The organism is Youngiibacter fragilis 232.1 (assembly GCF_000495435.3).
Classification (GTDB): domain Bacteria; phylum Bacillota; class Clostridia; order Clostridiales; family Clostridiaceae; genus Youngiibacter; species Youngiibacter fragilis.
Map to the genome: position 1 here is coordinate 1 of NZ_AXUN02000183.1, position 57,671 is coordinate 57,671.

57 protein-coding genes (1 of these 57 running past the window's edge) are annotated in these 57,671 nt (G+C 46.9%); 8 read left to right on the plus strand and 49 right to left on the minus strand.

Annotated features, from left to right (window positions below; genetic code table 11):
• Positions 1-202 precede the first annotated feature (202 nt).
• Positions 203-1,297, minus strand: a complete 1,095-nt coding sequence (ychF, locus tag T472_RS11585) for a redox-regulated ATPase YchF (RefSeq protein WP_023388089.1) — start codon at positions 1,295-1,297, stop codon at positions 203-205.
• 437 nt (positions 1,298-1,734) lie between these two features.
• On the opposite strand from ychF, the gene T472_RS11590 reads away from it, so the two are divergent.
• Positions 1,735-2,958, plus strand: coding sequence for an argininosuccinate synthase (locus tag T472_RS11590; RefSeq protein WP_023863607.1), 1,224 nt, complete (start codon positions 1,735-1,737; stop codon positions 2,956-2,958).
• A 22-nt stretch (positions 2,959-2,980) separates the two neighbouring features.
• A complete protein-coding gene (gene argH, locus T472_RS11595; protein WP_023388059.1) occupies positions 2,981-4,372 on the plus strand; it encodes an argininosuccinate lyase in 1,392 nt (463 codons plus the stop codon).
• Between the two features lie 107 nt (positions 4,373-4,479).
• Here argH and T472_RS19385 read toward each other — a convergent pair whose 3' ends face one another.
• The 33 genes from T472_RS19385 to hflX all read right to left on the minus strand — a co-directional run bounded on the left by T472_RS19385 (position 4,480) and on the right by hflX (position 35,241).
• On the minus strand, positions 4,480-4,824 hold the full coding sequence (locus T472_RS19385; RefSeq protein ID WP_207643968.1) for an RNA-guided endonuclease TnpB family protein: 345 nt from the start codon (positions 4,822-4,824) through the stop codon (positions 4,480-4,482).
• 37 nt (positions 4,825-4,861) lie between these two features.
• Complete coding sequence (locus T472_RS20370; RefSeq protein WP_242864805.1) at positions 4,862-5,116, minus strand: hypothetical protein; 255 nt, start codon at positions 5,114-5,116, stop codon at positions 4,862-4,864.
• A 33-nt stretch (positions 5,117-5,149) separates the two neighbouring features.
• Entirely contained in the window at positions 5,150-5,515 is a 366-nt protein-coding gene (locus T472_RS20375) for an IS1634 family transposase (protein WP_439334308.1), read from the minus strand.
• Positions 5,494-5,862, minus strand: coding sequence for a hypothetical protein (locus tag T472_RS20380; protein ID WP_023388404.1), 369 nt, complete (start codon positions 5,860-5,862; stop codon positions 5,494-5,496). Before T472_RS20380 ends, T472_RS20375 begins: the two co-directional genes overlap by 22 nt.
• A 26-nt stretch (positions 5,863-5,888) precedes the next feature.
• Positions 5,889-6,188 (minus strand): hypothetical protein, encoded by a 300-nt coding sequence (locus tag T472_RS20385; protein ID WP_242864806.1) that lies wholly within the window; start codon positions 6,186-6,188, stop codon positions 5,889-5,891.
• A 215-nt stretch (positions 6,189-6,403) separates the two neighbouring features.
• Positions 6,404-7,198: a Cof-type HAD-IIB family hydrolase gene (locus tag T472_RS11620; protein WP_023387216.1), complete on the minus strand. Its 795-nt coding sequence runs from the start codon at positions 7,196-7,198 to the stop codon at positions 6,404-6,406.
• 62 nt (positions 7,199-7,260) lie between these two features.
• The gene (locus T472_RS11625) at positions 7,261-7,905 is read right to left on the minus strand and encodes a cyclodeaminase/cyclohydrolase family protein (protein WP_023387217.1); all 645 of its coding nucleotides are present in this window, start codon (positions 7,903-7,905) and stop codon (positions 7,261-7,263) included.
• 12 nt (positions 7,906-7,917) lie between these two features.
• Positions 7,918-9,414, minus strand: coding sequence for a histidine ammonia-lyase (gene hutH / locus T472_RS11630; RefSeq protein ID WP_023387218.1), 1,497 nt, complete (start codon positions 9,412-9,414; stop codon positions 7,918-7,920).
• A 120-nt stretch (positions 9,415-9,534) separates the two neighbouring features.
• Complete coding sequence (locus T472_RS11635) at positions 9,535-10,917, minus strand: sugar transferase (protein WP_023387219.1); 1,383 nt, start codon at positions 10,915-10,917, stop codon at positions 9,535-9,537.
• Between the two features lie 104 nt (positions 10,918-11,021).
• Positions 11,022-12,803, minus strand: coding sequence for an aspartate--tRNA ligase (gene aspS, locus T472_RS11640; RefSeq protein WP_023387500.1), 1,782 nt, complete (start codon positions 12,801-12,803; stop codon positions 11,022-11,024).
• Positions 12,804-12,814: 11 nt separating this feature from the next.
• Positions 12,815-14,059 carry a histidine--tRNA ligase gene (gene hisS / locus T472_RS11645; RefSeq protein ID WP_023387499.1) on the minus strand — a complete coding sequence of 415 codons (1,245 nt, stop codon included), beginning with the start codon at positions 14,057-14,059 and terminating at the stop codon, positions 12,815-12,817.
• A gap of 10 nt (positions 14,060-14,069) precedes the next feature.
• Positions 14,070-15,494 carry a coproporphyrinogen dehydrogenase HemZ gene (hemZ, locus tag T472_RS11650; protein WP_023863609.1) on the minus strand — a complete coding sequence of 475 codons (1,425 nt, stop codon included), beginning with the start codon at positions 15,492-15,494 and terminating at the stop codon, positions 14,070-14,072.
• On the minus strand, positions 15,478-16,080 hold the full coding sequence (locus tag T472_RS11655) for an MBL fold metallo-hydrolase (RefSeq protein ID WP_023388973.1): 603 nt from the start codon (positions 16,078-16,080) through the stop codon (positions 15,478-15,480). The genes hemZ and T472_RS11655 overlap by 17 nt, the downstream gene beginning before the upstream one ends.
• Before the next feature lie 16 nt (positions 16,081-16,096).
• On the minus strand, positions 16,097-16,546 hold the full coding sequence (gene dtd / locus T472_RS11660) for a D-aminoacyl-tRNA deacylase (protein ID WP_023388972.1): 450 nt from the start codon (positions 16,544-16,546) through the stop codon (positions 16,097-16,099).
• A 15-nt stretch (positions 16,547-16,561) separates the two neighbouring features.
• Positions 16,562-18,769, minus strand: a complete 2,208-nt coding sequence (locus T472_RS11665) for a RelA/SpoT family protein (protein WP_023388971.1) — start codon at positions 18,767-18,769, stop codon at positions 16,562-16,564.
• A gap of 78 nt (positions 18,770-18,847) precedes the next feature.
• A complete protein-coding gene (locus T472_RS11670; RefSeq protein WP_023388970.1) occupies positions 18,848-19,366 on the minus strand; it encodes an adenine phosphoribosyltransferase in 519 nt (172 codons plus the stop codon).
• 13 nt (positions 19,367-19,379) lie between these two features.
• On the minus strand, positions 19,380-20,159 hold the full coding sequence (locus T472_RS11675) for a single-stranded-DNA-specific exonuclease RecJ family protein (protein WP_023388969.1): 780 nt from the start codon (positions 20,157-20,159) through the stop codon (positions 19,380-19,382).
• An 83-nt stretch (positions 20,160-20,242) separates the two neighbouring features.
• The gene (gene secF, locus T472_RS11680; protein ID WP_040907468.1) at positions 20,243-21,154 is read right to left on the minus strand and encodes a protein translocase subunit SecF; all 912 of its coding nucleotides are present in this window, start codon (positions 21,152-21,154) and stop codon (positions 20,243-20,245) included.
• On the minus strand, positions 21,147-22,397 hold the full coding sequence (gene secD / locus T472_RS11685; RefSeq protein WP_040907470.1) for a protein translocase subunit SecD: 1,251 nt from the start codon (positions 22,395-22,397) through the stop codon (positions 21,147-21,149). The genes secF and secD overlap by 8 nt, the downstream gene beginning before the upstream one ends.
• A gap of 97 nt (positions 22,398-22,494) precedes the next feature.
• The gene (yajC, locus tag T472_RS11690; protein ID WP_023388968.1) at positions 22,495-22,779 is read right to left on the minus strand and encodes a preprotein translocase subunit YajC; all 285 of its coding nucleotides are present in this window, start codon (positions 22,777-22,779) and stop codon (positions 22,495-22,497) included.
• Between the two features lie 98 nt (positions 22,780-22,877).
• Positions 22,878-24,008 (minus strand): tRNA guanosine(34) transglycosylase Tgt, encoded by a 1,131-nt coding sequence (gene tgt, locus T472_RS11695; RefSeq protein WP_023388967.1) that lies wholly within the window; start codon positions 24,006-24,008, stop codon positions 22,878-22,880.
• A 1-nt stretch (position 24,009) separates the two neighbouring features.
• Positions 24,010-25,035: a tRNA preQ1(34) S-adenosylmethionine ribosyltransferase-isomerase QueA gene (gene queA / locus T472_RS11700; protein WP_023388966.1), complete on the minus strand. Its 1,026-nt coding sequence runs from the start codon at positions 25,033-25,035 to the stop codon at positions 24,010-24,012.
• A 13-nt stretch (positions 25,036-25,048) separates the two neighbouring features.
• A complete protein-coding gene (ruvB, locus tag T472_RS11705) occupies positions 25,049-26,077 on the minus strand; it encodes a Holliday junction branch migration DNA helicase RuvB (RefSeq protein WP_023863610.1) in 1,029 nt (342 codons plus the stop codon).
• A 9-nt stretch (positions 26,078-26,086) separates the two neighbouring features.
• Positions 26,087-26,674 (minus strand): Holliday junction branch migration protein RuvA, encoded by a 588-nt coding sequence (ruvA, locus tag T472_RS11710; RefSeq protein WP_023387543.1) that lies wholly within the window; start codon positions 26,672-26,674, stop codon positions 26,087-26,089.
• A 116-nt stretch (positions 26,675-26,790) separates the two neighbouring features.
• Positions 26,791-27,114, minus strand: a complete 324-nt coding sequence (locus tag T472_RS11715; RefSeq protein WP_023387544.1) for a hypothetical protein — start codon at positions 27,112-27,114, stop codon at positions 26,791-26,793.
• Positions 27,115-27,228: 114 nt separating this feature from the next.
• Entirely contained in the window at positions 27,229-28,155 is a 927-nt protein-coding gene (locus T472_RS11720) for a pseudouridine-5'-phosphate glycosidase (RefSeq protein WP_023387545.1), read from the minus strand.
• Positions 28,136-29,239, minus strand: a complete 1,104-nt coding sequence (locus tag T472_RS11725) for a PfkB family carbohydrate kinase (RefSeq protein WP_023387546.1) — start codon at positions 29,237-29,239, stop codon at positions 28,136-28,138. Before T472_RS11725 ends, T472_RS11720 begins: the two co-directional genes overlap by 20 nt.
• A gap of 126 nt (positions 29,240-29,365) precedes the next feature.
• Entirely contained in the window at positions 29,366-30,130 is a 765-nt protein-coding gene (locus T472_RS11730) for a zinc ribbon domain-containing protein (protein ID WP_023387547.1), read from the minus strand.
• A 145-nt stretch (positions 30,131-30,275) separates the two neighbouring features.
• A complete protein-coding gene (locus tag T472_RS11735; protein ID WP_023387548.1) occupies positions 30,276-31,088 on the minus strand; it encodes a ZIP family metal transporter in 813 nt (270 codons plus the stop codon).
• A gap of 32 nt (positions 31,089-31,120) precedes the next feature.
• Entirely contained in the window at positions 31,121-31,858 is a 738-nt protein-coding gene (locus T472_RS11740; RefSeq protein ID WP_023387549.1) for a YebC/PmpR family DNA-binding transcriptional regulator, read from the minus strand.
• Between the two features lie 52 nt (positions 31,859-31,910).
• Entirely contained in the window at positions 31,911-32,561 is a 651-nt protein-coding gene (locus T472_RS11745; protein ID WP_023387550.1) for a YigZ family protein, read from the minus strand.
• On the minus strand, positions 32,561-33,454 hold the full coding sequence (locus T472_RS11750; RefSeq protein WP_023387551.1) for a nucleotidyltransferase domain-containing protein: 894 nt from the start codon (positions 33,452-33,454) through the stop codon (positions 32,561-32,563). Before T472_RS11750 ends, T472_RS11745 begins: the two co-directional genes overlap by 1 nt.
• Positions 33,451-35,241, minus strand: a complete 1,791-nt coding sequence (gene hflX / locus T472_RS11755; protein ID WP_023387552.1) for a GTPase HflX — start codon at positions 35,239-35,241, stop codon at positions 33,451-33,453. The genes T472_RS11750 and hflX overlap by 4 nt, the downstream gene beginning before the upstream one ends.
• A 98-nt stretch (positions 35,242-35,339) precedes the next feature.
• Between hflX and hpt the strand changes: the two genes are divergently transcribed.
• From hpt to T472_RS11770, 3 genes are all read left to right on the plus strand, one after another.
• Positions 35,340-35,861, plus strand: a complete 522-nt coding sequence (gene hpt, locus T472_RS11760; protein ID WP_023387553.1) for a hypoxanthine phosphoribosyltransferase — start codon at positions 35,340-35,342, stop codon at positions 35,859-35,861.
• A 166-nt stretch (positions 35,862-36,027) separates the two neighbouring features.
• Positions 36,028-38,334, plus strand: a complete 2,307-nt coding sequence (locus T472_RS11765; protein ID WP_160319140.1) for a transglycosylase domain-containing protein — start codon at positions 36,028-36,030, stop codon at positions 38,332-38,334.
• 8 nt (positions 38,335-38,342) lie between these two features.
• A complete protein-coding gene (locus T472_RS11770; RefSeq protein ID WP_023387555.1) occupies positions 38,343-38,813 on the plus strand; it encodes a methylated-DNA--[protein]-cysteine S-methyltransferase in 471 nt (156 codons plus the stop codon).
• 55 nt (positions 38,814-38,868) lie between these two features.
• On the opposite strand, the gene T472_RS11775 is transcribed toward T472_RS11770, so the two are convergent.
• Both T472_RS11775 and T472_RS11780 read right to left on the minus strand, forming a co-directional pair.
• Positions 38,869-39,510, minus strand: a complete 642-nt coding sequence (locus tag T472_RS11775) for a lactate utilization protein (RefSeq protein ID WP_023387556.1) — start codon at positions 39,508-39,510, stop codon at positions 38,869-38,871.
• Between the two features lie 43 nt (positions 39,511-39,553).
• A complete protein-coding gene (locus T472_RS11780) occupies positions 39,554-41,497 on the minus strand; it encodes a thiamine pyrophosphate-binding protein (protein WP_207643969.1) in 1,944 nt (647 codons plus the stop codon).
• Between the two features lie 134 nt (positions 41,498-41,631).
• Between T472_RS11780 and T472_RS11785 the strand changes: the two genes are divergently transcribed.
• Together T472_RS11785 and T472_RS11790 are read left to right on the plus strand one after the other, a co-directional pair.
• Positions 41,632-42,369 (plus strand): YaaA family protein, encoded by a 738-nt coding sequence (locus T472_RS11785; RefSeq protein ID WP_023387558.1) that lies wholly within the window; start codon positions 41,632-41,634, stop codon positions 42,367-42,369.
• Positions 42,366-43,640 carry a DUF1576 domain-containing protein gene (locus T472_RS11790; protein WP_023387559.1) on the plus strand — a complete coding sequence of 425 codons (1,275 nt, stop codon included), beginning with the start codon at positions 42,366-42,368 and terminating at the stop codon, positions 43,638-43,640. Before T472_RS11785 ends, T472_RS11790 begins: the two co-directional genes overlap by 4 nt.
• A 92-nt stretch (positions 43,641-43,732) precedes the next feature.
• Here T472_RS11790 and hemW read toward each other — a convergent pair whose 3' ends face one another.
• Together hemW and lepA are read right to left on the minus strand one after the other, a co-directional pair.
• Positions 43,733-44,863, minus strand: coding sequence for a radical SAM family heme chaperone HemW (gene hemW / locus T472_RS11795; RefSeq protein ID WP_040907485.1), 1,131 nt, complete (start codon positions 44,861-44,863; stop codon positions 43,733-43,735).
• Position 44,864: 1 nt separating this feature from the next.
• On the minus strand, positions 44,865-46,667 hold the full coding sequence (gene lepA / locus T472_RS11800; RefSeq protein WP_023387561.1) for a translation elongation factor 4: 1,803 nt from the start codon (positions 46,665-46,667) through the stop codon (positions 44,865-44,867).
• A gap of 274 nt (positions 46,668-46,941) precedes the next feature.
• On the opposite strand from lepA, the gene rpsT reads away from it, so the two are divergent.
• Entirely contained in the window at positions 46,942-47,205 is a 264-nt protein-coding gene (gene rpsT, locus T472_RS11805; protein ID WP_023387562.1) for a 30S ribosomal protein S20, read from the plus strand.
• Between the two features lie 109 nt (positions 47,206-47,314).
• Here rpsT and T472_RS11810 read toward each other — a convergent pair whose 3' ends face one another.
• The 11 genes from T472_RS11810 to T472_RS11865 form a co-directional block, all read right to left on the minus strand.
• Positions 47,315-48,058: an alpha/beta hydrolase gene (locus T472_RS11810; RefSeq protein WP_242864808.1), complete on the minus strand. Its 744-nt coding sequence runs from the start codon at positions 48,056-48,058 to the stop codon at positions 47,315-47,317.
• A complete protein-coding gene (locus T472_RS11815; RefSeq protein WP_023387564.1) occupies positions 48,004-48,819 on the minus strand; it encodes an alpha/beta hydrolase in 816 nt (271 codons plus the stop codon). The genes T472_RS11810 and T472_RS11815 overlap by 55 nt, the downstream gene beginning before the upstream one ends.
• Positions 48,820-48,827: 8 nt before the next feature.
• Positions 48,828-49,880 (minus strand): DNA polymerase III subunit delta, encoded by a 1,053-nt coding sequence (gene holA, locus T472_RS11820; protein ID WP_023387565.1) that lies wholly within the window; start codon positions 49,878-49,880, stop codon positions 48,828-48,830.
• Positions 49,881-51,479, minus strand: a complete 1,599-nt coding sequence (locus T472_RS11825) for a ComEC/Rec2 family competence protein (RefSeq protein ID WP_040907474.1) — start codon at positions 51,477-51,479, stop codon at positions 49,881-49,883.
• 2 nt (positions 51,480-51,481) lie between these two features.
• Positions 51,482-52,084, minus strand: a complete 603-nt coding sequence (locus T472_RS11830; RefSeq protein WP_023387567.1) for a sigma-70 family RNA polymerase sigma factor — start codon at positions 52,082-52,084, stop codon at positions 51,482-51,484.
• Between the two features lie 409 nt (positions 52,085-52,493).
• Positions 52,494-53,291, minus strand: a complete 798-nt coding sequence (locus T472_RS11835; protein ID WP_023387568.1) for an ABC transporter ATP-binding protein — start codon at positions 53,289-53,291, stop codon at positions 52,494-52,496.
• Complete coding sequence (locus tag T472_RS11840; RefSeq protein ID WP_023387569.1) at positions 53,257-54,180, minus strand: ABC transporter permease; 924 nt, start codon at positions 54,178-54,180, stop codon at positions 53,257-53,259. The genes T472_RS11835 and T472_RS11840 overlap by 35 nt, the downstream gene beginning before the upstream one ends.
• Positions 54,181-54,196: 16 nt before the next feature.
• Entirely contained in the window at positions 54,197-55,162 is a 966-nt protein-coding gene (locus tag T472_RS11845) for an ABC transporter substrate-binding protein (RefSeq protein ID WP_023387570.1), read from the minus strand.
• Positions 55,163-55,435: 273 nt separating this feature from the next.
• The gene (locus tag T472_RS11855) at positions 55,436-55,960 is read right to left on the minus strand and encodes a hypothetical protein (protein ID WP_023863612.1); all 525 of its coding nucleotides are present in this window, start codon (positions 55,958-55,960) and stop codon (positions 55,436-55,438) included.
• A gap of 188 nt (positions 55,961-56,148) precedes the next feature.
• Positions 56,149-57,435 (minus strand): murein hydrolase activator EnvC family protein, encoded by a 1,287-nt coding sequence (locus T472_RS11860; protein ID WP_023387573.1) that lies wholly within the window; start codon positions 57,433-57,435, stop codon positions 56,149-56,151.
• A gap of 84 nt (positions 57,436-57,519) precedes the next feature.
• Positions 57,520-57,671: the end of a HutP family protein gene (locus tag T472_RS11865; RefSeq protein ID WP_162491235.1), read on the minus strand. 262 nt of this gene lie beyond the right edge of the window; 152 of the gene's 414 nt are visible here — the last part of the coding sequence; its start codon lies off the right edge, out of view — the gene reads right to left on this strand; the stop codon is at positions 57,520-57,522.

Sequence of the window (57,671 nt, forward strand, 5' to 3'; positions counted from 1 at the left end):
CGTCGGCCCGAAAATTTGCCCGCCAGAACTCCTCGCCCTGACATCCGGCTTCCTTCAGATTCCACCTCGCGATGGACACCCTTGCCTTCGGCTAACGCTTCCTGCTACCGAGCGCGTAGTGGACTCTCACCACCAGGTTATCGCCCATACCGGGCGCACCAATAAAGGCCAGACAAGAAAATCACTTGTCTGGCCTCTGTTCCTATACGTTGAACCTGAAATGCACGACATCTCCGTCACGCATGATATAATCCTTGCCTTCGAGCCTGAATAGACCCTTCTCCTTTGCTGCAGACTCCGAGCCGCAGGCCATCAGGTCCTTGAAGTCGATGATCTCAGCCCTGATGAATCCGCGCTGGATGTCGGAATGGATCTTTCCAGCCGCATCCTGTGCCCTGGTACCGATCTTTATGGTCCATGCCCTTATTTCCTGAGGTCCTGCGGTAAGGAAACTCATCAGTCCAAGAAGCCTGTAGCTTTCATGGATCAGCTTGTCAAGGCCGGTCTCTGACAGCCCGTATTCATTCAGCATCTCGAGCTTCTCATCATCCTCAAGGCCTGAAAGCTCCTCTTCAAGTCTTGCACATATTGTAACAAGTCCTGATCCCTCTGCGGCTGCGAATTCCCTGACCTGTTCGACCATCTCGTTGGAACCGCCTGCGATGAGGTCCGCCTCAGATATGTTAGCTACATAGAGTACGTCCTTGGTAGTTATCAGGAACATGTTCCTGATAGATTCTTCCTCCTCGGGAGTTACTTCCATTGTACGGAGAGGCTTTTCAGACTCAAGGTGAGCCTTCATCTTCTCCATGAGGGTATACTCTTCCTTAGCCTTCTTCTCACCGGCCTTGGCACCTCTTACTCCCTTCTCCATCCTTCTTTCCAGAACTTCAAGGTCAGCCAGGATAAGCTCAAGGTTGATTGTCTTTATATCCTCGATCGGGTCCACTTCACCACTGACGTGAACAATATTCTCGTCCTTGAAGCACCTGACCACGTGAACAACTGCCTCTACCTCCCTGATATGAGACAGGAACTTGTTCCCAAGCCCTTCCCCCTTTGATGCTCCCTTGACGAGACCTGCAATGTCATAGAATTCGACTGCAGTATATACCTTCTTCTTGGAATTGTATAACTCCATCAGGGCATCAAGTCTCTTGTCAGGGACGCTCACGACACCTACATTAGGTTCTATGGTGCAGAACGGATAATTGGCTGATTCCGCTCCCGCTTTGGTAATCGCGTTGAAAAGTGTGCTTTTGCCGACATTCGGCAGTCCTACTATACCTAATTTCATTTCAATCTCTCCTTGTCTATCCATAGAATTATACATACAAAGCGACATTAATTCAAGTAATAGGGAAAAGGCAGATGCTTCGGTTGTCTGATTTTTCAGGATGCAAACCTGAATCCGCACAGTTTACATGCAGTTCAAGAATATCCACACTCCATTCTGCTATAATTAAGGAAGCGGGGCCTTTCAAGGAAAGCTCACATGCTGCCACTGATTCACTCATGCATAACTTCTGCATTTTATGCCAGACCCGACATTTCATGCAGCATTTAAACGGAGGCGGTGAAATATCCTGATTTTCTAATCGTTATCAAAATCAAGTTGTTAAGCCAATTCTTCAAGTTATTGCCAAATGAATAAATCAGCTGAAAATCATTGTATGATTATGCTTTTTTATCTATAATTATAACATCGACGAAAAAAAGAAGAGGGGTAATGATATGAAATCCAAAGAAAAGGTAGTACTTGCATATTCAGGAGGTCTGGATACGTCCATTACAATTCCATGGCTGCAGGAGAACTACGACTTTGAAGTCATCGCGGTATGTGTAGATGTAGGCCAGGGAGAAGGCGAGACCTTCGGGGTTGAGGAAAAGGCTGTAAGGAGCGGAGCCAACAAGGCATACCTTCTGGATGTAAGGAAGGAATTCCTTGATGAGTATGCATTCCAGATGCTCAAGGCTGGAGCTATATACGAGGATAAGTACCTTCTTGGTACTTCAGTGGCCAGGCCGCTTATAGGCAAGAAGCTTGTTGAGATCGCAGAAAAGGAAGGCGCGGCATATATAGTCCATGGCTGCACAGGAAAAGGAAATGACCAGGTCAGGTTTGAGCTTGCGATAAAGGCCCTTAATCCTTCAATTAAGATAATAGCACCCTGGAGGGTCTGGGACATCAAATCAAGGGAACAGGCCATCGAATATGCTGAGGCAAGGAACATTCCGGTTCCAGTAAAGAAGAAATCACCATACAGCATGGACAGGAACCTCTGGCATCTCAGCCATGAGGGTGCTGACCTTGAATCCCCATGGAACGAGCACCAGAGCTCTATCTACAAGATGACTGTAGCTCCCGAGGATGCTCCTGATAAGGCAACATACGTTGAGATCGGCTTCGAGAAGGGAATCCCAGTCTATGTTGACGGTGAAAAGCTTGACAGCATAGAGCTCATGGAGAAGCTCAACGAACTTGCAGGCAAGAATGGAGTCGGAGTTGCCGACATGGTTGAGAACAGGCTTGTTGGCATGAAGTCCAGGGGAGTCTACGAGACACCTGGCGGAACGGTACTTACGATTGCGCACAGGGAGCTTGAGAGGATAACCCTCGATAAGGACACATCGCTATTCAAGGCGATGGTTTCACAGAAGTACGCATCTATACTGTACGATGGACAGTGGTTCACACCACTCAGGGAGGCTCTCGACGCATTCGTTGATTCAACCCAGGAAATGGTTACTGGAACAGTAAAGATGAAGCTATACAAGGGAAACTGCACCATAGCAGGAAGCAAATCCCCTTATTCGCTCTACAGCGAAGAACTTGCAACCTTCAGCTCTGATGATGTATACAACCAGAAGGATTCTGAAGGATTCATAAACCTATTCGGCCTGCCGCTTAAGGTAAGGGCTTTGCTCAACAAGAAACTGAAGGAAGAAGGAAAATAGTTCCTAAGGAAGGGTGTCACATATGAAGCTTTGGCAAGGCAGGTTCCAGAAAGGAACAAGCTCAATAACGGAAGATTTCAACAGCTCTATAGCAGTCGACCAGAGGATGTATAGGGAAGACATCCTTGGAAGCATGGCTCATGCGAGGATGCTCGGTGAGTGCGGGATAATTCCAGGGGAAGATTCTGTCCTGATAATCAATGGTCTTCAATCCATATTGGAGGATGCCGACAAGGGATTATTGGAATTTACCGTGGAAGCTGAAGACATACACATGAACGTGGAGACACTCCTTATAGAAAGGATCGGCGAAGCCGGAAAAAGGCTTCACACTGGCAGGTCAAGAAATGACCAGGTCGCTCTTGACTTCAGGATGTATATGAAAAAAGGAACAAGGGAGGTTGAGGACATGGTCCTTGACCTTCTGAGGGTGATCCTTGACCTTGCAAAGGAACACAAGGATACCATAATGGCAGGCTATACGCATCTCCAGAAGGCACAGCCTGTCACCTTAGGCCACCACCTCATGGCATATTTCCAGATGTTCTCAAGAGACCTTACAAGGTTCATTGATTCTGAGAAAAGGATGGACCATATGCCGCTTGGCAGCGGTGCCCTTGCAGGGACAACCTATCCGATAGACAGGTATATGGTGGCTGCAGAGCTTGGCTTCGGAAAGATTACTGAAAACTCAATGGACGGTGTTTCTGACAGGGATTTCGCACTGGAATTCCTGGGGGCCTCATCCATACTCATGATGCATCTTTCAAGGTTCTGCGAGGAAATAATAATCTGGAACTCAAACGAGTTCGGTTATGTGGAAATGGATGACGCCTTCTCCACAGGAAGCAGCATCATGCCGCAGAAGAAGAACCCTGACATTGCAGAACTTGTAAGAGGAAAGACAGGCAGGGTATATGGGGACCTTGTGGCACTGCTCACGATAATGAAGGGACTTCCCCTCGCCTACAACAAGGACATGCAGGAAGACAAGGAGACCACCTTCGATGCGCTTGATACAGTAAAGGCATGCCTTGCAGCATTCACGCCAATGCTTTCCACGGCAACCTTCAACAAGGACAGGATGATGGAGAAATTAAGGGGTGGATTCCTCAATGCAACAGATGCAGCTGACTACCTGGTCATGCAGGGTGTCCCCTTCAGGAGTGCCCATGAGGTTATCGGCAGGATGGTAAACTACTGCATCATAAACGGCAAGGCCCTTGACGATTTGTCCCAGGATGAGTTAACTTCATTCTCCGACAAGTTCGGTAACGACATCCTTGAATTCATAAAAATGGAGAACTGTCTCCAGAGAAGGAAAACCTATGGCGGACCTTCATCAGCTGCCATGGATACCGCAATTGATAACGCCCGCAACTTCATAGAATCAATTGAGTCATTGAAATATTGATCTAGTCAAGTAACCTAGAGCTTGAACCTCATGACTAAAGTCACGAGATTCTTGGGAACAGAGCATACTTACCGGCTTATTTCTTTGCCGCCAGAGGTTTCTCTTGTTTACCAAGCTATCCCCGCGGTTCCTGTTTGTATCTGTATTGCTAAGACTCTGGTGTAAGCTAGTATATTTTTTGCTGCATTGACATCACGGTCATGATGGGAAAGGCAAACTGGACAGATCCTCTCCCTTACATGGAGCGGCTTCTTCCCATCCTTGTGGCCGCAATCTGAGCATATCTGACTTGACGGAAACCACCTGCTTATACTGATGACTTCTTTTCCATACCTGGCAGCCTTGTACCTAAGTTTCGATACAAGGCTCGTCCACGATACATCAGAAATACTTTTTGCCAGTTTTTGGTTCCTGACTTTAGGAAATATCGAACACAAAAACCCCAAATCCATTGCAATGCAATAGATTTGGGGTTTTGAATATATCCTATCATTTGAGGTTCACCGTCAAGTCCAGCTTGGTGCTGGCCCTGAACTTTGTCATTGTCATGTTAGTCTTCAGCGTTGGCAGCTTTAGTATCTCCGCAAGATCCAAATATGTCTGCGGTACCATCGTAGGTGTAACTACATTTGCTGGATATTCCCCCTGAACAAGAACCAAGGGATTGTGTATGGCTGCCATTATTGTTGTTGCCGAGACACTTTTCTCTTTCGCTTCTTGAAGGAGATATTGGGCGTATCTCAACATGCAAAGCGAGATGAAGCACATCGCGAAGTGTCACTTTAGGTGCTCGTCATTCCAGAGAAACACGGGTGTAGCCCTAATATCGCTCTTCAGTATCCTGAAGCTCTCCTCAATCTTCCACAGACCTCGAACCTGCTCCGTTGCAAGGTCTAGCTTGTTGGTTATTATGGCATAGTAACCATCGTACCTTTCAGCTTCTGCTATCTTAGCCTCATTAAGTTCCCAGTTTTTAGTATCTACTTCCATCTGAAGGTACTGGTTGCAACCTCGCTTTACAGCTGCCTTCAGCTGATATGGCTTGTCCAGGCGTTTCTTCAGTCTCTCTATCATCCTTTCCCTGTCAGACCTGTCCTTTGCCGCACGCTTAACTGACCATGTCAGATGTATCTTGACCGGTATGTTAACTTCCTTGTACTTCCTGGCCTACCACTCTTCCTCTCGACCTCTTCTTCTTCAATGGGTACTTTAACCACCATAACTTGTCCCACGATTTTCGAACGTGAGGTAACCTCACCAGTTTCGCGGTCGGTATAGTCTGTCCGCCCTTCGTTGCTCCAGACTAGTTCCTTGAATGACCCGGGAGATCGTTTGAGTGTATAGCTGATTACGAAGTCATGTCCGCCATTGCAAAGATGTTCAAGATTGCTTCCGCTGTTTAGTCCTCTGTCAGCAACAACAGTGATCTTCTCTAGCCTGTACAGATTCTTCAGCTTTTCAACTGACTTGGTCAGTGTGTTCTGGTCCATGGTGTTCCCGGGAAACAGCTCATATGTTATAGTATGCCATTGTTGTCCAGGAGAAGTCGCATGACCAACTGGACTTCGTTGTTCTTATGGTCCTTGGAGAAGCCGAACATCCTGAGTTCACCCCACCTTGTGCTCTCGAAGGCATAGGTAGTCACGTTGTAGAATGCCTCAGGGCCACTTCTGTCAGTCTTTTTCTCGAAGAAGTCCGCAAGATGCCTTATTATGGAATCTTTCTTAAGTGCAAGCACATCCAGTACATTGTAGAGAACGTCTATACCCAGAGGTTCAATACCTGCATAGATTTCCTGATGCGTTACAACATCCAAAATATACAAAGCATTGTTATCAGTAATCAGAATTAACAAATCGTTCACATAACCGTGTACATAATGGATTTTAGACATAAGAATACCCAGATACGTATAACATTTGAAAATGCAAAACTATTATTCAAGTACTTGATGATATTTATTACTTTGTATGTGTTATTCTTCAAACTATTGATTATTTCTTGACTTTGCTTGCTAACGCATGACTGAAGTCACGAGTTTGCGCAAGCTATTTCATCAAGAATGTACTTTCCAATGCATTCAGCCACCGAATCAACCACATGGTCCGCATAACCCTTAAGCTCATCCTCTGCATGTGACAATGTATAGGATGAACCGGCTTCCCTGAACATCGGAATGTCATTGAATGAATCCCCGATGACATGAACATTCTGTCTCCCAATGCCTTTCAATGCCATAATCAGCCTTATGCCTTCACCCTTGGAGATTCCCTTCGGAACAACATCTATGTACCTTACGTTCCTGTAGGCCTCGACTTCACCTGCAAATCCGGATTCTATTTCCAACCTCAGCGCCTCGATTTCGTCTATGCTTTCATTTCCATTTATGGAGACAAGATAAATTGAGTCCTTCATTTCTGAAATGTCGTCAATGGCATATACTCCCGGAACAGTGTCTGACATCCCCTCCGGAATATCACTCCTGTAGAACCAGGTATTCCTTCCGCCTTCGAAAGCCACCTTGAAACCACATTCAAGGCAAAGGTCTGCAATTATTCTGGCAGTGTCTTTATCTATGGTCTTCTCAGCTATGGTGTTCCCTGAATTATCAACAACCATAGACCCGTTCATGAGGACCAGGTAGTCAGGTTCAAATCCGTGGTTCAGAAATACTGTCTCAACACCGTTAAGCGGCCTTCCGGTTGCTACAGCTACAGTTGCACCAAGTTCCTTCAGCTTTCTTACAGCTTCCAGGTCCTCTTCATTCATCCTGTCATGGTGAAGTATGGTCCCATCGAGGTCGGTGGCAAAAAGTATCCTGTCCATATACGTCCTCCATTCAATCCTGAGATAAGGCAAAGGACCCCTTCGGGTCCTCTGCTTTAAGCTTATCTGCCGTAGATCTTGTCAATCACCTGGGATACGATGTCTTCCTTGATACATCTGGAGCTCTCGACAATTCTATCAGACTCTTCCTTTATGGCGATAGTCTCTTCATTGACCTCCATGCCGGCAAGGTTTATGAATACATTGAGCGCAGCACCTTCAATGGCGCCATGAACCATGATGGCTCCTACTCCAGCATCCGAAATCGCATTCTTGTTTCCATACTCAGAAGCGACCTTCAGGGAATCGTACAGCTTGTAGGACTCGGTAAGCAGCTGCCTCGGCACCTGCAGCACAAGGTCCTTGGCTTCGCATATCTTCTCGCTCCTTGCAGCCTTGGCCTCTTCAGTATCCTTAGGAAGCCTGTAAGCAGCCATCAGAAGGTTGAAAGAGTCCGCGTCCTTGTCTATGAGCTCTACATATCTTGCCCTCAGTTCTTCTGATGTCACAAGTGCAGCCTTCATCGCCGACTTGACATCATCCGGGTAATTCTCTGAAGCCTTCTTGTCCACAGTGAGGTTGAAGACCATTGATGCAAGGCTGGCTCCAATGGCTGCTGAGAGACCCGCTGCCGCGCCACCTCCGGGAGCCGGGCTGCCGGATGCAAGTTCGTCTGTGAATTCCTTTAGGCTGAGATCTTTTAACATTTGATCACCTCATTAGATTATTTTGCTAAGGTCATATTCCTTGAATATTTGAAGTACCTTGTCCATCTCCTTATACATTATCGTATCATTTTCGATGAACGGCACAGATTCCCTTATTAGTCTGTATGCTTCCCCTGTTCCACTCCCAAGGGTTAATTCACCTGGCCTGAAGTCTATGGCCTGGCAGGCTGTAAAGGCCTCCATTGAAATCACCCTTGTCGTATTCCTCACGATCTCCCTGTATTTCCTTGCTGCAAAATTCCCCATGGATACATGGTCTTCCTGGTTTGCAGAGGAAGGTATCGAATCAACCGATGCAGGATGTGCAAGGGTCTTGTTCTCTGAAACGAGTGAGGCGGCTGAATACTGCACTATCATGAAGCCAGAGTTTAATCCTCCCATATTCGAAAGGAATGGTGGCAGTCCGCTCAGCTGGTGGTTCACAAGCCTCTCCAGCCTTCTTTCGGATATTGAGGCAAGCTCGCTTACTGCAATTGACAGGAAATCAAAGACAAGAGCCATGGGTTCTCCATGAAAGTTCCCTCCTGAATAGATCTCAGTGTCTGAGAGTACTATGGGATTGTCAGTCACCGCATTCATCTCGATTTCCACCTTTTCCCTGGCGTAGTCCAGAGTATCCTTTACGGCGCCATGCACCTGAGGAATGCAGCGGATCGAATATGCATCCTGAACCCTTATTTCATTCTGGACAGTGGTGAACCCGCTTCCCCTTACAAGCCTCAGCATGATATCAGATGTTTCCATCTGTCCCTTGTGTCCCCTTGAGCTGTGAAGCCTCGGGTCATATGCTGTCGTGATTCCACGAAGGGCTTCCATCGTCAGCGCCCCAGATAGGTTTGCCAGGTAGTATGCCCTGAATGAATCTGCAAGAGCAAGCGCCCCTATGGCTGTCAGTGCCTGTGTCCCGTTGATCAGGGCAAGCCCTTCCTTTTCCTCCAGGACCACGGCTTCGAGCCCGGCTTTTGAAAGCACTTCAGCCGAAGGCATTATGATACCGCCGTATTCCACTTCACCTTCGCCGATCATAGCAAGCGCCATATGGGCCAGTGGTGCAAGGTCACCTGATGCCCCCAGCGAACCTTTTTCCGGAACTACAGGATGAATCCCCTTATTGAGCATCCTAACAATCATCTCGACTGTCTCGAGCCTAATGCCTGAAAATCCCCTGGCAAGGGCATTGACCCTAAGTATCATCATGGCCCTTACAGCATCCCTCGACATAGGATTCCCGGTACCGCACGAATGCGATACAATAAGGTTCCTCTGCAGGTCCCTTAGCTTATCCTTGCTTATCTTGATTTCCGAGAAATCACCAAAGCCAGTATTTACGCCATATACAGGCTGTGATCCTGATGCAGCCTTTTCCAGCCGTCTTCTGGATTCACGTATGCTGAACCTTGCAGCATCTGAAAGTTCTACCGATTCGTTTCCTCTGGCTACCCTTTCAAGCTCTTCGAGTGTAATGGAGCTGCCACCGAGAATGACCATGTTACGCCTCCTGCAACAGAAAATGCAATTGCTCACGGAATGACGAAGTCTTCCAATCTCAGTATAATTGAAAACGTTGCGATATTAAAGGGAAAAGACGTATCTTGAGATTACGCTGCCTCAGATGTCGATAGTTATGTCGAGCCCCTTTTCCCGTGCAATCTCGTAAATGTCAGGCTCCTTTCTCACTCCACCGGCTTTCTCCTTCATGAACATTATCTTCATTGTCAGAAGGATTATCTTGATATCCCTTAAGAGGCTGTATTCCTTGATATATAGAAGGTCGTATCTGGCCTTATCCTCCGGGCTTGAAGCATAACTTCCATAGACCTGAGCATACCCTGTGAGCCCGGCCTTGACGACTGTCCTGTACTTGTAGTCCGGAATCTTCCCTGAATATTCCTCGAAGAAGCTTTGCCTTTCCGGCCTCGGTCCTACTATGGACATTTCACCCTTAAGGACATTTAGGAGCTGGGGAATCTCATCAAGCCTTGAAGCCCTGAGCCTTCTCCCTACTGGAGTGATCCTCCCATCCTCGTATTCAGCAAGCGAAGGTCCTGTTTCCTTTTCTGCATCCATCACCATGGACCTGAGCTTGCAGATCCTGAATATCCTGTTTCCTCTTGTCAGCCTCTCCTGTGTATAGAATACCGGACCTCCATCATATGCCTTTATTTTCCATGCTGCGACAGCAACAACCGGTGACAGGAGGATAAGGCCTGTTACAGAGAACACCAGGTCCAGCATCCTCTTCAGTATCCTCTGTTCAATAGTCAGCTCCAGCATCCTGAGCTTTATGAGCGGCTTGTCGGATGCCCTTTCAAAGTGCGCCCTGAGGATATTGATCTCATAGTTGCCAGGGACTACATATACGCTTTTCTTCATGCTCATCAGCATATCTATCAGACTTGACTTCTCTTTCCCTTCAATTTCATCAGACAGGAATATCACTTCATTTTCCTCGATATATTTTCCGAGATCTCCGCTTCTCCAGTCTGAAACAGCCCTGACATTGTAGAGCCTTGACATTCCTTCAATTGCCTTCACGGCTATCCTTCCTGCATCCCTCCCGCCGATGACAAGAAGGTCCTTCCTCCCATGCTCTGAAATCAGCAGCCAGTATGCCGCGGTCCTCCAGATCGAAATCAGGATAAATGATATGACGAATCCTGAAGCGAATATGTACTTTGGATAAGCAAGGTCGACCATAAATCTTGAAATCAGGAAGACAAGGGCTGAAAGCGTACCTGTCGTAAGGAACACAGAGTATATCACCTCACCTAAATCCAGCCTTATTGTCTTCCATAAGCCGTAGGATGTCATGAGGAATATGTAGAGAAGGACCATTACCGGAACAGATTCCACGAACGGAGCCCATACCAGCGAGTTGGTTGAGGTTCCGTAAACAAGAAAATAGGAAATGTCATAGGCGATGATCATAAGCATTATGTCAACAGCGAGAACCATAAGGTCACCCAGGTCAGTCCGCACTCTTTTCCCCATTTCCTACCCTCCTCTTTTGGTATACTCCCATTCTAATGCCAACCTCAATGCGCATTCAACCAAGAATGCGAAGAAAGCCGGGAAATTTCCCGGCTTCACATAACTTATTGCTGTTTTTCAACTGATATTCCAAGGTCAGAAAGCTGCATCTCCTCTACCTTGTCAGGTGCCTCAGTCATCGGATCGAAGGCATTCTGGTTTTTAGGGAACGCAATGACATCCTTGATGTTGTCGGTCCCGGCAAGGAACATTACCAGCCTGTCCATTCCAAAGGCGAGTCCGCCATGTGGAGGAGGACCATACTTGAACGCCTCAAGAAGGAATCCGAATCTTTCCCAGGCTTCCTCCTCGGAAAAACCAAGAAGCCCGAATATCTTAGCCTGAAGGCTGGTGTCGTGGATCCTTATGCTGCCTCCGCCAAGCTCCTCACCGTTCAGGACCATGTCGTATGCCTTTGCCCTTGCCTTGCCAGGTTCTGTCTCAAGAAGCTCCAGGTCTTCCTCCATGGGGCTAGTGAAAGGATGGTGGAGTGCCACGTATCTGCCGGCCTCCTCATCCCTTTCAAGCAGAGGGAACTCGGTTACCCAGGCAAATCTGAACCTCTCGCTGCCATCAAGCATTCCGGTCTTCTTCGCAAGCTCGAGCCTCAGTGCTCCAAGGCTCTGGAATACGACTTCGTTCCTGTCAGCAACGATGAGCACCAAGTCTCCATCCGCAGCTTCCATTCTGGATATTATTGCGGACATGGTTTCGTCGCTCAGGAACTTAGCTATCGGTGACTTTATTTCCCCATCCTTCAGGATGATATATGCCAGTCCCTTTGCCTTGTAGGTCTTAACAAATTCGCCAAGCCTGTCAATGTCCTTCCTGCCCATTGAAGCTCCGCCCTTGAGGCATAAAGCCCTTACAGAACCTCCAGCTTCTATGGCATCATTGAAGACCTTGAATCCTGTACCTCCGGCTGCGTCAGTAAGGTCAGAGATCTCCATTCCAAACCTCAGGTCAGGCTTGTCGGAACCATATCTGTCCATGGCTTCCCTGTATGTTATCCGCTGGAATGGTATTTCAACATCAACGTCTAGGACATCCTTGAATACCTTTTTGACCAGCCTTTCATTCAGGTCGATTATGTCATCGATCTGGATGAAGCTCATCTCCATGTCTATCTGGGTGAACTCAGGCTGCCTGTTTGCCCTCAGGTCCTCGTCCCTGAAGCATTTGGCTATCTGGAAGTACTTGTCAAATCCAGACACCATTAGAAGCTGCTTGAAAAGCTGAGGGGATTGAGGAAGAGCATAGAACTTGCCCTTGTAGTTCCTTGACGGTACAAGATAGTCCCTTGCGCCTTCAGGTGTGCTCTTTGTCAGTATCGGTGTCTCAACCTCAAGGAAGCCCTCCTGGTCCATGAACGCCCTCACTGACATGTAAGCCTTGCTCCTCAGCTTGAATATCCTCTGCATGTCAGGTCTCCTCAGGTCAAGATACCTGTATTTCAGCCTGATGTTCTCCGATGCATCAAGGTTCTCCTTTATCATGATCGGCGGAGTCTCAGCCTCTGACAGGATCTTAAGCTCACTTCCTATCAGCTCTACCCTGCCTGTAGGCATTGATTCGTTGACTGATTCTCTCGTCCTTACTATTCCCTTTACAGCTACAACATACTCGCTCCTGAGCGTATCAGCCTTATCGTAAGCCTCCTTGGATGCATCCTCGGTAAACACTACCTGAAGTATGCCTTCACGGTCCCTGAGGTCGCAGAAGATCAGCGATCCAAGGTTCCTTTTCTTGGCAACCCAGCCCATAACGGTTATCTCTTCGCCTACCTGCTCTTCCCTGACGAGACCGAGCATGTGGGTTCTTTTAAAATTTCCAAGCATTTCTCCCATTGCGATCACTCCTATAGTATTGCGTTCTTTATGCTTTCTGCATCAAGCTGGACCTCAGTCTGGGTCCTGTCCCTCATGTTCTTGATCACGGCTGAGCCCTTTGAAAGCTCGTCACCGCCCAAAATCATGGTATTCCTTGCTCCGACCTTGTCAGCGTACTTCATCTGAGCTTTCAGGCTTCTTCCCATATGGTCGGAATCCACCTTCACCCCAAGCATCCTCAGGCTGTTCGCAAGAGCTGCGGCCCTAAGTGCGGAATCCTCTCCCATGGTACACAGGTACAGGTCGTACCTGTCCGGCTCTTCAATCGATATGCCTTCGCTCTCCAGTGTCAGCAGCAGCCTCTCAAGCCCCAGGCCAAAACCTACCGCCGGCATCTTGGGTCCTCCGATACCCTCTATGAGGTAATCGTACCTTCCTCCCCCGCATACTGTTATCTCGTCATTCACTATTTCAAACACTGTTTTCGAATAGTAGTCAAGTCCTCTGACTATCTTGGGGTCCACCTCATACTGTATTCCCATGGCATCCAGATACTTCTTCAGTGAAGTGAAATGAGCATCACACTCTTCACAGATGTGGTCAAGCATAAGAGGAGCGTCATGTATCAGCCTCTGGCAGCTCTCTACCTTGCAGTCAAGTATCCTCATGGGATTCTTATCATACCGTTCCTTGCAGGTTGCGCAAAGCCCTTCATATTTAGGGGTAAGGTAATCCTTAAGTATGGTATTGTATTCATTCCTGCAGCCAGGGTGCCCTATGGAGTTGATCTTCAGCCTAAGCCCCTTGACTCCGAACTCGCTGAAGGACCTCATGGCAAGGGATATTACCTCAGCATCCACTGAAGCGCTTCCGGCGCCAAAAACCTCCACACCGAACTGATGGTGTTCCCTGAGCCTTCCCTTCTGAACATTTTCATACCTGAAAACAGGAGTGAAATAATATAGCTTGGTAGGCTGAGCCTCATTGTAAAGCGAAGACTCAACAAACGCCCTTACAGCAGGTGCAGTACCTTCAGCTTTAAGGGTTATGCTTCTTCCTCCCTTGTCATTGAAGGTATACATCTCCTTCTGGACCACATCTGTCGTTTCTCCGACTCCTCTTAAAAAAAGCTCCGTAGCCTCAAAAATAGGTGTCCTGATTTCCCTGAAACCATATTCGTCAGCAATTTTCCTGAATTTGTCCTCTACATAATGCCATTTGTAGGCATCCTGCGGAAGCATGTCCTTTGTGCCTTTCTGAGCCTGTATCGCCATTTTGTCCTCCTTAGGTTTCAAGGAACCTGATCTTTTTATCCATCAGTTCATCGTGCCTTCGCACATACTCCCTGACATCCTTGAAATTGGCAAATCGTTCTATCTTACCGTTTCCAACTTTTTTCGATATGCCATCAGCTCCGATGGCTATTATGCTTTCAACGTCCTCGATCATGAGGATGTTGTAGAGATTTTCCCTGCCTTCCTTTGCAAAGCCGACATTTTCATGGCTGCCTGCAATGTTCTTCTGACGGTACATGTAGTACGGAAGAAGTCCAAGGTCCTTTGCCGCCATGTGCGCAGCCCTGTACATTTCATTAAGCTCTGACTGTGTCCTCACAGGGAACCTCCCGGTGGCCACAAATTCCTCATAGAGCCTGGATGCCCTTTTCATGGACAATCCGTGTACAGTCAGGCTTTCAGGTGACAGTTCACTGATCACTTCTAGGGTTCTCCTGACCTCATCTATCCCCTCACCGGGAAGACCAATTATGATATCCATGTTGATGTTATCAAAGCCTTCACTTCGTGCCATTTTGAAAGCCCTCTCGACATCAGCTGAGTCATGGTTACGTCCTATCAGCTTCAACGTCCTGTCATTCATAGTCTGTGGATTAATAGATATCCTGTCAGCTCCGAATTCCTTCATGGCCTTTAGCTTATCTGAGGTTATCGAGTCAGCCCTTCCGGCTTCCACTGTGAACTCCCTGACATTCCTGCCTGAAAGGATCTCTTTGCCTATGCACTCAATTATCTCCCTGAATTCATGGTCCCCCACTGAAGTAGGGGTTCCACCGCCAAAATAAACAGTTGTGACTGATTTCCCGCTCCTGTCAAGGAATTCTGAAACTATACGTATCTCCTTTTTCATGAGCTTAAGGTAGTCCGTGGCGTATTTGTTCCCCCTGTATGGATATGAGGCAAAGGAACAGTATGCGCACCTCGTGGGGCAGAAGGGCATGCCAAGATAGATCGAGACGCTGTCCGCAGTATCCAGACCTCCAATAAGCGCCGTCTCCCTCTGTGCGACAAACACCGCAAGTCCTGCCTTATCACCTGTCGCAAGGTACCTCCCGCTTATTTCTTTTATGGCCTGGTCAGAGTTCATTCCGGCATCCAGCAGCGTCCTTGCCACCTTTGACGGTCTTACTCCAACAAGTATCCCCCATGGCAGCTCCTGACCTGTCCGCTCCTTCAGGAGTGTGAACAGTGCCCGTCTCAGGTCATCCTTCTCTCCATATCCGTAAAGATGCTCCGCACCAAAGAAAAGGATACGGAGCCTGTCTCTTGATATGCTGATGTCGATATCACTATCTTCATCAACCATCCTTATGTCATCATAAGGGTGGTACAGGGATACTATGTGGTAGGCATGATACCCCAGCTCCTCTGGACAGGTTATCTTGATCACGCTGCTGTTATGCGAGGTATCCATTGTACTTTCTTTCCCTGCCGATTGTAGTTGTCCTGTCGTGCCCAGGAAGTACTATTGTGTCATCAGGAAGCACCAGCAGCTTCGTCTTGATGGATTTTATGAGGTCATCGAAGTTTCCTCCAGGAAAATCAGTTCTTCCGATAGATCCTGAAAAGAGTGTATCTCCTGAGAACAGGCTGTTTCCTGCAAGATAGCACATACCGCCTTTTGTGTGCCCCGGTGTTGCTATGACCTTTATGCCACTTCCGGAAAACTCTACAGTATCACCATCAGACACTATATCCATGTCTGCACTTGAATTTCCGAACACCTGTGTATTCATTCCCATGCTTTCCCTGTCCTCAGAGGATATGTATGCCCTTATCCCGAAGTGACTGCAGACGTTATCCAGAGCTGACACATGGTCTATATGTCCATGTGTGAGGAGAACAAACTTAGGCTTAACCTTCAGTTCCTCTACATATCCGATTATAGCACCCGGCTCTTCGCCCGGGTCCACGATGAAACCATCCATGCTTTCATCGTCATAGGCAATATAACAGTTTTCCATGTACATGCCTACTACTATTCTTTTTATGACCAGCATATATCTCATCCTCCTGTCAGAATTTCTTTTCACTGTCCAGCAGTATGGTTACAGGCCCGTCATTGACAATGGCAACCTCCATCATCGCACCGAATTCCCCTGTCTCAACTCTGAACCCTCTTGACCTGAGCCTCAAGACAAGGTCCTCATAAAGCGCTTTCGCCTCAGGTCCCTTGGCAGCCCTTATGAAGCCTGGTCTTCTTCCCTTTCTTGCATCTCCGTACAGTGTAAATTGAGAGACTAAAAGGATTTCGCCTCCCACATCTGCCAAAGGCAGATTCATCTTGCCATCATCATCCTCGAATATCCTTAATCCTGCAATCTTATCTTCGATGTAGTTCAGGTCTTCTGATGAGTCTTCCGTTGATATTCCAATCAGCACCATGAAACCCTTCCCGATGCTTCCTGTAACCCTACCCTCGACCCGTACGCTGGATGAAGTGACCCTCTGTATTACCGCTCTCATGCAATCAGCTCCATTTTAGGCATTTCCGATCCTGAATACGTCGGTAACGCTTGTAATTTTCCTCAGACGCTTCATGGTCTCGTTAAGCAGATTGATATCCCTTATGAGAAGAGACATATGGACTACACAGGTTCCGTCCTTCTTGCTCTCAGCATCGATTGCATTCAGAGGAATCTTCAGTTCAGTAACCACTCCCATGACATCAGTGACCATGTTCGGCCTGTCCATGGCATTAACCTGAAGCCTGGCACTATAAAGTTCCTTGCTTTCAGTCTCCCACTCAACATCGATCATCCTGTGCTCATCATCTATGTTCAGGCTCGAAAGGTTTGTGCAGTCACTCCTGTGTATGGAGATTCCCCTGAAATTCGTGATGTAACCGACGATGCTGTCTCCTGGAAGTGGATTGCAGCATTTCGCGAACCTTACCTGAACATTGTTCATTCCTGTGACCTTCACTCCAAAGAAGGATTTGGACTGCTTTTCCTTTACCTTCTTCCTGGTGGCTTCTATCTGCTTCTCAGCGTTCCTAAGTGATGCCTCGTTATCCTCATTCTGCTTCGCCCGGATCGATTCTTCTATAGCTTCCTTAAGCGCGCTTACGACTACGGAAGGTATTACCTGGTTTGCTCCTACCACTACGAACAGGTCATCGATTGAATTCCCGTGGTATCTTCTTATCAGCTTCTCCAGTGTTTCGCCTTTGGCAATATCAGCAAAGTTCCTGTCCTGCCTCTTAGCTTCCTTCTCAAGGAGCTCCTTGCCCCTCTGCATGTTCTCTTCACGCTTTTCCTTCTTGAACCATGCCTTTATCTTAGTCCTTGCCTGGTTCGAAGTGGCGATGTTGAGCCAATCTATGTTGGGGCCCTTTGGCTTGGAGGATGTCAGCACTTCAACTATCTCACCTGTCTTCAGCTTATAGTCCAAAGTCACCATGTTTCCATTGACCTTCGCACCTATTGTCTTGTTCCCGATGTCTGTATGGATCCTGTATGCGAAATCTATGGGGGTAGCTGCCTGCGGAAGATTTATAACCTCCCCCTTAGGAGTGAACACAAATATTTCATCTGCGAACAGGTCTATCTTGAAGGCTTCCATGAACTCTTCGGCATCGGAGGTCTCCTTCTGCCATTCGAGCATATCCCTTATCCAGACAATGTTCTGGTCTAGCGAATCCTTCGACCCTTCCCTGGAGGTACCTGTCTCCTTGTACTTCCAATGGGCAGCTATACCATATTCAGCGACCTTGTGCATCTCGTAGGTCCTTATCTGGATCTCAAAAGGCTTTCCCTGAGGTCCGATGACTGTCGTATGAAGGCTCTGGTACATGTTGGGCTTGGGCATGGCAATATAGTCCTTGAACCTGCCCGGTATCGGCTTATATATGGTATGCACTATTCCAAGTGCCGCATAGCAGTCCTTTATTGAATCCACAATCACCCTTATGGCTGTCAGGTCGAATATCTGGTCGATACCCTTGCTCTGGGACATCATCTTCCTGTATATCGAGTAGAAGTGCTTTGGCCTTCCGTCTATATCACAGGTTATGCTCGCATTCTTGAGCTTGTCCACTATGTCAGCCATGATGCTGGCAATGTAGGCTTCCCTTTCCTTCCTCTTCTCGGCTATCTGGTTGACCAGGTCATAGTATTCTGTAGGGTACATGTATCTGAAGGCAAGATCCTCGAGCTCCCACTTTATCCTGAACATTCCAAGCCTGTGGGCAAGAGGTGCGTAGATGTCGAAGCATTCCTTCGCCTTTTCCTTCTGCTTGTCAGGGCTCATGTACCTTAGAGTCCTCATGTTATGGAGTCTGTCAGCAAGCTTTATGACTATGACCCTTATATCCTTGGCCATGGCAAGAAGCATCTTCCTTACGTTGTCGGCCTGCTCCTCTTCCTTGGACTTGTATTTGATTTTTCCAAGCTTGGTGACTCCGTCCACAAGCTCCGCTATTTCAGTCCCGAATATCGCCTGAAGCTCAGCATAGGTATACTTCGTATCTTCAATGACATCATGAAGAAGCCCTGCCGCCACGGTATTTGTATCCATACCCATGTCGACAAGGATCGAGGCGACCTCAACAGGATGCGTCACATAAGGCTCTCCGGATTCCCTCTTTTGTTCCTTGTGCGCTTCCACAGCCAGGTTATATGCTTTTATGACAGTTTCCTTGTTAATGTTTCCTGCCTTGTCGATCTTCGCCAGAAGTTCATAAAGCATTGCCTTCACCACCCGATGATGCGTATGGCCGCTTTTCACGGCCATTTTTTACATTATATTGATACTTGGGGTATTTGTCTAGAATTCGTATTGAACCACTGATTCGACGCTGTATCCATCAAGCTTGTCCCTACCCTTAAGTCCAGTCAGCTCTATTATGAAGTCAACTGAAGCGATCTCTCCTCCAGCCAGCTCTATAAGCCTTGCACAGGCGGAAATGGTTCCTCCGGTTGCAAGCAGGTCGTCGACAAGTGCTATCCTCGCACCCTTCTCAAAGGAATCCTTGTGGATCTCAAGCGTGTCTGAGCCGTATTCAAGGTCGTAGGTTATTGCAACTGTCTCAGCAGGCAGCTTCCCTCTTTTCCTTATAGGAATGAAGCCTACACCAAGCGCATATGCAAGTGGCACTCCGAATATGAAGCCTCGTGCTTCGGGTCCTGCTATATAGTCAATGTTCTGTCCTCTAAGCTTATCAGCCATGTTGTCGATCAGAGTCCGGAAGACCGGACCGTTGCCGATAAGTGTCGTGATGTCCTTGAAGCTGATCCCTTCTACCGGGAAGTCCTCGATTATCCTGATTTTCTCCTTGAAATCCATGTTATCCTCCATTTCAGCATAGTGTCAGGTTCTGAAGATATTTCGCGATCTGCTCGGCTCTGTTTCCATCGCCAGTAGTAAGCATCTCGATTATTATCCTGGAATTATCCAAAGCGCCAACAGGATTGTCCTTAGGTGTTATGAATTTCCTGATGCCGTCGATATGGCCCCTTGTTATTGCCTTTGCCGCGCATAAGCCATAGTTTGTGGTGCACTCAAGCTGTTCACTGCCAAGAGCCCTGTACAGCCTTTCATTGTTTCCGGCAGGTATCCCTGCAGGAGCCCCGAGATAAACAAGGTCCGAATATCTCATGAAATTCCTCGTATTGTAGTAACTGGACAGCAGCTCTGAAAGCTGATAGACATTGCCTACAAGAGACAGGTCTTCCTTGAAGAAGGAGAGACTTCTTTCTTCTGCTCTCACCCCGATCGCCATGACAAGACCCTCTTCGTCGCCTGCAGCATCGCAGGCTGCCCTGGTTACCTTATCCGATAAAGTTATCATGAGACCCGGAGAAAAGAAATCAATATGTCTTCTTACAAGGTCCCTGAGCGCATCCTCACTTTCATTTCCGCTGACCACGAAATACTCCACATCAGAATTGAAGTACCGAAGAACTAGTACCAGTATGGATATCCCGCAGATCCCTTCCCTGTCACCGGTACCGTAGAGGATTACCTTTTCCCTGTTGTTGATCGCTTTAGTAAGCCTTTCGATGTACGGCGGTTTATGCTCAGGAACTGACTGAGTCCATGATGCGCCTTCTATTATTCTTTTTAGGATTCTCACCATGGAAATTCACCGTCCTGAAAACACTATAATTATAATACAAAAGAGCTGCGCCTTCAAACGGCACAGCCCGGCTGCATGAGCCGTTATTTTGCCTTAGCTGCCTTGAATGGGACCTTCTTCTTTGCAGTATGCTTCTCTATCGTCCTCTTCTCAAGCATGGACCAGACAGGGCTTGCTATGAAGGTCGATGAATAGCCTCCTGAAATTATACCTATGGTTATAGGAAGTGCAAAATCCCTGACGGCTGGTACGAACACATAGACAGCAACTATTGTGAAGAGCGTTGTCGCCAGTGTGTTGATTGACCTTGTGATCGACTGGTTGATCGAATGGTCCGCTACGGCCTCAGGTGTCCTGTGCTTGTTGCTCTTGAGGTTTTCCCTGATCCTGTCGAATATGACTATCGTATCGTTGATAGAGTAGCCAAGTATGGTAAGAACTGCAGCTATGAACGGCGTATTCAGAGGTATCTGGAATATCGCATATACAGACAGAGTGATAAGTATGTCATGGATAAGGGCCACTATGGCTGCAATTGCGAAATTGAACCTGAACCTGAACGAAATATACAGAAGCATAAGGAGTGATGCAATGATTACTGCCTTGATTCCTCCTGATGTCTGCTCTGCTCCGATTGCCGCGCCGATAGTGCTTTCCGATATTACCGGATTCTCTGACAGCTTATACTCTGACTTAAGCTCAGCCACAAGATTTGCTGTCGTTTCAGTGTCAAGGCTCTGGCTTCTCAGCTCCAGCTGCGTACCGTTGACCTTGGATGAAACAGCATTAGTGTCATACTTCTTTACAACCGCATCCACATCAGCCTTGTTGAAATCACTTCCCATATCAATTATGACGCTTGTGCCGCCTGCAAAGTCGATTCCCATATTCAGTCCTTCTGCAGCCATGAAACCAAAGCCAAGAACTATTATCGCCAATGAGAAAGTGAACCATATCTTCCATTTCCCGACTATCTTGAAATTAGTGTTACGCATTTGCTCCTACCTCCTTGACACCGAAATCGGAAGGCTTTTTGAGCATACCAGTATGCAGGCCTATCTTCAGCAGCTGTTTTGTTATTACTATGGCACTGAACATCGATACTACAATACCGATCATAAGGGTCAGCGCAAATCCCTTTACCGCCCCGGTCCCAACAAAATAGAGTACAAGTCCGGCGATTATCGTGGTTATGTTGGCATCAAGAACTGATGACATTGCCCTGTGGAATCCACCATCAAGTGCCTTTTTGACATCAGCCCCTGACCTGAGCTCTTCCCTTATCCTTTCGAATATAAGGACATTGGCGTCAACAGCCATTCCTATCGTTAGAAGGAATCCGGCTATTCCGGGAAGGGAGAGTGTAGCATCTATGCTGTAGAATATGAACAGGACAAGGTATATGTAGAATCCCAGCGCTAGTGATGCAAGGAATCCCGGTTTCCTGTAATATCCAACCAGAAGCAGGACTACAAGGCTGATTCCTACCATTCCCGCCTTCATCGTGTTAGGAAGTGCATTTGCACCTAGAGTAGGTCCTACCGTCTTGACTTCAACAGCCTTGACAGGATAAGGAAGTGCTCCTGAAGCGATGATGCCCGCCACGAACTGTGCCTCTTCAAGGGAATCCATCCCTGTTATCATTGCCTCACCGTTTGTTATCTCGGCGTTTACGACAGGGTTCGAAATCTGTTCATCATCCATGTTTATTGATATCTGCTTTCCGATGAACTTTTTGGTCGCCTCTGCAAACTTTGTGGTTCCTGATTCATTCAGCACAAGCGACACGATCGCAGCTCCTGTGCTGTCTACCCTCGCTTCCGCCAGCTTTACGTCGCTGCCGGTGAGTATCACATTGCCATCCGGGTCCTTGAATGTCAGAACTCCGGTAGTTGAAAGGCTCTTGACTATCTCGCTGGAATTGAACGCACCAGGAATGTCTATCCTTATTCTCCTGGCACCCTCCGTGGTTACCACGGTCTCGCTGACTCCAACCTTGTTTACCCTCATCTCAAGAAGATTCTTGATGGTATCGAGCTCTGATGTCTCGAGGCTGTCTGTCTGGACTTCCATTACTACAGTCACTCCACCCTGAAGGTCGAGTCCCCTCTTGATAAGCTCTCCGAATGACTTGAACCTGTATCCCTGCAGCGTGAAGCCCTCGAGGCCCATATACGCAAGGAACGACAATATGAGTATTATTGCGATAAGAATTGTTGTGTATCTTCCCTTTTTCATAACCTTCCCCCGTCAAATTCAATTTGGTTGCCCTGTTTCATCAAAACAGGCAACAGCCTAGGCTGCTGCCTGATCGTCATATGCTAACTGTCCCAGGTCATGCCTCCGGAACGGTTTCTTTCCTGACAAGATTTGCAACCGCATTCCTTGTCATTTCAATCCTGACCGCATCCGGTCCCGTCTCGAGGATTATCCTGTCTTCATTGATGACGGTGATCCTGCCGACTATGCCGCCTCTTGTAGTCACTATGTCTCCGGTCTTCAAGCTTCCTATGAGCTCCAGATATGCCTTCCTTCTCTTCTGTTCGGGCATGAACGTAAGAAAATAGAATACGGCCAGGAGGATAAGAATCGGCCAGCTCTGCCTGATTATTTCAGTCATCAACGCAACTCCTTCAAATGAATATATCTTATTATAATTAAATAAAGCCTTGAATAAAAGTGATTTTCACAAATTGTACATTATTTGATTACAACGAGCTATAATTTACCCCTTACCATGGCAAGCTTTTGTACCTTGTATTCCCTGAAAGTACCACTGTCAAGGGCATCCCTGATCTCTTCCATCATTGTATTGTAGAAGTGCAGGTTATGGAGCACGCACAGCCTCATGGCCAGCATTTCCTTGGCCTTGAACAAATGCCTGATGTAGCCCCTTGTATAGTTCCTGCAGGTCGGACAGCTGCAGGTAGTGTCTATAGGTGCATCATCGGTCTCAAACCTGGCATTGTTCAAGTTGAGCCTGCCTGAATTTGTGAATACATGGCCGTGCCTTCCGTTTCTTGCAGGAAGCACGCAATCGAAAAAGTCCACCCCCCTGTCAACAGCCTCCAGTATGTTTTCAGGAAGCCCGACGCCCATAAGGTAGATCGGCTTGTCCTTTGGAAGGTATGGTACCACTGCTTCGATGACGTCGTACATCTCATCATGGGTTTCGCCAACTGCAAGGCCTCCTATGGCAAAGCCATCCATGTCCATGCCGGAAATCTGCCTCGCATGGAGAACCCTCAGGTCCTTGTAGGTACCTCCCTGGTTTATTGCGAAAAGCATCTGCTTCCTGTTTATTGTGTCCTCAAGGCTGTTAAGCCTGTCCATTTCCTTCCTGCAGCGGTCAAGCCATCTGGTCGTTCGCTCCACTGACCTTTCCACATACTCTCTCGGAGCCGGATTCTCTACGCATTCATCGAATGCCATCGCTATGGTCGAAGCAAGGTTTGACTGTATCCTCATGGATTCCTCAGGCCCCATGAATATCTTGCTGCCATCGATATGTGAGCTGAAATAAACCCCTTCCTCTTTTATCTTCCTCATCGAGGCCAGCGAGAAAACCTGGAATCCTCCTGAATCAGTGAGTATGGGCCTGTCCCAGTTCATGAACCTGTGAAGTCCGCCAAGCTTCCTTACGACCTTGTCACCAGGCCGAAGGTGCAGATGGTAGGTATTCGACAGCTCCACCTGGCAGCCTATTTCCTTCAGGTCCATGGATGAGACCGCGCCTTTGATCGCAGCTAATGTACCTACATTCATGAATACCGGTGTCTCGATGGTACCATGGGGTGTCGTTAGCCTTCCCCTTCTTGCGGAGCCTTCTGTCTTCAATAAAGTATACATATCATTTTATGAACATGGAGTCGCCGAAACTGAAGAATCTGTACTTCATTCCGACAGCCGTCCTATAGGCCTCCATGGTCTTCTCCTTTCCCGCCAGTGCTGACACCAGCATTATGAGTGTTGATTCCGGCAGATGGAAGTTTGTTATCAGGGCATCGACGCATTTTAATTTAACACCAGGGTAGATGAATATATCGGTCCAGCCAGATGCTTCACTAACAAACCCATTTTCATCAGCCACAGTCTCAAGTGTCCTGGTTGAAGTTGTGCCAACTGATATGACCCTTCTCCCTTCAGACTTCGCAGCGTTGATCCTCTCTGCAGTCTCCCTCGATATCGAGAAGTACTCTGAATGCATGACGTGTGCATCGATATCCTCGACCTTAACCGGCCTGAATGTTCCGAGTCCCACATGAAGTGTGAGGAACACAGTTTCAACATCCTTCTCCCTTATCCTTTCCAGGAGCTCCGGTGTGAAGTGAAGGCCAGCTGTAGGTGCAGCTGATGAGCCCTCTTCCCTCGAGTAGACTGTCTGATACCTTTCCCTGTCCAGGAGCTTTTCCGTGATATATGGTGGAAGAGGCATCTCTCCCAACCTGTCAAGTATCTCCTCGAAGACACCTTCATAAATGAACCTTATTATCCTGTTCCCGTCATCATGTACCTCGACAACCTCAGCTGTAAGAAGTCCATCCCCGAACGTGAACCTGGCTCCTGGCTTTGCACGCCTTCCAGGTTTTGCAAGGGCTTCCCAAGTATCCTTGTCGATCCTCTTCAGCAGCAGGAACTCGATCTTTCCTCCTGAGCCTTCCTTTGAACCGATAAGCCTTGCAGGGATGACCCTTGTATCGTTCATCACAAGGACATCACCTTCAACAAGATATTCCGGAAGGTCCGAAAACACCTTGTGTGAAATCTCCCCGCTAAGCCTGTCGAGAACCATCAGTCTCGAACTGTCTCTTTTTTCCAGAGGGTGCTGAGCAATCAGCTCCTCCGGCAGATCATAGTAAAAATCATTAACTTTCAAATCAATTTCCCTTCTAATCGAACAGGGACGCTTGTCCCTCTTCCTTTTCATCCATTTTTATTCCAAGATGGTCATAGGCTCTTTTCGTTGCGCACCTTCCCCTTGGAGTCCTGATAAGGAACCCCTTCTGAAGAAGGTATGGCTCATAAACATCAACTATCGTATCAAGCTCCTCTCCTATGAAATAGGAGAGTGTCTCAGCACCTACAGGTCCGCCTCCAAAATTCCTTACTATGGCCTCAAGGATCTTCCTGTCAATCCTGTCAAATCCTTCCTCATCAACATCAAGCATGTCAAGGGCCTTCGAAGCAGACTCGGTGTCTATGGTATCCCTTCCAAGGACCGTAGAGTAATCCCTGACCCTTTTAAGCAATCTGTTCGCTATCCTGGGTGTACCCCTGCTCCTTCTTGCGATTGCAAGGGCGCCTTCAGCGGTTATCCTGCAGTTGAGGATGCCAGCGCTCCTGGTTATTATCTCCCTCAGCTCATCATAGGTATAATACTCCATGCTGAGATGGACACCGAACCTGTCCCTTAAGGGAGAAGTCAGCAGGCCTACCCTGGTAGTAGCCCCTATCAGCGTGAACCTCGAGAGGTCAAGCCTTATTGATTTGGATTGTGCCCCCTTACCGATCACTATGTCCAGTGCGTAGTCCTCCATGGCTGGATAAAGGATTTCCTCAACTGTCCTTGACAGCCTGTGTATCTCATCTATGAAGAGCACATCATTGTCCTTAAGTGAAGTCATGATGGCTGCGAGGTCACCTGCCCTTTCAATGGCAGGTCCTGATGTGACCTTGAGCGAGCCTCCCATTTCCCGGGCTATTATGTTCGCAAGTGTAGTCTTTCCAAGTCCTGGCGGTCCGTGGAGCAGCACGTGGTCAAGAGATTCGCCTCTCATTTTTGCAGCCTTTATGAACACTTTGAGCCGGTCCTTTACCTTCTCCTGTCCTATATACTCGGAAAGCCTGACCGGTCTCAGGGAGAACTCGCTCGAAATGTCTTCTTCAATAAAATCGCCTGCAGTTATCCTGTCATCCATATCCCACACCTACCTCATTAGCAATTTCAAGGATTCCTTAATGGAATCTTCGAGTGTCAGCCCGCTCCCTGCTGACTTCAGAGCACCTTTTGCTTCCCTGTCAGAATAGCCGAGTGCGATAAGCGCAGCAAGAGCTTCATTTTCAGTGTTCTCCGCTGAGGTGTCCTCAGTCGGTTCATCTCCATCTATTCCATCTGAATGCAGCTTTCCCTTAAGCTCAAGTATTATCCTCTGGGCTATCTTCTTTCCTATTCCAGGAGCTTTCATCAGAAGGCTTTCATTGCCGTTTATAATCGCAAGCTTCAGCCTGTCAGGCATGCTTGCTGACAGAAGTGACAGAGCCGCCTTGGGACCGACTCCGTTGATCGTTATAAGCACCTGGAAGAGGTCTAGCTCATCCCTTGTTGAGAATCCATACAAGCCAAGGAAATCCTCCCTTACTATCTGGATGGTATAAAGGATGACCTCTTTTTTCTTCTCTGGCATCATAGCCATCGTATTGCCTGACGTATAGACCTTGTAGCCTATTCCACCAGCTTCAACGACAACACAGTCTTTGAAAATACCCATATAGGTCCCTCTTATATAGTCATACAAAACGGTCACCTCCTGATTCCCTATCCACTATAATAACATGAAGTCTCTTTCCTAACCATATTCAGAGGCATAAAAAGACCGCAGCCTCCATTCAAGGAGCCTGCGGCATCAGAATATCATTTTTCGTCCTCTTCAAAGTCCACATCCACAACATCATGCGTCTGCCTGAAGAAATCTTCATCCTGAACGCTCTTCACTGCATTGTCGATCTCCGGTCCCGTAGTGTCCTCAGAATATCCGGATGCAGGTTCCTTCCTGCTCTCCCAGTCAGTCCTGTAGGTTCCACCTGACCTGTTCATTGTCGGCCTTAGGATCCTTGAAACTACATACCAGATCAGTATGAATATCGCTATGTACGGAAGTGCTGTGATTGCTATTGAAATTATGAAGAACAGAATCAGCCCGCCTATTATCATTCCAAAGATATTTCCAGTTTTCATTCAAAATCCCCCTTGGAGCCATATGCTTCCTGAGGCATTACTCCTTTTGCTTTCTCAAGTAACGATCATCGATTGACCATTGATTAATGATAACAGCAAAGGATTAAACAATGATTAAATTTTGGAAAGGCCAACTGCTATCCATGAAGCTACCTTGGCATTGTTAAGAACAAGCCTTATATTCGATTCAAGGGATTCCCCGCCTGTGAGCTCCATGACCTTTTCAAGTATGAAAGGTGTGACCTTCTTTCCCTTGATGCCTTCCGCCTTGGCATCTGCAAGGGCCTGTGAGATCGCCCTGTCAATGACAGCCTTGTCCATTGCATACTCAGCCGGAATCGGATTTGCGATTATCGCTCCGCCGTCAAGTCCCATGCTCCACTTCGCATTCAGCGACTCAGCTATCTCATCTGCTGTGTCGAGCCTGTAGTCGACCTTGAAGCCGCTTTCCCTCGTATAGAATGCAGGCATTTCCTCGGTACCGTAGCCTATTACCGGTACTCCCTTGGTCTCCAGGTATTCGAGAGTAAGGCCGATATCGAGTATTGATTTCGCACCTGCGCATACTACAGCAACATTGGTCCTTGCAAATTCATCAAGGTCAGCTGATATGTCCATAGAGGTTTCTGCACCCCTGTGTACACCGCCTATCCCTCCTGTAGCAAACACCTTGATGCCAGCCATCTCTGCCATAATCATGGTTGCTGCCACAGTAGTGCCTCCATCCTTCTTTCCCGATACGACGAACGGCAGATCCCTTCTCGAGCACTTTACAACATCCTTGGCAGATCCTATGTAGTCCAGCTCCTCACGGCTTAGTCCTATCTTGAGCCTTCCCTTTATTATCGCCATGGTTGCCGGCACCGCTCCGTTCTTCCTTATCTCATCCTCAACAGTAAGAGCTGTTTCAACATTCTGCGGGAACGGCATTCCGTGGGTTATTATTGTCGATTCAAGTGCAACTACAGGCAATCCCTTATCCAGTGCGTCCTTTACCTCCGGTGCAATGTCAATGTACTTTTCAAATTCTGATGATCTCATAATTTCCCTCCATTATTTTATTTATAGATTCAACATTTGTGTTTTTGTTGATCGTGTCGCCAGAAGCAAGATTCATGAGTGAAGCGCCAGTTCCAAATAAAGCCGCTGCCCTAATGTCGAGGGCTTCGGTCTCAGCATATGCAGCCCCTGCAAGGAATGCATCACCTGCTCCGGTGGCGCTCCTTACATCTACCTTCAGTGCCCTTAAGATTCCCCTGTCGGTCCCATCACTGAAGAATGTGCCGTCGGGTCCGAGCGATATGAACACCTTCGAGACTCCAAGTCCATGGAAGTGCTCTGCGTTCCTTAACAGGCCTGAATGGTCCTTGGCAGGTATCCCTGTAAGGGCTTCAGCTTCCAGCCTGTTCGGCTTTATGCAGTCGAATCTTCCAATCAGGTCCTTTATCCTCAGCGCCTTTGCCATTGAAACAGTGTCAAGGTATTTCATGTTGTTCTGAGCCATGCCCAGTGCAGTCTCGATTACCTCATAGCTGAGGTTGGCATCAAATACAGACACCTTGCTTCTTTCAATAAGCGATTTCTTTTCCTGGAGATATGATGAGTCGAACTTCCCATAGATCTCCATTGACGAAACAGCCACATACATGTCCATGTTTTCATCAAGTACAGACAGGTAGGTCCCTGTTGCTTCACCTGCCAGTTTCCTCACGTGCGACACATCAACCCCGGATGCTCTCGTGTCCTCCAGCAGCCGCCTTCCATTTTCATCATCTCCGACCACCGAAATCAACTTCACGGACAATCCCATCAAAGCCATGTTTTCTGCAATGTTCCTTCCGACACCCCCGGGCGAGAAGGTCACACTGCCGGGATTCGAGTCCCTTCCTGACAGCCTGCCGAAGGGCGCGCCGGAGATGTCCATGTTGCATCCACCGATTACAGACACGTAGATCTCATCATCAAGCACATATCCCTTTCCCTTCACAGCACCCTTCTTCATAAGGTTGGCAATATGGACAGCTACCGATGACCTTGTGATCCCAAGGATCTCTGCGATATCTTTCTGGGATATCATGGGATCCTTCCTTATTATGTTGAGGATTTCCTTTTCACGGTCAGTCACTGCGTTCACCCCTCATAAGCTTATGTTTGCTTTCTAAATATTTGCTTATCCTTATTCTATGCCTGAAACTTCAAAAAATCAACAAAAAAATGAAGCCTGCCGAAAAAAATCCGACTGCTTCATCTATCATCTGTTTATGTCTGTTATCAGCTTGGTGTATTCAACTCTCAGTTCTTCAAGCTTCTTCCGCTCTTCACTTGTTACCGCACCCTCAAAATATTCCATTATCTCTTTTTCAGTTTCAAGAAGCTTTTCCATAAGCTCGTACTTACCATCAAAGGTCTTTGGCGGATTCGCAAGTTCACCCACCAGCACTTCAAGAGTCCTGCTGTTTTCCTGCATGGACTTTACGGAAGAAACATCCAGCACCCTGTCTACCAGTCCGTCAACTGCCGTTCCAAGACCCAATCCCTTGAAGAAGCTATTCAGATTGAGCTTGCCGATGGAGGCTATGCTCTCATCAATGAGGGCTCCCTGTTCTTCAAATCCAGAAACCACGGTAATATATTTTTCCCTGTAGTTATCAAGCTTGGCAAGCTCTTCAGCTTCTTTCCTCTGGTTGGCAAGCATGACTGCTTCTTCAGTACGCTTCTGGTTCGTCGCAACTGCGAGGTCAACGCTGTAGAAAGCAAGAATCGCTGCTGCCGAAAGAAATACGATAAGAACTATCCTCAGGAGCACTCCTCGCTGCCTGCCGCTTCTCTTTTCCACGGAGGCATCCCTGTCATATATGTAATCCTCAGTACGAGGATTCGTTATCATGTCTTCCGCTTCATCATAGCCGCCAAGTTTCACCTTGTCATACCCCTCCATTCCAGCGAAGGGTTTGCCGCACTGGCTGCAGAATCTGCTTCCGACCGGGTTTTCATATCTGCAATTCCTGCATTCCAATCCTTATCACCTGCCCACGTAAAATGATAATACCCATTATTTATCAGGGCCTTTTGAGAAACTTAAAAATGCTTTAATTTTCAAAGTAAATCGGTACGGGAAACAGCTTTTTGATATGCTCCCGTACCGATTATTTTCATATATCCTATCCAAGTGCGACATCCAGTATCATCATGATTGTAAACCCGATCAGGGCTCCCATGGTAGCCACATCGGAATTCCCGTTTGACTGTGCTTCAGGGATCAGCTCTTCGATCACCACATATATCATCGCACCAGCAGCGAAGCATAAGGCATATGGCAGTATCGGTCTCATTATCGAAACAAGGTATGCCCCGAGTACTCCCGCTATCGGTTCTACTACACCCGAAGCCTGTCCCAGGAGGAAAGCCTTGAACCTTGACATCCCTTCACGTCTGAGTGGTATGGATACCGCCGCTCCTTCAGGGAAGTTCTGAAGACCTATGCCTATGGCAAGGGCAACAGCTCCTGCCATCGATGCTGTGGATATGCCGTGGTATACCGCTCCGAATGCCACACCTACGGCGAGGCCTTCAGGTATGTTATGGAGCGTTATTGCGAGTACCAGAAGTACACTTCTCTGCCATGATGTCTTTATTCCCTCTGCCTTGTTGGCAGCAAGCCCCAAATGAAGGTGTGGAAGCAGCCTGTCGACAATATAGAGGAAAATGCCGCCGCCCATGAAGCCTATGGCTGCAGGGACCCATGCCACGTATCCCATCTCTTCTGCAAGTGTTATACCCGGGTTCAGCAGCGACCAGAAGCTTGCAGCTATCATGATCCCAGCTGCAAAGCCAAGCATCGCATCGAATACCTTCTTGTTGATGGTCTTGAAGAAGAATACAAGCGACGCTCCAAGTGCAGTTACGAACCAGGTGAACATTGTGGCCAAGAGCGCCTGTGTGATCGGTGACATACCTTTAAGAAAATCAAACATTAGTGCACCTCCCTCAATTCGAGCTGGAAGTCCTAATCCTCAAATCCCTCAGCAAATTCGGCATTATGCCACACCGAATCCACATCGTCATCTTCGTCAAGCTTGTCGAGGAGCTTCTGGAACTTTTCAGAGGCGTCCATGTCAAGGGCAGTATAGACATTGGGGATCATGGTTATTTCAGCCTCAAGGAATTCTATTCCCTGCGCCTCGAGTGCCGATTTAACTGATTCAAATTCCTCAGGTGCTGTGATTACTTCGTATACCTCGTCCTCTGCACTGAAATCCTCTGCTCCTGCCTCAAGTGCAAGCATCATCAGCTCTTCCTCATCCAGTTCATCAGTCTTTTCAATGACCATCTGACCTTTCTTGTTGAACATGAATGTCACTGAACCTGATGTGCCGAGATTTCCTCCGAACTTATCGAAGGTGTGCCTTACATTTCCTGCTGTCCTGTTCTTGTTGTCGGTGTATGACTGTACGATTACAGCAACACCGTTTGGTCCATACCCCTCGTATGTTATGTCTTCATAGTTGACGCTCTCAAGCTCGCCGGCGCCTTTCTTGATTGCCCTGGTTATATTGTCCATGGGCATGTTGGCTGCCTTCGCCTTCGCGATTACGTCCCTGAGCTTTGCATTGGTATCCGGACTGCTGCCGTCCTTTGCCGCCATGATGAGCTCCTTGCCGATCTTTGTGAATATCTTGCCCCTCTTGGCGTCCATCTTTCCCTTTTTAGCCTGTATGTTGTGCCATTTTGAATGTCCTGACAAATCTATCTCCTCCGTTTCTTACGACTCTGAATTATACCACAAGGACCACGGTCTATACAATATCCGTAAAAAGCCTGTCGTTTTCCTTGTAGTAAAGGGACCTGTCCCCTGTTATGAACCCAAGTCTCCCAGATGCGGCTTCCGTAAGCTGAGCTATCAGCCATGCCGTCCTGCCCTCTTCAATATATAACGTGATTTCAACATCCTCCGCATATGAGGTATCCTCTATGTGGATCCCATTTTCTCTCAGGAGATGCTGGAACTTTCCAAGCAGGTCATATGCTATACTCAGCTTCAGTTCATTTCCGTATACCCTTTCGATGGTTCCGCATGCCCCTATTGCGTCGGATGCCCCTCTTATGTACGCCCTTGTAAGCCCGCTGGCACCGAGCAGCACACCACCGAAATATCTCGTCACAACAATCACTGAATTCTTCAATCCGCTTTTCCTTATGACATCAAGCACCGGCATTCCGCCGGTTCCCTGCGGTTCACCATCATCGCTGTATCTCTGTATGTTCTCATTTTCACCCAATGTATATGCATATACATGGTGCCTGGCCTCCTTGTAGGTGCTCTTCACCTTGTCAATGAACGCCCTTGCCTCCTCCTCGGTTTCCACCCTCCTGCCAGACCCGATGAACACTGATTTCTTTTCAGTGAACTCAGATGACCCTTCATTCCTTATCGTCCTGTAGCCCATTATATCTGGTACACATTCTCCCTTATCAGTTCTCTTCTTTCGAAGGTCTTAACCGCCCTCAGCTCCATCTTGAGGATGTTCTTGGAATGGAGCAGTGAGAGTATACCTTCCATTTCTATAGAGAAATCCGAGAAGAAGGGGTCCCTTGATATTTCTCTGGCACTTTTGAATCCTGGATTTTCCCTCAGATAAGCAAGGAGTATTTCTGATGCCTGCTGAATTTCCATGTCGATCGTGGTCTTCAGATACCTGTTTACTTCTGTGACCCTTACTTCAAGGTCCCCTTCTCCTACAAGCATCCGGAACTGTCTGTCAAATTCCCTGTCCAGGTTCGCTGCCATTGACAATGTGTCCTTTGAGATCATGTAGCCTCTCGAGTTCACATATACCGAAGCATATAGCTCCATCGAATCTATAAGCGTCCTGAATGCCCCGAAAAGGTTACCTCCGACAAGAAACTTCTCGGTTGAATCTATTGTCTTGATGAGTCTCCCAAGATATGAGAGTGTCCATTTCCTTCTGTCCATGTCAGGATAGAACCTCTCGTCATTGTATTTTGCCCGTATTTCTTCATCCCTTGCAAAGACTATCTTCGAGGATGAGAATATCCTGTGCAGGTAACTGCCCTTCACCCGAAATCCCTTGAGGTTCAGGAATTCTTCCTTGGAAATGACCTTCAGGTGCACAGGTACTCCGAACTCTGTAGAGTAGACATTCCTTACCCCGCTCTCGGCTTCCTTCATTATAACAAAAAAATCAATATCGGAATTCTCCCATAGGTCTCCTGTCACCATGCTGCCGAAAACAAAGGCTCCCAGCACCTCAGTGTTGGCTTCGAGAGCCTGTGCCACATTCTGGTATGCCTTCTGATATTCTAAAATCAGATTTTTCATTTCTTTCCTCCAACAAGGAACTTTTCATACATATACAGGTCCCTGTCAGGAACCTCGGCCTTCACATATGTTCCTTCTTCCCTGTATTCCTCAGCAATCACAATTCCTCTTGCCCTGATTGAAGAAAGCAGCTTCTGCTCGCTGTATGGAACGAGTACCTCTATTGAGCTATGGGTCTTCGGAAGGGCTTCCATGATCATGTCCAGCAGCGGTTCAAGGTTCTTTCCGTTCTTTGCTGATATTTCTATGATCTTGTGCTTTCCTTCGTAGAGCTCCCTTATGTCTTCAACCACATAGCTCAGACCCTTGTCCACCTTGTTCAGGGCAATGATCGTATCCTTATCCCCGCAGCCGATCTCCTCAAGTACGCTGTCTACCGTGATAGCCTGTTTATATGCATCATCGGATGATGCATCGATGACATGCACGAGAAGGTCAGAAAAGACAACCTCTTCAAGGGTTGACTTGAAGGCTTCTATGATGTCATGAGGTAGCTTCCTTACGAAGCCGACTGTGTCCGTCAGCGTTACTATACGTTTGTCCTTCAGGGCTATTGCCCTGGTTGTCGTGTCAAGTGTCGCGAAAAGCATGTCCGCTTCAAATACCTTTTCCTTGACTACGGAATCCTTCGACGATATTTCATAGAGCGCATTCCTCAGCGTGCTCTTACCGGCATTCGTGTATCCGACCAGTGAGACCTTCTGGATCTCGTTTGTCTCCCTGTTCTCCCTCTGTATCTCCCTGACACCTGTGATCTTCGACAGTTCCCTTGTAAGGTCAGTGACCTTCTCCCTGATCCTTCTCCTGTCTATCTCAAGCTTTGTCTCACCAGGACCCTTAGTCCCTATTCCGCCGCCTGTCCTCGACATTACCGTACCAAGGCCAATAAGCCTGTTCATCCTGTACTTTAGCTGCGCAAGCTCGACTTGGAGCTTCGCTTCCCTTGACCTTGCACGCCTTGCGAATATCTCGAGGATAAGTGTCGTCCTGTCGATAACCTTTACTCCCAGCTGTTCCTCCAGGTTCCTTATCTGTGTGCCTGTAAGCTCATCATCAAATATTACAACATTGCTTCTTGTCAGCTGAAGCCTCTCCCCTATTTCCCTTACCTTTCCGCTGCCGACATAGAAGGCATTGTCCGGCCTCTCCCTGTTCTGTATCACCATATCAGCAACCGGGAGATTGCATGCCTTAGCAAGCTCTCTAAGTTCCTCCAGGCTGTCCTCGGTATCTATGCCCGCAAGGACTGCCCTTTCTTCAGGCTCAGAAATGCTTTCACCCTGCTTCATGAGTGACTCATTGAATGTGATCCTGTCGAGGATGTCAAATGACAATGCTGACTGAATATCCATCGGCTGCGTAGCCTGTGCTGCAAGCCTTCCGTCATCTACAGTAAGGAATCCTATCACCATAGTCGGATATTCACCAAGCCCAATGGCAGCAATACAGTCCAGCTTCATCTTCAACAGAGCTGAGACATCCAGAGCCGAAAGCCTCGGATTTCCATTAGGATGCGTATGGATTATCCTGGTGCCGGACAGCTTCCTTTCCTTGACATCAAGAAGAGGCAGAGATACGCTGCTTGAGTCTCCTATCGTGACTTCCTGAACCTTACCCCTCCTGTCGATCGCTACTGATATTTCTCTCTCAGTTTCCCCGGACAATCTTGATATGAGGTCCGTGATCTCCTGTGATGCTATCTGGTATTTTGGTGTCCTTATCTCGAATATAGTCTCCAGCTCATCCAGAATCCTTTTTCTGATCCCGTCAATATTTCCTGAAATCACAAGATTTCCTCCTTCTTTTCCAAATTCTTGACATATTTCCTTTAATTATATAGTATTTAGTACAAGAATTACAGTGTGCGCAGAATGCGGAGGTTCACATGGAAGATAAAAAGATGAATGTACTGATATCGGCAGATGAAATAAGGGAAAGAATCAAGGAACTTGGAGAAGAGATAACAAAAAAGTACAAGGGTCAGAAACTCTATGTGCTTTCACTCCTTAGAGGAAGCTTCATCTTTACAGCTGACCTTGTGAGAGCTATGGATACCGAGGTGAAGATAGGCTTCATGACCACTTCCTCATATGGCCACGGAGAGGAATCAGAAGGCAAGGTCACAGTGGTCACTGATATAGCCGATGACCTGGAGGGGTTCAGCGTACTTGTCGTGGATGACATAATAGATACGGGAATCACAATGGATTTTGTAATGAAGCATGTCATGGCAAAGGGTGCCAAGGCAGCAGCTTGCTGCACGCTCCTGGACAAGCCTTCCAGGAGAAGAGTGGAGATAGTACCTGACTTCTGCGGATTTGTAATAGACGATATCTTCGTAGCCGGTTACGGCTTAAACTATGGTGATTATTACAGGAATATTCCATTTGTCTTCAACTGGCAGTAGAATATTCTGAAAATCCCACTAAATATTAAGATTTTCTAAAGATGCCGTTCCTTAAGGTGCGGCATCTTTTATGATATAATGGTTTATAAATTTCAATGGAGGTTGTTTTCAAAGTATGAATGGAAAGCCCAAAAGAAGGGTGAACGCAAAAACAAGCGGTTTCACAATGCTAATAAAAACGTTAAAATTCATTTTCATAGCTCTTGTGGTAGCGACACTCGTCGGAGGATTATACGCCGCAAAGATAAGCCTTGCCATTGCGGAGGATGCACCTGAACTTAGCGCTGAGAAGTTTATTCACCAGAACCAGCCTTCCGTGATCCTTGACTCGACAGGAGCCCAATATGACATTGTCCATACTGATGAGGTAAGGTTCCCGGTTTCCCTTGAGGAAATGGGACAGAATCTGCAGGACGCCTTCATATCCATCGAGGATGAAAGGTTCTACAAGCACAACGGTGTTGACTACAGAAGGACGATAAGCGTCGTGATCCAGGACATTATCGGAAGAGTCACAGGAAACAGAAGCATGCAGGGTGGATCTACCCTGACACAGCAGATAATAAAGAACACATTCCTCACCAGGGACAAGGAATATACAAGGAAGATAAAGGAAATATTCATGGCTCTCGAAGCAGAGAAGGTCCTTTCAAAGGAACAGATACTCGAGACCTACATGAACGGTATTTACCTCGGAGGAAAGGCTAACGGGGTAGAAGCAGCTGCAAGGCAGTACTTCTCAAAGAATGCAAAGGACCTTACAATTATCGAAGCTGCTTACGTAGCGGGTACGACACAGAGCCCGTCTGTTTTCTATGCCTTCTCAGACAGCTCAAAGGCTAATCCTGCAAAGTACATCAACAGGACAAAGCTCGTGCTTCAGGCGATGCTCAGGAATGAGAAGATCACCCAGGTGGAATACGATGCGTCAATAGCTGAGCTCGATGCAACAGGAATAACCTTCAACCAGACTGTTCTTATCAGTGACAAATACAACTATGAGTATTTCACAAGACCTGTAATAGACCAGGTCAGGGCAGACCTAAAGGAAAAGAACGGCCTGACAGATGAGGAGATCACTGAGCTTCTGAGCTACGGTGGACTCACTATTCATTCCACAATGAACAGGGCTGCGCAGGATTATGCCCAATCAATCCTCGATGACTTCAACAATATCAAAAGCGAATACAATCAGCCCAAGCTCCGTGAAGCTACAGCAGCCGATCCAGAGAGCAAGGTCAAGACCCTTGCTGATGGCTCCAGATGGGTAGAGTACACTGAAGTTACTGAAGCACAGGCCGCATTTTCAGCTGTCGACTACAAGACAGGGCAGGTACAGGTCATAATCGGAGGAAGGAACCAGGAGTCAGCCGCAGGTTACAACAGGGCCTACTACTCACCTACTTTCGCGAATTCAGTACTCAGGTCCATAGGTTCCACAACTAAGCCACTCACCGTTTACGGACCAGGAATCGATACTGGAAAGATCACTTTAGGGAGCACAGCAAAAGATGAGAAACTTGAATTAGCTCTCTACAAGCCGCTGGGATTCCAAGTTAGCCCTCTCAACGTAAATAACAGATATACAGGAATGACTGATATTAGAACAGCTATCGTTAATTCCTATAACACCGTATCTGTAAGGACATTCGCTGTTGTTGGCAAACAGACCTCTCAAAGCTATGGTGAAAAGTTTGGTCTTATATATACGAAGAATGCAGAAAATGTTGGAGCATCCACCCTTGCACTCGGATCGAATCATGAGGACGGTAAGGATGGCGGAAATCCTCTTGTTCTTGCGACAGCATACGGTGCCTTCGGAAACAGCGGAATCGTCACAGAGTCGATACTCTATACCAAGGTTACTGATGCCTCAGGCAATGTTATCCTCGAGAATGTTCCTGAATCAAGGCAGGTGATCAAGCCTCAGACTGCATACATACTCTATGATGTAATGAAGGATGTCGTCAAGAACAACGTACCAAGCGCAAAGCTTACAAGCATGCCGATAGCAGGAAAGACCGGTACTTCACAGGGAAGGATAGATACATGGTTTGCCGGACTCAGCCCATACTATTCAGCATCCATGTGGATAGGTTCAGATACGCACGAAGAGCTGCACAAGGCAGGCTCCCAGGCAGTCCAGACGTCTTACGCGACCCAGGTTGCCTTTGGAAAGATCATGAAGTTCCTGCATGAGGGACTTCCGGTGAAGGACATCAAGAGACCGGGAGGGATAGTCCAGGGGGCATTCTGTACAGAATCAGGTGCCATACCTAATGACTACTGCATAGAAGCGGGAACCGCAAGGACCGACCTCTTCATAGACGGGACCCAGCCGACAGAGCTGTGCACAATACACATCCCTCCGGTAGAGCCCGAGCCGATACCTGTAGACCCAACAGAAACTACCTCCCCGGTAGTAGTACCACCGACAGGGAACAATAATAGTAACAGACCTGGTAATCCTTGAGGGATATAATGAAAGAAGCAGCTGTAATAAAAAGTAATTTGGGAAACATAGAACTTGAAGCTGAAGACGGAGCTTTGACAGGCCTCGCCTTCACTTCAAAACCACTTGAGGCCCCACCAGCAGGTTCAGTCCTTGAGGAAGCAGCAAGGCAGCTTGATGAGTATTTCAAAGGCCAAAGGAAGGAATTCACGATCCCCCTTGCACCACATGGGACCAGCTTCCAGGAGAGAGTTTGGAAAGAGCTTCTGAACATTCCGTATGGTGAAGCCATATCCTATGGAGAGCTCGCCAGAAGATGTGACAACCCGAATGCAGCCAGAGCCATTGGCGGAGCTGTAGGTAAGAACCCCATCGGGGTGATAATTCCATGCCACAGGATAATTTCCGGGGATGGCACTCTTGGCGGTTACACTGGCGGGACTGATTTCAAGAAACTTCTTCTTAAGCTTGAGGGGGTAACCTGGAAACAGGCTGACTAATTTCAACAAAATGACGATCCGGATATGCCTTAAGCGCACATCCGGATCTTTTTGATTAGTATCCCATGTTTTCCTTTACTATGACTACCTCTATCCTGTCCTTCACATTCTGCCTTCTAATCAGGGTATAGATATTGCAGATCCTGCCCTGGCTAGAGCAGTCCATGCAGGTTCCCGCTACGGTACATGGATTCCCTGTATTAAGCCTTACGTTGTTCGCAGGGGCTGCTATGCCCTGGACCCTTGAAACCGCATCTACCTCATCCTCGACTATCTTGTTGAGGCCTATGATCACGAATACCTTGTCGGGACCGTATATCATTGCGGCTGTCCTGTTTCCGGTACCATCCACGTTGTAGAGTGTCCCGTCCATGGTTACCGCATTGGTTGATGCTATGTAGAAGTCGCTTAAGAAGCTGTTCCTGAAGACCTGTTTCATATCTTCCTTCGAAAGGTTTGGCGCATACCTGTCATGGAACACAAGGTCCCTTCCCCTCAGATACTCGGGTATCTTCAGGTCAATGACGGTCATCGAACCTCCAAGTGCCACACTCGATTTGTCTGGTATCCTTTCATCAAGGAATCCCTTAACATCCTCGGCCTTTTCAAGTATGACTGTCTTGATGTTGTTTTTCTCCAGAGCCTTCGAAAGCCTCTCCAACTTGTTGTCATAAGTCTTAAGTAAATTCTTATCCATGACTTCCTCCCATTCATTTGATGAATCATATTGGCTTACACTATCATTTTAACAGCTTAAGTGCTTCTTCTGCCACTTTTTCAGGAGTTAGTCCTGATTTTTTCAGAAGTATCTGCGTAGACCCGGTTCCATCATACTCTTCATCGCAGGCAAATCTTCCCTTTTTGCCCAGGAACCACTGCCATCTTGCGGAACTGCCCGCTTCTGCTGCCATCCTTTTCTTGATGTCCTTAGCCAGTACCGAGTCAATATATTCTTTAGATTGAGTCAGGAAAAGCCTCTTCGAAGGTATGCTTACAACCCTTACATCCATTCCCTTCTCAATAAGGATTTTCCTTGCCTTCAGGACAATTCCAGCTTCAAACCCTGTTGATGCGATCACCAGGTCAGGTTTTTTCGAGGACTCCTTCGCCAGAATGTACCCACCCTTTTCAGCCTCCTTTGACGAACCTTTAAGTAGTGAAGCACCTATCCTCGAAACCATTATTACTGTCGGTCCTTTGTCTGACTCCATTGCCTTGATCCATGCTGCAGCAGTTTCAACTGCATCACCAGGTCGGAATACCGTTAATCCTGGAATGGCTTCCATGATTTCCTGAATCTCCAGGGCTCTTCCAGCAGGTCCCCTTTCACCTATGGACAGGCTGTCATCAGTCAGTACGAATATGTTGTCAAGGTTCATCATTGCTGAAAGCTTCATTGAAGGAAGCAAAGCATATCCTGTAGATGACCTGGCAAAAGAAACATACCTGACACCTCCATGCATGGCTGCTCCATTTGCGATTCCTCCCAGTGCATTGGCTCTGCATCCCAGTCTTAGCATCCTTTTACCTGATGTCCCTGTTTCTCTGACTTCTAAGCCTGTATCTTCCGCAGATCCGAACATCAGGCAGCCTATACCATCAATAAAGACATCAAATATCTTCCTTGAAGTCTCCATCGTAGATTCCTTGTCCTTACCTGTTCGGTAAAGCAAGTCGACATCTATATTCCTTAGATGTTTGCCGCTGAACCAGCATTCAAGTTCATGACTATCCTCAGGGAATTCATTTTTGCAATGATCCACGAGGTTTCTCCACTTCTGGAATTCCTTGGGTTTGGATGCGTTTATCCTAGCGATATTCAACCTTACATCCTCAGGCACATCGAAGCTGCCATATGTCCACCTTAGGTTTTCTCTGGCCTTGCTTAATGCAGCCCTTCCAAGAGGGCCAGAGAGGACCTCTTTGGTATTTGCCTTTCCGGGACAACCATAACCGGCTTGAACCCTGATGCATATCAAGGCAGGTTTGCCGTGTATCCTTTTAGCTTGTGAGATGGCATTCCCTATGGAATCAGGGTCGTTGCCGTCACGGACATCATGAACCTGCCACCCCATGGATTTGAACCGCATGCGCAAGTCTTCTGAGTATAGTTCAGCTGAAGGCCCATCGGGAGTCATTCCATCATCCTCAAAGAGCACTATAAGCTTGCCAAGCTTCTGCCTTCCTGCTATTGCACAGGCTTCCATTGCAGTTCCGTTCATCAGGCTCTCCTCTGAAGCCATGACATATGTATGGTGTGATACGATATCGCAGCCTGGCTTGTTGAATCTTTCAGAGAGATATCTCTCAGCCAATGCCATCCCCACCGCATTCGCCAGTCCCTGGCCATATTGCCCGACGGTAACCTCGATTCCTCTCCTGACATCCTTCTCAGGGAATATTGGCAGGTTGGACTCCCATTGTCCGAACTTCTTCAACTCCTCGATACTGATGCTGCCGGTGAACAGGTGAAGCAGCGCGTAAAGCAGGGGTCCTCCCTGTTCAGACGCCATGATGAACCTGTCCCTGTTTTCCCACATCAGATTTTCCGGATCAAACTTCAGGTGACTGGAAAACAGTCCGTATGCAATCGAAGCTGATCCCATACCCATACCGGAGCTACCTGCACCGGCTCTCTCAACCATTTCCGCTGACAGGAATCTGATTGCATTTATAGTTTTCAAATCTATGGAATTCATAATTGCCTCCCTGATTTACAGTGAACTTCAATTCAATTATAATGAATGTAAATGTCTACATCAACAAATGTTGAAATTTTCGGACAAAAGAGAATTCGTTCACAAAATCAGGAGGTATTATGCTTGCAATAATCTCACCATCAAAGACAATGCATGAAGTCAAAGTTCATGTACGGACCTCCACTCCACGATTCCAGGAAGATGCGGAAATACTTGCTGCCATAATGAAAAAATACGATCCAACCGGACTCATGGACCTGATGAGGATCAGCGATGAGCTTGCAGAGATAAATTTTGCCAGGTATCAGGGATTTTCAAAAGCACCGTCCTTCCCCGCTGCATATCTCTACAGGGGAGATGTTTTCAGAGGGCTAGCGATCGATGATATGGATCAGGCAGCGATAAAGCAACTTAACCGCCACGTCAGGATCTTGTCGGGCCTTTATGGCTATCTCAAGCCACTTGACAGGATAAAGCCCTACAGGCTTGAGATGGGCGCGAAGGTCATCACTGACTGTGGACCTGACCTATACTCCTATTGGGGTGATAAGCTGGCACGTAACCTGGAACAGGAGTCTGATGACGGCATCCTGCTCAACATCGCCTCAAGGGAATACTCAAAGGCAGTGCTGAAGAAAGATTTCAGACTGAAGGTCGTTAATGTGGAATTCAGGGAGAAAAAAGGTGATTCATCGAGGATAATTCCATTGTTCTCAAAGGTTGCTAGAGGAATGATGGCAAGATTCATTTCTGTAGAAGGAATAAACAATATAGAAGGCATTAAAGGCTTCAGCTATGATGGATATTCGTTTGACAGGGTACTTTCGACCAGGGAAACAATGGTGTTTAAACGATGAAACTTATGAAGAGGCTATACCCTGACCTGCCACACGGCGAAAGATACATGTTCCTTTATATCATAGCCGTAATAGAGATACTATTCGCATTCGTCCTAAACTCACCTCTGGAAATTGTGAATGGACTATACAGGATAATGCATTCACCAAGCACACTGATATCAGACTACTTTGCGATAGCTAATCCTGGAGCTGCATTCATGAACAGCGGTCTTCTCCTTATACTGGGGCTCGGTATATCAAGGCGTGCCAAGAAGGAGCTTTCAGGACCGATCGTAGCAGCATATCTGACCCTTGCCGGTTTCTCCTTCTTTGGAAAGAACCTTTACAATTCCTGGGCTGTACCTCTCGGTGTGTACATCTACTCAAAGTATGAAAAGGACAGCTTTGCCAACAATATTGTGTTCGCACTTTTCGGAACCACGCTAAGTCCTCTTACCAGTGTCATCACCTTCGGTCTTGGACTTCCGCTTCCTGTTGGCATATTATTTGGAAACCTTGCAGGGATAGTGGCAGGCATGATGATTCCACCGCTTGCCTCTGAGTTTTCAAAGTTCCACCAGGGATTCAACATGTACAATATCGGCTTCACAGCTGGAATAATCGGAATGGTCTTCATGGGTATGCTTAGGGGACTTGGCTTTGATAGTCCTCCCCAGAGCTTTATCGGTTCAGGCTACAATATCCAGATGGGAATCTTCATCATCACGATCTCGAATGTGATGTTGTTCATCGGTCTTTCACGCTGTAGCTGGAGCCTTGACGGATTCAGGAGGATTCTTGATAGTCCGGGCAGAGGCACCGATTTTATAGCTATAGGTGGATTCGGCGCTGTACTGATAAACATGGCTATAATGAGCATTATAGCCACAGCCTACGTTCTCCTGGTTGGCGGACAGCTCAACGGACCGATAATGGGGGGTATCTTCACGATCGCCGGTTTTTCGGCTTCAGGCAAACATCCCAGAAACACAGTGCCCGTGCTTGCTGGAGTATTCATTGCAACCACCCTTCATATCAACGATACCAATTCAACCGGAGCTCTGCTGGCTGCGCTTTTCGGTACCACCCTGGCCCCGATTTCAGGCTATTATGGCTGGTTCTATGGCATAATCGCAGGCTTTGCCCATATGTCTGTCGTTTCAAACATCGGTTATGTCCATGGCGGAGTGAATCTATACAACAATGGGTTTTCGGGAGGATTTGTTGCAGCAGTGATGGTTCCTCTGATTGAAGCTCTGAAGGGAAATAAGACAGGACTAGTAAAATGAGAATGTTTGAAGGGAGGCAAATGCCTCCCTTCTCGTTTAATATCGTATTCTTCTCATATCCATGTCTTTGACCAGCAAGCTATAAACGACCATCAGACAGTCAGGATCAAGTCACTGAGCACATGATTTGAGAGGTCCATTCCCTTTTCAGTGAATCGCATCCTGTCACCTTCAATAACCAGTAGTCCGTCACCCATATGCCTTCGTATGACATCTCCAAAGATGTCCATTATATCCTCTGAAAATCTGGACTTGAAGCTGTTCAAGGAAATTCCTTCAACAAGTCTCATTCCCATGAACAGGAATTCCTCGATGCTGTCTTCCCTCGAATTCTCGTGGACTCTTACTGCAGCGTCTGAATCTGATTCAATTGACCTTATGTAGCCTTCGACAGTCCTTATATTTTCACGCCTTAAGCCTCCGGTGAATTCATGTGCCGCCGCACCACAGCCAATGTATTCCCCGAATTCCCAGTAGTTCCTGTTATGCCTGCATTCGAAGCCTTCCCTCGCATAGTTCGAGATCTCATACCTTAGGAATCCAAGACTCTCAAGCCTTGATGTGACAAGGTCCTTCATTGCATCCTCAGTGTCCTCATCCGGCAGTATCAGAGTATCCCTTCGCCTTCTCACATAGAATTGGGTGTTCTCTTCTATGATGAGCGAATAGCAGGAAATATGCTCAGGTTCAAGCATAGCCACATCATCAAGCGTCTTTCCAAATATCTCGAGTGTCTCGCCTGGAAGTCCATAAATTATGTCAACATTGATGTTTTTGAATCCGGCTTCCCTCAGCATCAGAAAGTTATCACGAAATTCCCTGAAGGTATGAATCCTGCCAATATCCATAAGCAAAGTGTCATTCGATGACTGTAATCCTATGGATATCCTGTTCACACCCATGCCCCACAGCACTTTGGCCTTCTCTTTTGTAATGTTGCCCGGATTGCACTCCATGGTGAACTCACATTCTTCTGTCCTTGAAACGCCAGAGAGAATGCCTGACAATATTACAAGCTCTTCGCTTGACAGATATGAGGGGGTTCCGCCTCCAATGAATATGGTGTCGAAGCACCTGCCCCTGGTCTTTGCCTCTATCTCCTTTGCCAGAGCATTGAGATACGGCACTACAAGGGCCCTCTTGCCTGAGTATGATGCAAAATCACAGTAATAGCATTTCTTTTCGCAGAACGGTATGTGTATATAAAGTCCGAGCCTGTCCACTCTACTCAACCTTGAGTACAGCCATGAATGCATCCTGTGGAACCTCCACAGAACCTACCTGCCTCATCCTCTTCTTGCCTTCCTTCTGTTTCTCAAGAAGCTTCTTCTTTCTCGAAATGTCCCCTCCGTAGCACTTTGCCAGAACATCCTTCCTCATTGCCTTGACAGTCTCCCTTGCAATTATCTTGGATCCTATCGCTGCCTGTATCGGGATCTCGAACATCTGCCTTGGAATTACCTCCTTGAGCTTCTCAGTTATGTTTCTTCCCTTAGTATATGCCCTGTCTTCCGGAACTATCATTGAAAGGGCATCAACAAGCTCACTGTTAAGGAGTATATCGAGCTTTACAAGCGTTGTCTTCTGGTATCCGCTCATCTCATAGTCAAGTGATGCATATCCTCTTGTCCTTGATTTCAGTGTGTCAAAAAAGTCGTAGATTATCTCATTTAACGGAAGGATATAGTTTAGCACCGCCCTTGTCTGCTCAATGTATTCCATGTTGATGTAAACACCTCTTCTGGTCTGGCAAAGGTCCATTACTGCCCCCACATACTCTGTGGGTGTAATTATTGAAGCCTTTACCACAGGCTCCTCCATATGCTCGATTTCATTAGGTGATGGAAGATTCGTCGGGTTTGTGATTTCGATCACGTCTCCATCTGTCCTGAACACCTTGTATATGACCGACGGTGCAGTTGTAATTATGTCTATGTTGAATTCACGTTCTATCCTCTCCTGGATGATCTCCATATGGAGCAGTCCAAGGAAGCCACACCTGAATCCGAATCCAAGTGCAACAGAATTCTCATATTCGAAGGAAAGTGCAGCATCGTTTAGCTGCAGCTTCTCCAATGCCTCCTTAAGTTCCTCGTACTTTGCTCCATCTATTGGATATATGCCCGAGAATACCATAGGTATCGCCTTCTTGTATCCAGGAAGTGCTTCCTTGGCTGGATTCGCAGCATCTGTTATCGTATCACCTACCCTGGCATCCCTTACATTCTTGATGGATCCAGTAACATAACCGACATCACCGGAATAAAGCATCTCAACCGGCATCATTCCAGGAGTGAATACACCCACCTCTGTGACCTCATATATCTTATTGGACGCCATGAACTTGATCTTCTTGCCAGGATGAATGACACCTTCCTTGACCCTGACGTAAGCCACTACGCCCTTGTAGGAGTCGTAATATGAATCGAATATCAGTGCTTTGAGCGGTGCGTCGTCCTCGCCTTTTGGCTGAGGAATCCTGTCAACTACGGCGTCGAGGACATCTACTATGTTGATTCCTGTCTTTGCAGAAACCTTCGGTGCGGTATGGGCTTCAAGTCCGATGACATCCTCTATCTCCTTGACCACCTCATCCACCCTTGCCGATGGAAGGTCTATCTTGTTGATGACTGGTACTATCTCAAGGTCGTTGCCCATGGCAAGATAGCAGTTAGCCAGTGTCTGTGCCTGTATTCCCTGAGTCGCATCGACGACCAGTATCGCACCTTCACAGGCCTGTAGACTTCTAGACACCTCGTAGTTGAAGTCTACATGTCCAGGAGTATCAATTAAGTTAAGGATATATTCTCCATCTTCCCTCTTGTATATCAGCCTTACAGCCTGGGCCTTTATTGTTATTCCTCTTTCCTGTTCAAGCTCCATATTGTCCAGTACCTGGGTCTCCATTTCTCTCGTCGTCAGAGTCCCCGTGTACTCGATGAGTCTGTCAGCCAGAGTGCTTTTGCCATGGTCGATATGCGCGACTATGGAAAAGTTTCTTATATGTTTTTGTCTTTCGCTTCCCATCTTGTTCACCTCGTAAATCATCTCAGCATAAATTATAACACAAGGATGCGCAATATTCTCTTTTATGTTTTCATAACCTTGTCATTGAAAACAATGAAAAAAGGTTTATCCCTGACAAATCTTTCTTCCCATATCACTTGAAAGCAATTCCCTTAGATGCTATAATACTCATGTTATAAACCACTCAAATGCAGGTTTCCCCAAAACCGGCATTGAGACCCTTGAGGGAGCGGTCGTTCCGCACCCGCACAATCAAACCGGAGGGGGTGAAACAATGGCAAACATCAAATCGTCCATCAAGAGGATAAGAGTCACGGAGACTAAGACACTGAGAAACAAGATGATTAAGTCCGCACTCAAGACTTCAATAAAGAAGTATGAGACTGCAGTAGCTGAAGGCAACAAGGAAAGCGCAGCAGTGCTTTTTACAGCTGCTACTAAGTCACTTGACATGGCTGCAAGCAAGGGCATAATCCACAAAAACATGGCTTCAAGAAAGAAGTCAAGGTTGGCTGCAAAACTCAATGCTATGGCATAATAAATAAAACCGGTCATTTGACCGGTTTATTTATTTGCAGTTAAGCAGCTTAGTAACCTTGGCCTCCCTAGTGATCCTATGGACATATCTTCTAGTACCGGTCCAAGCCCTACAGTTTCTCAAGGAACTCCAGTACACACTCTCCAGCTTCATCAGCTGAAGAGCTGTTCAGGATGACATGGCCCCCTTCATTGAAATATCTCAGGCTTTTAATGTCAGAATCCGCATGGCTAAAAATATATGCTGCGCTTCTTATTCTGGTCGTATCATCATCCCTTGCCTGAATCACCAGCAACGGGCACCTTATTCCTTCCATTTTTGGCTTCGAAGCCCTAAGCAGCCTGAGGAACTGGAGCATCGACGGAATCGGTGAATTGCGCTTTGCCTGAAGGTACCGTCTTGTATTATCAGTTTTCCTGCCTTTGAGGTCATCAGCAAGGTTAGATATCACCTGCGGAATGTTCCAGTAATATATCGGTGTATTGATCATCACAACCGAACTCAAATCATGTCTTTCAGCAAGATTCGCAGCGATCAGCCCTCCCATCGAAAATCCGATCACTGTTGCTCTGCTGCCATCACTTTCAAGGCTGTCAAGGGCTGCCTCAGCTGATTCAACCCAGTCCTCGTATGTGGAATTGCCAAATTCCTTCAAGACTTTGGAATGACCATGAAGAGTCGGACATGCTATTGTAAATCCAGAGTTTTCAAGCATTTCTGCAAGGTTAGCAACCTCATGCACTCCACCTCCGAAGCCATGCAGGATAAGGCACTTCCCCATATTTGAGGTACCTTCCGTCATCTGTTCAACCCGAACAGGAACTCCAGCGCCTCTGGCAGCCTTTTCGCCCATTCCTTCTCATTGTGAAGGGCCCCGTCATCGATGAAAAGCATGACATCTTCATCTGAAAGCCCCTTCTCCCTTAGAGCTCCATATACCCTTACCGATCCATCCACGTAGCCTCTGTTGAGGATTCGCTTTCTCCTGTCACCTGCTTCATTTGTCCCAACATCAAGGTACCATTTCATGGGATATTTTAGTTTTGACTCCCTTATGGTATCAATAAGCTTCTTCTCCTCAACCCATACAGAGGTCGACATTGCGCCGATCATCGAGAAAACTTCCGGATACCTGGTTCCAATGTATATGGAGATATAACCTCCCATTGAGGAACCCATGATCGCAGTGGATTTTCTGCCGGACTTAGTCCTGTATTTGTCATCTATAAGAGGCTTCAGTGTCTTGACGATGAATTCGCTGTATTTCGTTCCTTTCCCACCAAAAGACCACTCGAGTCCGTGGACCTTCTCGAACTTGTCCGCAGGCGGACAAATCCACGGGGAATACTCGTCAAGCCTTTCTTCACCTCCATTGTCTATTCCTACGACAATGACAGGCATCCCCTTCTCCCTCAGCCTGTCAGATGCGACCTGTGCATTCCATATGTCTCCATATGCTGAGTCTTCGCTGTGGTACAGATTTTGTCCGTCATGCATGTATACGACAGGATATCTTCTGCGGCCTCTGTCATAACCGTCCGGAAGATATACCCTTATTGTCCTTTCCCTCTTAAGCTCAGGGATTTCCACCATAAAAAAATCAAACCGCCCCATAACGCAACTCACCTGTTTTCCTTTGCATCGCATATTGAAAGAACCATCACCTCAAGGAGTGATGCCGGATCCACAGAGCTGCTCTTGAGGGTAAGCTCGCTTTCCAGAAGGATCCTGAATATCCGTGCATATTCCTTGTATGATATTGACCCTGATATCCTGCTCATCCGTTCTGCGTACCAAGCACTGGATGTCCTTAGTTTTGCCGCGATTTCCGTCATTGGCTTCCCCTCTTCGATCAGCGGCCTTAGTCCGAATAGCAGCCTTATCCTGCTGCCGATTATTCCAATTACCGCTTCAGGCTTTTCACCTCTGTACATCAGGTCATTCTGAAGGCTGAGTATCTCCCGTACATTCCTTCCGATACCTCTTTCAGTGAAAATCAGGTCAAGAAGGTTCATGACATGCCTTTCGTCAGATATGGTCATTACCTTCAGCACATCAGCCTTGGTGATCTCCCTGCCAGCTGTGTAAGCAAGCAGCTTGTCAGCCTCTTTCTCAAGCTGGAGAAGGCTTCCCTTGAAATTGTCAGCAATAAAGGCTACCATGGGTTTTTGCAAGGCTCCTCCTTTCTTTGTGAAGGCTTCATCCACAAGTTCAGGCATCCCTTTCTGCTTGACAGCATCAATGTGCTCAATTATGCTTGCACCCGATATCTTCTTCTTCAAGGAATCGAGATAGACATTTTTCTTTTCAAGCTCGCTGTCATATTTGTAGGATGCGAAAAGGTAAAGGTCCTCTCTTGGATTCTCCAGATATCCAGCAACAAGGTCCCTTAGTGGTGAATCGTTTCCTGCCTCCTTGTCCATGAAAGTGCATTTCGATATCTCGACCAATATACCGCCAGGAAACATTGAATATGTTGACAGTGCATTAAGCGCATCATCATATGTTGCCTTTGTGCCATCCAGCCGGATGTGATTCATTCCGCCAATCTCATCAAGCACTGCATCCCTGAGGGCATTCCTGACTTCAAAAATCAGCTGCTCATCCTGACCATATATCAGGTATGCTCGCTTTGCCTTTCTTCGCGCTGTTCCGACCAGTTCCTTATAGTCCATTTATTTCAACCTGTATACCTTTCCAAATATGAATATGAAATCCGCTTCTACGGCCATACCATTATAATAACTCATTTCAGACGGTATTTTAAGTCTTTTCCCTTCCACATGGACCTGAGGCAGGCTATTCCAGCCGGTTCCTTTTGAAATTTCAACTCGTCTGCCTCCAAGTGTAAAGAATATCGGCTTTTCAAGGAGTATCTCACCTGATTCAGGTATCCTTTCGTTGGAAATGACTATCGTCCTGAATCCCGATGATACGACGACCTTGCAATTACCCCAGTCGTTTACAATTTCCACCCTTTCTATAATGGGCATCGAAATCAAAAGACCGCAAAGGAAAAAAGCCAATAGAATCCCGAACTTCCTTCTTCTGAAGGATATCCAGGATGCCGCAAGGAATGCCGGGTAATACATCACAACCCTTAAAAGCCCAAGATCTGCCGAAAAGGCAGAGGCAGCCTCTCCAGCCCTGAGTGCAAGCTGCATTATTGAAGCAATTACGGGTTCCAGGATAATCCTTGCAGGAGGTATTGGACCTAAGAGCACTGATGCAAGCGAAAGATATGTTACCCCTGTGTATATTGGCACCATTGCCATATTGCCTGCAAATACCCCCGCAGACATTCCACCGGTCATTGATACCATGAACGGAAATGAAAGAGCAAGAGCTGCTGTTGTTCCAGCAAGAGGTGATCCGACCGATTGCGGCATCCACCATGTTCTGCGTCCAATCCTTCTGCCAAGGAGCATCATCCCGAGACTTGAGACATATGTGAGAGCAAACCCATAGCTGAAAACAAGGTACGGCTTCAGGGAAGCCTGAATCATAAAGCTTGCCGCGAGGCCTGTAATGGGGTCAGGGTCTCTCCCTGTTGCTCGTCCCAAGGCCTTGTAGGCACTCATGAGTACCGCCCTGTAGGAGGGCACAGAATCGACTACAGCGCCGTACAGCAGTATTGCTGCAAATCCTGATCTCCTGAGCCTTAATTTCTCGAGAAGCTGTTCGATCAGGGCGATGTGGAAACCTGAGATTGAAAGGATATGGAGGATTCCCAGTGATTCCATGGTAGCCATCCTGTCAGGTGAAAGGTCAGTCCTGTAGCCTAGCACAAGAGAGCCCATCAGGCTTCCATTGTCGTAACCGTACCACTCTTTCAGGTCTTCTCCAAGCTCAGCCTTAAAACGCTTTAAACGGCTTATTAGGTCAAGCGATACCCTATAGTCTGAAAATACAAGTTTGCCGATGTAGCCATCCTTGTTGAATGGCATATCCTCATACACGAACACACCAGAAATAATGTCGCCTTCCTTAAGACCCTCTTCAATCCCCTCAACCAGGTATTTCCTTCCCGCTGATATTCCCTCAGCCCTGTATGTGTATATCCTGCCGATCCTTATAGAATCAGGTATTGAAGCGCTGTAATACAGATTTACCGACAGAAAAGCAGCCGCTGCCGCAGCTGCCGGAATTACAAGCATCCTCTTGTCATATGCCTTAAGCGGTATTGAAGCAGATACCATGCAGACCAATATGGCGTATGGTGCGATGCCTGCACAAACAGACTGGATCATCAGGCATTCAATGAGTGCAGCCAAAGCTACAATGTGCAATCTTCTGTCAAAAGAAGCGAAAGAAGCTTATCCCTCGCCTTCTTTTCCTCCCTTGATACGTAAACCTGGTGCAGTCCCAGTATTTCGCTGATCTCTTTCTGTGAAAGATCCTCGAAATACCTGTAGATCAAAATTTTCTTTTGCACTGGAGTCACTTTTTCAAGCATCTCCTCCACAAGGACTTTGTCGATGACGGAGTCATAGGTATTCCATTCGGATTCCTCGTCCCGCCTGCCTTTCCTGATATACTCGAAGATATCTTCGTTTGATTCGACACCCACCCCCTCCTCCATCACCATGGATACGTCACTGATCGTGAGTTCTCTTTTCTTCAGACCTTCGTGTGCCCGCCTTGCTTCTCCCCTGATGAAGTAATAGGCATACGTAACGAACTTGTTCTCGTATGAGAAATCATAGTTCTTCATTGCCTTGATAAGGCCGAGGCATCCTGCCTGGAAGATGTCCTTCATGTCTTCAGGTTCCTTGCATGCATAGTAGTAGTCCTTAACAAGCCTGTACACAAGTGGAGTGTTCTGCCTTATAAGCTCGTCCTCTGCATCCTTGTCGCCGCTCCTCAGTTGTTTCAGCAATGATTCATTGTAATATATGATAACCCCCCCTTTCGTAAGAATTATATATATTGGAGAGTACATTTTCAAATAATGTTATCGACATTCTTAACGAGCCGAGCCATTTGCTATTTTCCCATAATTGCAATACTAAATATGCAACTTTCTAAATAGGCAATACGAATTCTTCGTTTATAATATGATTATATTATTTTCAATTTTGTATATACTAATATAGCATCTCGATTCAAAAATAACGTTTTAATACTATTTAAAAAAATAAAATCCGTAAATGGCGGAAAACAAGTCCCTGTGCGGACTGCAGCGTTTTTCAAGTCAGTTTATAGGCATATAATAAAACAAAAATCTGTACGCGCAAAAAAAGCGGTGTATAAAACACCGCCTTTATGGCACATTTCTTATTATCCTGTTACAGGCTAAGCAGAGACCTGTCTTCCATGGCATCCTCGTTTGCATTCTTCCTGAAAAGTTCAATGAGGTCCTTTGATGTCAGCTTTGATTTCTCTTCACCTGACACATCGAAAACTATCTTGCCTTCATGCATCATGAGAAGCCTTGTTCCATGCTGCACAGCATGCTTGAGGTTATGGGTTATCATCAGTGTAGTGATGCTGTCTTCTTCCACAAGCTTGTCTGTGATCCTCATAATTATCTCACTTGTCTTGGGATCAAGTGCAGCAGTATGCTCGTCCAGAAGAAGAAGCTTTGGTCTCTTCATGACAGCCATCAGCAAAGCAACTCCCTGCCTCTGACCTCCTGACAGAAGTCCCATCTTCGTGTAGAGCTTATCCTCAAGACCCAGTTCAAGGCTCTTTAGCCTCTCCCTGTAGCCCTCTATCCTCTCCTGTGAAACCGCCTTCCTGAGGCTCAGGCTTTCACCCTTTGCATCAGCAAGTGACAGGTTCTCGAGAAGTGTCATGGATGAAGCTACCGACATCTTGGGATCCTGGTGGACCCTCCCGATATTGTTCGCCCTCCTGAATGCCTTGACATCTGTTATATCCTGGCCATCAAGAACTATAGTACCTTCATCGGCATCCAGTGTACCTGCGATAAGATTCAGGAAAGTCGACTTTCCTGCGCCGTTCGATCCAATGATCGTAGCAAACTCACCTTGCCTGATATCAATATCCAATCCGTTTATGACCCTGTTTTCGAGAGGTGTCCCAACGCTAAAGCTCTTGTACAGTCCTTTTATCTGAAGCATTTAAGACCCTCCCTTCAGCTTTTTTTGATTTTTTTGTTTTTTTTAAAGCTCCTCCTGAGAATCCAAGAGCTACTACTACAGCCGCAGCCGATACAAGCTTGAATTCATTCGGCTCTATTCCCCAGCCAAGTACTATTATTAGGATCGCCTTGTAGATCAGAGCTCCGGTTATTGCAAGGTTGCTCATCCCAAGGCTTACATGCTTGAATATGCTGAGTGCGATTATTATTGCAGCAAGTCCCATTACCGTGGTACCGACACCCATTCCAATGTCTGAATATCCCTGGTATTGTGCAGTAAGTGCTCCTGATAATGCGGCAAGGAAGTTAGCGATTGCCAGCCCGATTATCTTCACCTTATGGCTGTCCGAGCTGAGCGACTCAAGTATGGCCTCATTATCTCCAACCGCCCTCAGGAAAAACCCTAGCTTTGTCCCGAAGAATAAGTCATAAAGGACCTTCAAGACAAGTAGGATCGCCGTAATAAGCAGAAGAGTGCTCAGGTTAATCCCGGCCACCTCCACTTCAGGCAGGCTGAATACAGTCTTATATGTGAAAAGAGGCATATTCGCCCTTCCCATTATCCTCAGGTTGATTGAATAAAGTCCAGTCATTACAAGGATTCCTGACATCAGCTTGTTCACGCCCAGCTTTGTGTGAATCAGTCCTGTGATTATTCCACCACAGGAACCGATTAGAGCTGCAAGGAACGTTGCAAGGAAAGGATTCACCCCTCTTGAAAGAAGCAGGGCAACACCTGCCGCTCCCATAGGGAATGTACCATCGACCGTCATGTCGGCGAAATCCATTATTTTGTATGTTATGTATATCCCGAGACACATTATTGCAAACAATGTGCCCTGTTCGAGAATACTGATAAAGATACCCATCAGTCTCCTCCTTGAGCTACTTTATTACCGCACCCTTGAGTATGTCTTCAGGTATGGTTATTCCGAGTGTGTCTGCGGTAGCCTTGTTAATGGTTATAGTAGGATTAGCGATCGTGGATATTGCAATGTCCGTAGGTGCCTTGCCCTTAAGGACTTCAATGGCCTTCTGACCTGCTTCTTTTCCTAACTGGTAGTAGTCGATTCCTGCGCTGAGAAGCGCACCTGCCGTCACTCCTGCGTCTTCCGCAGCGAATACAGGTATCTTCTTATCAAGTGCCAGCTTGTTGACAAGTGCATAAGCCGAAGCAACAGTATTGTCAGTAGGTGTGTACAGTGCATCTACCTTTGAAAGCAGGACCGGCATTACCTGATTCATCTCATTTACGTTGGTGACACCCGCTTCCTCGACAGCAAGTCCGATCTTTGCTGCAGCTTCCTTAAGTCTCTTTACCTGAAGCACTGAATTCGCTTCAGAAGTGTTGTATACTACGCCAAGGGTCTTGACAGTAGGCATTATCTTTACTATCAGGTCCAGCTGAGGTCCTATCGGAACATCATCAGAAGTGCCTGTAACATTGGTTCCTGACTTATCAAGTGCCTTTGCAATACCTGCATCCACTGGATCGGTAACCGCTGTTATGACTATTGGTATTTCCTTCGTTGAATTGTACGCTGCCTGAGCAGTCGGTGTTGCTATCGCAAATATAATATCGACCTTGTTAGTCACAAAGTCCTTTGCAATCGATTGAGCTGTCTGAGGGTCTCCCTGTGCGTTCTTGTAATCAACCACAAGATTCTTTCCTTCTTCGTACCCGCCCTCCTTCAGTGCATCCAGGAATCCTTTTCTTGCTGCATCCAGAGCATCATGAACGACTATCTGTGTTATCCCGATAGTCACTTTACCGTCATCCTTTGCTGAACTGCATCCTGCAGCAGCGAGGGATGCGACTACAAGTGCTGCAGCCACCAATTTCTTTACCATACTACCATCCTCCAATAATTCATGAATTAATTATGAATGTATAAATTATAATTGCCTTTGTGAAATTTTGCAAGTTTCATTTGACTGTTTGGCATAATGCAGCCATCACTCTTGGTGATTGATTGCACCATACAAATGGAAATTGACATATTGGCAAAAACGCCTTGAATAAAGATGCAAATTTTCCAATCCTTACCTATAATAACCATTACAGGTTTCAAAATAGCATATTTCCGCAATAAAAAAAGGGATTCCATCTCCTGAAAATCCCTTTCATATTACGTTTGCCGCCATCCTGCCTACAGTCCATGTCAAGCTTCGCCTGTAGTCTCTGATGAGTCCTTCATATACTACCTCTGCATCAAGATGCATGAAGTCATCAGGTTGCACCAGACTGCCATGCTTTTCAAATTCAGCCACCTGTGCCCCTTCGATCACATGTGTAACAAATCCTGCGCATGTATATTTGCTGTTGCTGTACCTTGGCCTGCCCAGCATGAAATAAATAAGTCCTAGTACCGAATATCCGTAAGCCTGCCTGTTTGCCTTGAATCTGCTGATTATATCTTCGGCTGAAGCATATTGCTCATCCGTGACACTTACCTTAAGAACCATGCATTGTGTTTCGGTCTTTACCGCAAACACACCGCCTTCTATATCCTCTTCCATGAAGGTACCGATGAATGGATTCCATGTGTACTTTCTGCTGAAGCTGTATAGCTCCTCCAGATTCTCATCCAGAGCTATCGACGCATGCGACCATGAGCCCCTTGTATACAGCTTTATTGCTGAACCCAATGCAGTCCCTGTACGGGTTAGCAGAATATATATATCTTTCAAATCATCACCCCGCTTACAATAATATATTTTAAACTCTTCAGAGTGCGATTACAAGTGACAGTCCCAATTTCAGAATTCATTAAGAACCCATAAGGAAACACAAAATCCGGGCGAATACTCGCCCGGACAATAGGCTATGACTTCAATCAGATGTAGTTTGCCGGATTGACATGTTCACCATTCACCCTTATCTCAAAGTGGAGGTGAGGTCCGGTGCTCATGCCAGTGGATCCGACAAATCCAATCGTCTGGCCTTGAGAGACCCTTGAACCCAAAGAGGTGTTGAAGCTCTTCAGATGAGCATACAGCGAAGATACTCCGTTGCCATGGTCAACTATGATGTAGTTTCCATATGATGAATTGTATTTCGCTAGTATCACCACACCGCCTTTAACAGCCTTAACTGGTGTACCCGATGATGCCGCAAAGTCGATTCCGGTATGGAACTTAGAATATCCAAGTATAGGATGGATTCTCCATCCATACGGAGATGATATCCTTCCTGATACAGGCCGGATATACTCCGCAGTTGGTGCTTCTGCAGCATTATTGCTGGGCTTTGGCGCGTTGGAGGACGAAGATGCTGCCTTGATAAGATTCTGGATCTCCTTCTCAAGCGCTGCATTCTCCTCAATAATATCGCCGATTTCCGATGCTATTGCCTTTTCTTCCGCAGATAATCTGGATAAAGCCTGGTTTTTGGCATACTCAATATTCCTTAAAGCAGCGAGCTTTTCAGAGTATTTCTTCTTCTCAGCTTCAAGCTCCCTCTTTTCGGTTTCAAGCTTTTTCTTTTCAGATTCAAGCTCTTCCTTAGCAGCAAGGAACTGACGCTTGGTTTCTTCAAGTTCAGAGCGCTTCACCTTGAGTTCTTCCATCATTAGCTTGACTGTTTCAATGATTTCGTTGTCCTTTTCGACGAGCCTGTTGATCATTGTAAGCCTGTCAGCGAACTCGAGTAAGCTCTTTGATTCAACCAGGGCAAAAATCACGTCGCCGAATGAGCTGTTCATGTATGACGCCCTTATTCTGGCATCAAGCATTTCCTTCTTTTCAGCCAATTCAGCTTCCTTCTGTGCTATTTCAGCAAGCTTACGTTCAATCTCAGCTTCAGTTTCCGCGATCTTCCCCGTCATAACTGTGATCTTACCGTTGGTAAGGCTTATCTCATCTTCCTTGGCCCTTATTGCAGCCTTTATCTTGTCAGCTTCTTTTGTAAGCGCAGTCTGCTCTGCAATTATCTCCTGGAGTTCGGCATTAAGTACGGATTTCTCACCAGCTACCTCTGATTTTTCCTCCTGGAGCTCTTTTATGGTCTCTTGATTCTCTTTAATCTGATTTTCCTTGTTGGTCACGGTTCCAGTTGCATATGCACTTGTCTGGAAAGCCATGGCAATAACAAGGGTCATTGCTATGATTTTGATCTTACCCATAAAAGCCTCCTTTCTACAGTAATAATTTTACTACAAATATCAGGGAACACTATAGTTTCACTGAAATTTCACAAATATCGATGACTATCTCTCAAGTCCCCTATGCCCCATGCCGACTACGACTTCATCGAGATACAGCAGACCGATACTCAGGAATATGCATACGCATATGTCATGTTCGGACCTTGCAATCCCGATCTTACCGCCTACATTAAGGTTACTGGCCTTCATCATCA

Coding starts and splice junctions, on each gene's coding strand:
- ychF (WP_023388089.1), bottom strand. CDS start 1,297: ATGAAATTAGGTATAGTAGGACTGCCGAATGTCGGCAAAAGCACACTT.
- T472_RS11590 (WP_023863607.1), top strand. CDS start 1,735: ATGAAATCCAAAGAAAAGGTAGTACTTGCATATTCAGGAGGTCTGGAT.
- argH (WP_023388059.1), top strand. CDS start 2,981: ATGAAGCTTTGGCAAGGCAGGTTCCAGAAAGGAACAAGCTCAATAACG.
- T472_RS19385 (WP_207643968.1), bottom strand. CDS start 4,824: ATGGATTTGGGGTTTTTGTGTTCGATATTTCCTAAAGTCAGGAACCAA.
- T472_RS20380 (WP_023388404.1), bottom strand. CDS start 5,862: ATGGACCAGAACACACTGACCAAGTCAGTTGAAAAGCTGAAGAATCTG.
- T472_RS11620 (WP_023387216.1), bottom strand. CDS start 7,198: ATGGACAGGATACTTTTTGCCACCGACCTCGATGGGACCATACTTCAC.
- T472_RS11625 (WP_023387217.1), bottom strand. CDS start 7,905: ATGTTAAAAGATCTCAGCCTAAAGGAATTCACAGACGAACTTGCATCC.
- hutH (WP_023387218.1), bottom strand. CDS start 9,414: ATGGTCATTCTCGGTGGCAGCTCCATTACACTCGAAGAGCTTGAAAGG.
- T472_RS11635 (WP_023387219.1), bottom strand. CDS start 10,917: ATGGGGAAAAGAGTGCGGACTGACCTGGGTGACCTTATGGTTCTCGCT.
- aspS (WP_023387500.1), bottom strand. CDS start 12,803: ATGGGAGAAATGCTTGGAAATTTTAAAAGAACCCACATGCTCGGTCTC.
- hisS (WP_023387499.1), bottom strand. CDS start 14,059: ATGGCGATACAGGCTCAGAAAGGCACAAAGGACATGCTTCCGCAGGAT.
- hemZ (WP_023863609.1), bottom strand. CDS start 15,494: ATGGATACCTCGCATAACAGCAGCGTGATCAAGATAACCTGTCCAGAG.
- T472_RS11655 (WP_023388973.1), bottom strand. CDS start 16,080: ATGCTGGTCATAAAAAGAATAGTAGTAGGCATGTACATGGAAAACTGT.
- dtd (WP_023388972.1), bottom strand. CDS start 16,546: ATGAGAGCGGTAATACAGAGGGTCACTTCATCCAGCGTACGGGTCGAG.
- T472_RS11665 (WP_023388971.1), bottom strand. CDS start 18,769: ATGCTTTATGAACTTCTGGCGAAGATCGACAAGGCAGGAAACATTAAC.
- T472_RS11670 (WP_023388970.1), bottom strand. CDS start 19,366: ATGGATTTCAAGGAGAAAATCAGGATAATCGAGGACTTCCCGGTAGAA.
- T472_RS11675 (WP_023388969.1), bottom strand. CDS start 20,159: ATGGTGAGAATCCTAAAAAGAATAATAGAAGGCGCATCATGGACTCAG.
- secF (WP_040907468.1), bottom strand. CDS start 21,154: ATGCGTAACACTAATTTCAAGATAGTCGGGAAATGGAAGATATGGTTC.
- secD (WP_040907470.1), bottom strand. CDS start 22,397: ATGAAAAAGGGAAGATACACAACAATTCTTATCGCAATAATACTCATA.
- yajC (WP_023388968.1), bottom strand. CDS start 22,779: ATGACTGAAATAATCAGGCAGAGCTGGCCGATTCTTATCCTCCTGGCC.
- tgt (WP_023388967.1), bottom strand. CDS start 24,008: ATGTATACTTTATTGAAGACAGAAGGCTCCGCAAGAAGGGGAAGGCTA.
- ruvB (WP_023863610.1), bottom strand. CDS start 26,077: ATGGATGACAGGATAACTGCAGGCGATTTTATTGAAGAAGACATTTCG.
- T472_RS11715 (WP_023387544.1), bottom strand. CDS start 27,114: ATGAAAACTGGAAATATCTTTGGAATGATAATAGGCGGGCTGATTCTG.
- T472_RS11720 (WP_023387545.1), bottom strand. CDS start 28,155: ATGAGATCATCAGAATTTGAAAAGTACATTGACATTGCACCGGAGGTA.
- T472_RS11735 (WP_023387548.1), bottom strand. CDS start 31,088: ATGTTTGATTTTCTTAAAGGTATGTCACCGATCACACAGGCGCTCTTG.
- T472_RS11745 (WP_023387550.1), bottom strand. CDS start 32,561: ATGGGCTACAGGACGATAAGGAATGAAGGGTCATCTGAGTTCACTGAA.
- T472_RS11750 (WP_023387551.1), bottom strand. CDS start 33,454: ATGAAAAATCTGATTTTAGAATATCAGAAGGCATACCAGAATGTGGCA.
- hpt (WP_023387553.1), top strand. CDS start 35,340: ATGGAAGATAAAAAGATGAATGTACTGATATCGGCAGATGAAATAAGG.
- T472_RS11765 (WP_160319140.1), top strand. CDS start 36,028: ATGCTAATAAAAACGTTAAAATTCATTTTCATAGCTCTTGTGGTAGCG.
- T472_RS11770 (WP_023387555.1), top strand. CDS start 38,343: ATGAAAGAAGCAGCTGTAATAAAAAGTAATTTGGGAAACATAGAACTT.
- T472_RS11775 (WP_023387556.1), bottom strand. CDS start 39,510: ATGGATAAGAATTTACTTAAGACTTATGACAACAAGTTGGAGAGGCTT.
- T472_RS11785 (WP_023387558.1), top strand. CDS start 41,632: ATGCTTGCAATAATCTCACCATCAAAGACAATGCATGAAGTCAAAGTT.
- T472_RS11790 (WP_023387559.1), top strand. CDS start 42,366: ATGAAACTTATGAAGAGGCTATACCCTGACCTGCCACACGGCGAAAGA.
- lepA (WP_023387561.1), bottom strand. CDS start 46,667: ATGGGAAGCGAAAGACAAAAACATATAAGAAACTTTTCCATAGTCGCG.
- rpsT (WP_023387562.1), top strand. CDS start 46,942: ATGGCAAACATCAAATCGTCCATCAAGAGGATAAGAGTCACGGAGACT.
- T472_RS11810 (WP_242864808.1), bottom strand. CDS start 48,058: ATGGGCGAAAAGGCTGCCAGAGGCGCTGGAGTTCCTGTTCGGGTTGAA.
- T472_RS11815 (WP_023387564.1), bottom strand. CDS start 48,819: ATGGGGCGGTTTGATTTTTTTATGGTGGAAATCCCTGAGCTTAAGAGG.
- holA (WP_023387565.1), bottom strand. CDS start 49,880: ATGGACTATAAGGAACTGGTCGGAACAGCGCGAAGAAAGGCAAAGCGA.
- T472_RS11835 (WP_023387568.1), bottom strand. CDS start 53,291: ATGCTTCAGATAAAAGGACTGTACAAGAGCTTTAGCGTTGGGACACCT.
- T472_RS11840 (WP_023387569.1), bottom strand. CDS start 54,180: ATGGGTATCTTTATCAGTATTCTCGAACAGGGCACATTGTTTGCAATA.
- T472_RS11845 (WP_023387570.1), bottom strand. CDS start 55,162: ATGGTAAAGAAATTGGTGGCTGCAGCACTTGTAGTCGCATCCCTCGCT.
- T472_RS11860 (WP_023387573.1), bottom strand. CDS start 57,435: ATGGGTAAGATCAAAATCATAGCAATGACCCTTGTTATTGCCATGGCT.